Source organism: Trueperella sp. LYQ141, assembly GCF_046599555.1.
Taxonomy (GTDB): domain Bacteria; phylum Actinomycetota; class Actinomycetes; order Actinomycetales; family Actinomycetaceae; genus Trueperella.
In genome coordinates, this window is record NZ_JBKIWQ010000002.1 from 1 (window position 1) to 57671 (window position 57671).

At 53.3% G+C, this 57671-nt stretch carries 47 protein-coding genes and 1 riboswitch (1 of these 48 running past the window's edge); of the genes, 5 read left to right on the top strand and 42 right to left on the bottom strand.

Features of this window, described 5'->3' with window-relative positions; translation table 11 throughout:
• Nucleotides 1-820 precede the first annotated feature (820 nt).
• On the top strand, nucleotides 821-1174 hold the full coding sequence (locus tag ACLHIJ_RS02225; RefSeq protein ID WP_411296328.1) for an RNA polymerase-binding protein RbpA: 354 nt from the start codon (nucleotides 821-823) through the stop codon (nucleotides 1172-1174).
• Nucleotides 1175-1370: 196 nt separating this feature from the next.
• On the opposite strand, the gene ACLHIJ_RS02230 is transcribed toward ACLHIJ_RS02225, so the two are convergent.
• The 5 genes from ACLHIJ_RS02230 to ACLHIJ_RS02250 form a co-directional block, all read right to left on the bottom strand.
• Nucleotides 1371-2117, bottom strand: coding sequence for a polyprenol monophosphomannose synthase (locus ACLHIJ_RS02230; protein WP_411298386.1), 747 nt, complete (start codon nucleotides 2115-2117; stop codon nucleotides 1371-1373).
• Between the two features lies 1 nt (nucleotide 2118).
• Complete coding sequence (lnt, locus tag ACLHIJ_RS02235) at nucleotides 2119-3636, bottom strand: apolipoprotein N-acyltransferase (protein ID WP_411298387.1); 1518 nt, start codon at nucleotides 3634-3636, stop codon at nucleotides 2119-2121.
• Nucleotides 3637-4003: 367 nt separating this feature from the next.
• Nucleotides 4004-6646 (bottom strand): DEAD/DEAH box helicase, encoded by a 2643-nt coding sequence (locus ACLHIJ_RS02240; RefSeq protein ID WP_411298388.1) that lies wholly within the window; start codon nucleotides 6644-6646, stop codon nucleotides 4004-4006.
• Nucleotides 6646-7650 (bottom strand): WYL domain-containing protein, encoded by a 1005-nt coding sequence (locus tag ACLHIJ_RS02245; RefSeq protein WP_411296324.1) that lies wholly within the window; start codon nucleotides 7648-7650, stop codon nucleotides 6646-6648. Before ACLHIJ_RS02245 ends, ACLHIJ_RS02240 begins: the two co-directional genes overlap by 1 nt.
• Nucleotides 7643-8599, bottom strand: coding sequence for a helix-turn-helix transcriptional regulator (locus ACLHIJ_RS02250; RefSeq protein ID WP_411296323.1), 957 nt, complete (start codon nucleotides 8597-8599; stop codon nucleotides 7643-7645). The genes ACLHIJ_RS02245 and ACLHIJ_RS02250 overlap by 8 nt, the downstream gene beginning before the upstream one ends.
• 29 nt (nucleotides 8600-8628) lie before the next feature.
• Here ACLHIJ_RS02250 and ACLHIJ_RS02255 point away from each other — a divergent pair, with 29 nt between their 5' ends.
• Nucleotides 8629-9729: a DUF3866 family protein gene (locus ACLHIJ_RS02255; protein ID WP_411298448.1), complete on the top strand. Its 1101-nt coding sequence runs from the start codon at nucleotides 8629-8631 to the stop codon at nucleotides 9727-9729.
• A 3-nt stretch (nucleotides 9730-9732) separates the two neighbouring features.
• On the opposite strand, the gene hisG is transcribed toward ACLHIJ_RS02255, so the two are convergent.
• The 31 genes from hisG to ACLHIJ_RS02410 all read right to left on the bottom strand — a co-directional run bounded on the left by hisG (nucleotide 9733) and on the right by ACLHIJ_RS02410 (nucleotide 44245).
• Nucleotides 9733-10578, bottom strand: coding sequence for an ATP phosphoribosyltransferase (hisG, locus tag ACLHIJ_RS02260; RefSeq protein ID WP_411296322.1), 846 nt, complete (start codon nucleotides 10576-10578; stop codon nucleotides 9733-9735).
• Nucleotides 10579-10592: 14 nt separating this feature from the next.
• Nucleotides 10593-10856, bottom strand: a complete 264-nt coding sequence (locus ACLHIJ_RS02265; protein WP_411296321.1) for a phosphoribosyl-ATP diphosphatase — start codon at nucleotides 10854-10856, stop codon at nucleotides 10593-10595.
• A gap of 27 nt (nucleotides 10857-10883) precedes the next feature.
• On the bottom strand, nucleotides 10884-11906 hold the full coding sequence (locus ACLHIJ_RS02270; protein WP_411298389.1) for an ABC transporter substrate-binding protein: 1023 nt from the start codon (nucleotides 11904-11906) through the stop codon (nucleotides 10884-10886).
• Complete coding sequence (locus ACLHIJ_RS02275; RefSeq protein WP_411296319.1) at nucleotides 11903-12670, bottom strand: ABC transporter permease; 768 nt, start codon at nucleotides 12668-12670, stop codon at nucleotides 11903-11905. The genes ACLHIJ_RS02270 and ACLHIJ_RS02275 overlap by 4 nt, the downstream gene beginning before the upstream one ends.
• Before the next feature lie 58 nt (nucleotides 12671-12728).
• Nucleotides 12729-12848, bottom strand: a riboswitch (FMN riboswitch).
• Between the two features lie 193 nt (nucleotides 12849-13041).
• Complete coding sequence (gene rpe, locus ACLHIJ_RS02280; protein ID WP_411296318.1) at nucleotides 13042-13698, bottom strand: ribulose-phosphate 3-epimerase; 657 nt, start codon at nucleotides 13696-13698, stop codon at nucleotides 13042-13044.
• Between the two features lie 4 nt (nucleotides 13699-13702).
• On the bottom strand, nucleotides 13703-15124 hold the full coding sequence (locus ACLHIJ_RS02285) for a transcription antitermination factor NusB (RefSeq protein WP_411296317.1): 1422 nt from the start codon (nucleotides 15122-15124) through the stop codon (nucleotides 13703-13705).
• Nucleotides 15117-16055, bottom strand: a complete 939-nt coding sequence (fmt, locus tag ACLHIJ_RS02290) for a methionyl-tRNA formyltransferase (RefSeq protein ID WP_411296316.1) — start codon at nucleotides 16053-16055, stop codon at nucleotides 15117-15119. The genes ACLHIJ_RS02285 and fmt overlap by 8 nt, the downstream gene beginning before the upstream one ends.
• A gap of 61 nt (nucleotides 16056-16116) precedes the next feature.
• Nucleotides 16117-18195, bottom strand: a complete 2079-nt coding sequence (locus tag ACLHIJ_RS02295; RefSeq protein ID WP_411298390.1) for a hypothetical protein — start codon at nucleotides 18193-18195, stop codon at nucleotides 16117-16119.
• A 21-nt stretch (nucleotides 18196-18216) separates the two neighbouring features.
• The gene (gene metK / locus ACLHIJ_RS02300; RefSeq protein WP_411296314.1) at nucleotides 18217-19404 is read right to left on the bottom strand and encodes a methionine adenosyltransferase; all 1188 of its coding nucleotides are present in this window, start codon (nucleotides 19402-19404) and stop codon (nucleotides 18217-18219) included.
• On the bottom strand, nucleotides 19401-20744 hold the full coding sequence (locus ACLHIJ_RS02305; protein WP_411298391.1) for a bifunctional phosphopantothenoylcysteine decarboxylase/phosphopantothenate synthase: 1344 nt from the start codon (nucleotides 20742-20744) through the stop codon (nucleotides 19401-19403). The genes metK and ACLHIJ_RS02305 overlap by 4 nt, the downstream gene beginning before the upstream one ends.
• A 58-nt stretch (nucleotides 20745-20802) precedes the next feature.
• Complete coding sequence (gene rpoZ, locus ACLHIJ_RS02310; protein WP_411296312.1) at nucleotides 20803-21069, bottom strand: DNA-directed RNA polymerase subunit omega; 267 nt, start codon at nucleotides 21067-21069, stop codon at nucleotides 20803-20805.
• Nucleotides 21070-21106: 37 nt separating this feature from the next.
• Complete coding sequence (gmk, locus tag ACLHIJ_RS02315; RefSeq protein ID WP_411296311.1) at nucleotides 21107-21661, bottom strand: guanylate kinase; 555 nt, start codon at nucleotides 21659-21661, stop codon at nucleotides 21107-21109.
• 88 nt (nucleotides 21662-21749) lie between these two features.
• On the bottom strand, nucleotides 21750-22061 hold the full coding sequence (gene mihF, locus ACLHIJ_RS02320) for an integration host factor, actinobacterial type (RefSeq protein ID WP_411296310.1): 312 nt from the start codon (nucleotides 22059-22061) through the stop codon (nucleotides 21750-21752).
• Nucleotides 22062-22280: 219 nt separating this feature from the next.
• Nucleotides 22281-23102, bottom strand: coding sequence for an orotidine-5'-phosphate decarboxylase (gene pyrF, locus ACLHIJ_RS02325; protein ID WP_411296309.1), 822 nt, complete (start codon nucleotides 23100-23102; stop codon nucleotides 22281-22283).
• Nucleotides 23099-26410 carry a carbamoyl-phosphate synthase large subunit gene (carB, locus tag ACLHIJ_RS02330; RefSeq protein ID WP_411296308.1) on the bottom strand — a complete coding sequence of 1104 codons (3312 nt, stop codon included), beginning with the start codon at nucleotides 26408-26410 and terminating at the stop codon, nucleotides 23099-23101. The genes pyrF and carB overlap by 4 nt, the downstream gene beginning before the upstream one ends.
• Complete coding sequence (locus ACLHIJ_RS02335) at nucleotides 26411-26863, bottom strand: carbamoyl-phosphate synthase domain-containing protein (protein ID WP_411296307.1); 453 nt, start codon at nucleotides 26861-26863, stop codon at nucleotides 26411-26413.
• 1 nt (nucleotide 26864) lies between these two features.
• The gene (locus tag ACLHIJ_RS02340) at nucleotides 26865-28208 is read right to left on the bottom strand and encodes a dihydroorotase (protein WP_411298449.1); all 1344 of its coding nucleotides are present in this window, start codon (nucleotides 28206-28208) and stop codon (nucleotides 26865-26867) included.
• Nucleotides 28209-29174 (bottom strand): aspartate carbamoyltransferase catalytic subunit, encoded by a 966-nt coding sequence (locus ACLHIJ_RS02345; protein ID WP_411296306.1) that lies wholly within the window; start codon nucleotides 29172-29174, stop codon nucleotides 28209-28211. It abuts the gene before it with no gap.
• Nucleotides 29171-29719, bottom strand: a complete 549-nt coding sequence (gene pyrR / locus ACLHIJ_RS02350) for a bifunctional pyr operon transcriptional regulator/uracil phosphoribosyltransferase PyrR (RefSeq protein ID WP_411296305.1) — start codon at nucleotides 29717-29719, stop codon at nucleotides 29171-29173. Before pyrR ends, ACLHIJ_RS02345 begins: the two co-directional genes overlap by 4 nt.
• Nucleotides 29720-29828: 109 nt before the next feature.
• Nucleotides 29829-30413, bottom strand: a complete 585-nt coding sequence (gene nusB / locus ACLHIJ_RS02355) for a transcription antitermination factor NusB (RefSeq protein ID WP_411296304.1) — start codon at nucleotides 30411-30413, stop codon at nucleotides 29829-29831.
• Nucleotides 30413-30970: an elongation factor P gene (efp, locus tag ACLHIJ_RS02360; protein WP_411296303.1), complete on the bottom strand. Its 558-nt coding sequence runs from the start codon at nucleotides 30968-30970 to the stop codon at nucleotides 30413-30415. The genes nusB and efp overlap by 1 nt, the downstream gene beginning before the upstream one ends.
• A 456-nt stretch (nucleotides 30971-31426) precedes the next feature.
• The gene (locus tag ACLHIJ_RS02365; protein WP_411296302.1) at nucleotides 31427-33289 is read right to left on the bottom strand and encodes a heavy metal translocating P-type ATPase; all 1863 of its coding nucleotides are present in this window, start codon (nucleotides 33287-33289) and stop codon (nucleotides 31427-31429) included.
• A gap of 106 nt (nucleotides 33290-33395) precedes the next feature.
• Nucleotides 33396-33977, bottom strand: coding sequence for a hypothetical protein (locus ACLHIJ_RS02370; protein ID WP_411298392.1), 582 nt, complete (start codon nucleotides 33975-33977; stop codon nucleotides 33396-33398).
• The gene (gene aroB, locus ACLHIJ_RS02375) at nucleotides 33974-35533 is read right to left on the bottom strand and encodes a 3-dehydroquinate synthase (protein WP_411298393.1); all 1560 of its coding nucleotides are present in this window, start codon (nucleotides 35531-35533) and stop codon (nucleotides 33974-33976) included. The genes ACLHIJ_RS02370 and aroB overlap by 4 nt, the downstream gene beginning before the upstream one ends.
• Nucleotides 35534-36748, bottom strand: coding sequence for a chorismate synthase (gene aroC, locus ACLHIJ_RS02380; protein ID WP_411296299.1), 1215 nt, complete (start codon nucleotides 36746-36748; stop codon nucleotides 35534-35536).
• A gap of 82 nt (nucleotides 36749-36830) precedes the next feature.
• Nucleotides 36831-37376: a hypothetical protein gene (locus ACLHIJ_RS02385; RefSeq protein WP_411296298.1), complete on the bottom strand. Its 546-nt coding sequence runs from the start codon at nucleotides 37374-37376 to the stop codon at nucleotides 36831-36833.
• 396 nt (nucleotides 37377-37772) lie between these two features.
• Nucleotides 37773-38930, bottom strand: a complete 1158-nt coding sequence (gene mltG, locus ACLHIJ_RS02390; protein WP_411296297.1) for an endolytic transglycosylase MltG — start codon at nucleotides 38928-38930, stop codon at nucleotides 37773-37775.
• Between the two features lies 1 nt (nucleotide 38931).
• A complete protein-coding gene (gene ruvX / locus ACLHIJ_RS02395; protein WP_411296296.1) occupies nucleotides 38932-39396 on the bottom strand; it encodes a Holliday junction resolvase RuvX in 465 nt (154 codons plus the stop codon).
• Between the two features lie 3 nt (nucleotides 39397-39399).
• On the bottom strand, nucleotides 39400-42063 hold the full coding sequence (alaS, locus tag ACLHIJ_RS02400; protein WP_411298394.1) for an alanine--tRNA ligase: 2664 nt from the start codon (nucleotides 42061-42063) through the stop codon (nucleotides 39400-39402).
• 79 nt (nucleotides 42064-42142) lie between these two features.
• Nucleotides 42143-42763 carry a 30S ribosomal protein S4 gene (gene rpsD / locus ACLHIJ_RS02405; RefSeq protein WP_411296294.1) on the bottom strand — a complete coding sequence of 207 codons (621 nt, stop codon included), beginning with the start codon at nucleotides 42761-42763 and terminating at the stop codon, nucleotides 42143-42145.
• 141 nt (nucleotides 42764-42904) lie between these two features.
• Complete coding sequence (locus ACLHIJ_RS02410; RefSeq protein WP_411298395.1) at nucleotides 42905-44245, bottom strand: replication-associated recombination protein A; 1341 nt, start codon at nucleotides 44243-44245, stop codon at nucleotides 42905-42907.
• A gap of 95 nt (nucleotides 44246-44340) precedes the next feature.
• Here ACLHIJ_RS02410 and ACLHIJ_RS02415 point away from each other — a divergent pair, with 95 nt between their 5' ends.
• The gene (locus ACLHIJ_RS02415; RefSeq protein WP_411298396.1) at nucleotides 44341-46824 is read left to right on the top strand and encodes an MMPL family transporter; all 2484 of its coding nucleotides are present in this window, start codon (nucleotides 44341-44343) and stop codon (nucleotides 46822-46824) included.
• Nucleotides 46825-47069: 245 nt separating this feature from the next.
• On the opposite strand, the gene ACLHIJ_RS02420 is transcribed toward ACLHIJ_RS02415, so the two are convergent.
• Genes ACLHIJ_RS02420 through aspS form a run of 3 tightly spaced genes read right to left on the bottom strand, consistent with a single transcriptional unit; the run spans nucleotide 47070 to nucleotide 50899 of the window.
• The gene (locus ACLHIJ_RS02420) at nucleotides 47070-48287 is read right to left on the bottom strand and encodes a hypothetical protein (RefSeq protein WP_411296291.1); all 1218 of its coding nucleotides are present in this window, start codon (nucleotides 48285-48287) and stop codon (nucleotides 47070-47072) included.
• Complete coding sequence (locus ACLHIJ_RS02425) at nucleotides 48284-49072, bottom strand: GNAT family N-acetyltransferase (RefSeq protein ID WP_411296289.1); 789 nt, start codon at nucleotides 49070-49072, stop codon at nucleotides 48284-48286. The genes ACLHIJ_RS02420 and ACLHIJ_RS02425 overlap by 4 nt, the downstream gene beginning before the upstream one ends.
• On the bottom strand, nucleotides 49073-50899 hold the full coding sequence (gene aspS, locus ACLHIJ_RS02430) for an aspartate--tRNA ligase (protein ID WP_411296287.1): 1827 nt from the start codon (nucleotides 50897-50899) through the stop codon (nucleotides 49073-49075). It abuts the gene before it with no gap.
• 152 nt (nucleotides 50900-51051) lie between these two features.
• On the opposite strand from aspS, the gene ACLHIJ_RS02435 reads away from it, so the two are divergent.
• Both ACLHIJ_RS02435 and ACLHIJ_RS02440 read left to right on the top strand, forming a co-directional pair.
• Nucleotides 51052-52458 (top strand): MFS transporter, encoded by a 1407-nt coding sequence (locus ACLHIJ_RS02435; protein WP_411296286.1) that lies wholly within the window; start codon nucleotides 51052-51054, stop codon nucleotides 52456-52458.
• 161 nt (nucleotides 52459-52619) lie between these two features.
• Nucleotides 52620-54695 carry a DEAD/DEAH box helicase gene (locus tag ACLHIJ_RS02440; RefSeq protein ID WP_411296285.1) on the top strand — a complete coding sequence of 692 codons (2076 nt, stop codon included), beginning with the start codon at nucleotides 52620-52622 and terminating at the stop codon, nucleotides 54693-54695.
• A 237-nt stretch (nucleotides 54696-54932) separates the two neighbouring features.
• On the opposite strand, the gene ACLHIJ_RS02445 is transcribed toward ACLHIJ_RS02440, so the two are convergent.
• The 3 genes in view from ACLHIJ_RS02445 to ACLHIJ_RS02455 are tightly spaced (at most 21 nt apart) and all read right to left on the bottom strand, a layout consistent with a single transcriptional unit that may run on beyond the window.
• Entirely contained in the window at nucleotides 54933-55946 is a 1014-nt protein-coding gene (locus ACLHIJ_RS02445; protein WP_411298397.1) for a DUF4432 family protein, read from the bottom strand.
• Between the two features lie 21 nt (nucleotides 55947-55967).
• On the bottom strand, nucleotides 55968-56969 hold the full coding sequence (locus ACLHIJ_RS02450; RefSeq protein WP_411298398.1) for an ABC transporter permease: 1002 nt from the start codon (nucleotides 56967-56969) through the stop codon (nucleotides 55968-55970).
• Nucleotides 56969-57671: the 3' portion of an ABC transporter permease gene (locus tag ACLHIJ_RS02455; protein ID WP_411296283.1), read on the bottom strand. 335 nt of this gene lie beyond the right edge of the window; 703 of the gene's 1038 nt are visible here — the last part of the coding sequence; its start codon lies beyond the right edge, outside the window; its stop codon occupies nucleotides 56969-56971. The genes ACLHIJ_RS02450 and ACLHIJ_RS02455 overlap by 1 nt, the downstream gene beginning before the upstream one ends.

The following is a 57671-nucleotide window of genomic DNA, read 5'->3' on the forward strand; positions in this document are numbered from 1 at the left end:
CACCAACAAGCCAACACCACCATACCCACCTGGGGCGACGCAATCTGCTGGAACGAACTCCACCACACCACCCCATACCACAACACCTGGGACTAACCCACAAGCAACACATTTTGTCCTATAACCCAAATAGCCAATAAGAAAGCGCAAGTATGCGGTCAATCAGCAAGCGTCGTCGCTAGATGGATTCATCTGCGTCGCGATGGCTGGAGAGATTGCACCGGAGGATCGAATACCAGAGCACGTAGCTTACCTTTGGCAGTATTGCAGGTATATCTTGTCGGCTCGCTGTTGATGTTATCTGCGTTGATTGATGTAGATGTCTTACGTGATGGATGTCAATACTGTTGGCAATGCGACTAAAGCTGACGGTTGGATCTGAGAGTGAATTAGTCGTAAAAAATACGGCTCGCTCATATACGTCACGAGCATACGAGTTGGCGCATGGAAACAGGGCATGTTCAATGCGGCGCCGGCATGCATTTGTCGTCGGGTAACGTTTTCGGATTCGTTCATGTTCGTACAAGGCATGAAATGTGGCAAAGCAGTAAGTTTTAGGTCTGCTTCCGTCTGTATACGGTCTGCAGGGTAGCGGTAGCGGGTTAATAATCTCTGAGTTGATAACTACATAAAAGCACCCGTTCCGGGTTTCTCGTTTTCCCACTGCTAATTTGTCATAATGTGCATTATCGGATCTTTAGATATGTTGACAGAATCTATATAGGCCTATCTTTCCTTAGAATTTAGCCATTAACGCCCCTGTGAAACCGACGTTTGCGCCGAGCAATATAATTTATGTGTATTGATTTAGGAGGAACACATGGCAGAACGCTCACTGCGCGGAATGCGCATCGGCGCACACTCACTCGAATCAGATATTGGCGTCTCCTTCGTCGCACGACGCCAGGAAGCCTACACCTGCTCAAATAACCACACCTTTAACGTCACTTTCGCTTCAGAAGCGGAAGCACCACAGACCTGGGAATGTAAATGCGGAGCGCCTGCCGAGCTCGTCGGCTCAGCAACCGACGATGACGCAAAACCAGCAAAACCACAGCGCACACACTGGGATATGCTCCTGGAGCGTCGCTCTGAAGAAGAATTAAAGGTATTGCTCGAAGAACGCCTAGCGTTGCTACGTGCAGGCAAACTACATACGCGCCGGCACAGTTAACCGCGTAGATCCTGCCGCCAGCGCGCAATGAGATGTAATCGGTAGTCAATGTGGGGTGTGTGATTGGTACAATATTATACCAATCACACACCCCACAACTACACCTAGCTCTTGCCGAGAGCACCCTGCAAACAGCAATTACCCTCAACGGGCAAGCTACACGCAGATTTGCCACGCCACCTTCCTCACTGCAGAGCTATCGAGAAGTAATCCGGCGACGTAGCTGCGACCAGCGCCTGCGCACTCCCAGAGAGGTTGCGTGCACGAAGGCCTCGCCAATAATGCGCGACGACATCTTCGATACCCCTAAGGTTCGATTCGTGAAAGAAATCGGGACTTCAACAATGCGAGCTGCTAGTTGCTCCGCTCGATACGTCATATCAACCTGAAAGAAATATCCATGCACGGATACGTCATTAAAATCTATCCGACGCAGCAAATCCGTGCGATAGACACGAAATCCTGCCGTCACATCACTAACAGGCAAGCCGGTAAGTGCTCGCACATACCTATTTCCAGCACGAGAGAGTACCTGGCGATACTTTGGCCAGTTCACCACTTCCCCACCGGCAACCCACCGAGATCCAATCACCAATTCAGGGCTATCCGGCGCCACAGCGCGTTGCAATAATGCAGGCAACTGCTCCGGCTGGTGCGATCCGTCGGCATCCATCTGACAGGCAAAATCATATCCTCGGGCTATCGCCCAACGAAAACCAGCAAAATACGCATCTGCCAATCCAGTTTTCTGTTCGCGATGTAGCACAAAAACCGCAGCATCTGCGTCTGCACACTGCTGTGCATACTGCCCGGTACCATCCGGAGAGGCATCGTCGATGATCAAAATATCGCACTGTGGAACGGCCCGTCGCGTGCGTTGCAGAATATCAGGCAAACTCTCCCGCTCATTGTACGTCGGGATACAAATGAGAATACGAGTCATATCAGCGCTTTGCCTTTCGTTGCACCCGAAGCTCAAGTAAGGCAGCTACACTCACGCCAAGAGAAGCTGAGGCTCCGAGAATCCACACCACCCACCACCGCTGGAGGTACGTCTGGGTCGCTGGCGTCAACTGAGTATGGCGAGCCACCTGAATAACACGAGCATCAACACTGAGCGGCGCAGTGCGATACTGCGTTACTGATCGCGAATTACTCGCCCCGGAAACCCCGGATGTCGATACTTGAATCGCCGTCCGTCCATGCTCTCGGGCTCGAAAACGAGTGATGTCGAACTGCTGATTCCCAAGCTCACTCTTCCCAAATGACGCATTATTCGTCGGCACAACAATGAGCTCAGCACCGGCTTTAACTGCCCGAGCAACAATCTCCTCATCTGCGATTTCAAAACAGATCGGCACTGCCAGGCGAATCGTGCCATTTACCAAAGGAACATCCAGCACGGCTATCCCATCACCGGGCAACATATCCTTGCTAATACGGTCAACTGCCGGGGCAAATGAACGTATCTGCGTTCGCAGTGGAACATATTCCCCAAACGGGACGGGATGTTGTTTGCGATAATACGCTATCGGACCGCGATGCGGGACAATAACCAGCACATCGTTATACCGCCCATCAGGTTCATAACGTTGCGTCCCCATCACCAACGGGACGCCAATATCGTTGACCAGGTTCATCACCTGTGGACCCAGCTCCGGATCAACACGAATATCTCGATCAGACGAGGATTCCGGCCATAACACTAGATCCGGTTTCGTTGATAACTTCGAAAATAACTGACGGGTTTGGGCAATGTGATTTTCCGTGACGATACGCGCCTTATCTGGTGTCGAATCGTCAGGCACTCCGCCTTGAATAATGGCAACAGATATTGTGGCGCCGACCGGGCGCAGTCCACCTGGAATAATAGCTGGCACGACGATAAATACCCCGGCCAGGCCCACCGCACAACTGCTCGCTAAATACGAACGACTAATCCCCTCAACAGCGATAACCGCAGCCATAACACAGACGAAGGCAATAAGGGCAGTTGAGCCATACGGCGCTAGCGAAGCCATCGGAGAATCAACCAGAGCAAATCCCAGTCTGCCCCACGGCATCCCGCCAAGAGGCCAACAACAACGTAGCTGCTCTATTGCCGTCCAGATAGCCGCTGCACATCCTGCGCGCACGGCGATGCGGTATGGGCGCGGCACATTAGGCGCGACGCGCGAGGATAACGCCCACAACGCCGCACATAGCGAGATATAGCAGGATTCAACGCCAGCTAATGCCACAAGCGCTATCGGCGTTTGCGCAGCGACTGCTGCCCAAGAAAACAATGGCATAAAGTAGCACAGCCCGGTCAACATGCCCAGGCACGCTGCTCGCCCAACCCGTTGACCGCGCACCGCCCACCATAAAAACATGAGGGCCGGAACAATCAAGGCCCACCATCGCAACGGAGTATTGGCAGCATATAGCCCACAACCGGCAAGGATGGCGAGCACGATTCTCATATAGGCCATCTTAGTACCTGCTGTATGCTGTGCCGAAAATACGAAAACTCTATAGATGTGAAAAACGCAGGCACATATAGGATCCCTCGGACCGATATATCACTCGTTTTCTATCGGATCTCACTGTGCCTGCGTCCAACACCTCTCATAGGGTACGCACAGCACGAGTATGCGGGCAAGCGGACTTTAAGACCGTGCCCAGAATCACCAGACCACCTGCACAAACAGTAGAGAAAACTGAAAAGATGTTGGCGTGTCGTATTTCTGGGTGTGTTTCCATAAATATCACAGACCGCCAATTTCGCTTCCCATACGACAACTACACATCCCTCTTTGCGCACACGCAACACTGATATGCCAGAGACTCTTACAGCCACGTCCATTTAGTGATTGCCAGCCGCGCCTGATGAGCTGTAGACGTCAGATACTCGCTTGCTTCAACCATCTCAACCTGCCCCAACAGATCAATAAGCCGTCGATTAGCAGAAATAAAATCACCGACAACAAAATTTCCAGCACGCAGCACATGCTCCAACTGCGCCCCCTCTGCCCAGGCACAAAACGCATCCATTGCGCCGGTAAACAGCTCTGGAGTACGAGTAATCCCCTGTTGTGCTTCAATAGCAGTCAGATACTCCTGATCGCGTTCAATAGCGCGCCATGCCCGTCGTAACGTAGGACGCGTCGGCATCCCGGAACCCAAACGCCGATCCGCAAGAAAAACAGACATCACGCCCGCAAACTCTGCAGGGGTCATATCACGCAACTGCGCCTGCGCCAACGAAAGGCAGATCAATAAATCTGCTTCCGAATGAACTCCCCGCAATAGCTGCGCTCCCCCAGCTAATTTCACTCGCCCAATGCGAGGTGCAATATCTGTAAAATCCGCTGTATCTTTCGGAATACCCTGAATATAGCCCAGATACCCCAACACTCGAACTGTGGCATCGAACTCTTTCGCCACTGAATCGTCAAAGGATTCGGACTGTTCCTCAAGGTGAGCAAGCTGCCGATGTAACGTCACCCATTGTGCCGCATATTCAATATGATCTGCCCGATGTGGGCACTGATGTACCGGATGGTTATGAACAGCCGGATCACAAACATCCGCAAAACGATCCCACGACATCTCAAGATCAGCATCAGCGCCCCACTCAAAACGATCCCGAACAAGGCGATCAATCCGCGAGGCAATATCCCGACGAACCTCCCGATCTTTGACCGAAATACCGAAAGGTAAATCAATATCAGCAACTTCACGCAATGCCGAAGAAAGATCGTCAAAGTACAGCCAACGCAATGCCCCCGATACATCAATAATTCGCAGCCGTTTACTACCAACTGATAACACCACTGCGTAATCTAGCTCGCCGTGGCACGCAAAAGCATATACCCGACCAGTGCGAACACCGTTCCACGATTCAATAATCCGAAGCCGGTACGCTTCTTTTGCTCGACGACGCGCCGATTTGCTGGCTCGCCCGCCACGTTCTCGGGCGCGAATGTAATCGAGAACATCGCCGTACTCGCACATATCCTGCAAGGATTCCTCTAGCTGTGCAAGCCGTGCGCGCAGTCGGGCAATTCGCCCACGCATCTGCCCAAGATCAGCATTGCGCTGAAACTGTGCAAAGGAAGTCCCCATAATAGCTCGCGCCTGGGCGTAGTCATGGTAGGCCAAAAGATTAACAACCGAATTATATGAAGGGAAAAATGCGGAAAGGAGCGGATCTACTCGACCAGAACCCAAATCAGCCAGATAATCGACATCAAGATCAGAACTATGCATAACAACCGCATGCCCCACCTGATCTCGCCCACGACGACCAGCACGCCCGATGAGCTGGGTATATTCAGTTGCTGACAGATCAACAAAATCAGCGCCATTCCATCGCTTCGTCTCTTCTAAAACAACAGTGCGCACCGGCATATCAATACCTAATGCCAAAGTGCCCGTCGCATAGACCAGCTTCAGCAAGCCAGCTTCCATGAGATCCTCAGCCAGCTCCTTCAATGGCGGAAAAATACCCGCATGATGAGCGCAATATCCACGCCGCATGGCCTGTGCCCAATACTCAAAACGAACCGTCCGTCGATCCTCTGCGGTTAATGCAGCTCGCAATGTACTAAGCCGCTGCCCGATCTGTTTCTGCTGAGCCGAAGTAGTTAACGTTATATCTGCCTCCAGGAGGTCACTGACCGCCCGATCACAACCTTTACGCGAAAAAATGAACTCAATTGCCGGCAACAGATCATGCCGCCCCAATATATCGAGTATGCGTTTACGGCGAGAAAAGCCAATACGCCCCGATCTGCGCTCCGACATACGTTCATCGGCCCGCCGTAAAGCCGCAGATACCTCCCCCGACGAACCATACAGCGGCAATAATTTATGACCAACCGCCACATGCTGTTGCAAAGGAACCGGACGCACCTGAGAGACGATCACCTCAACCTCGCCGCGAACCGAGGTCAACCAGCGGCTAAACTCCTCCACATTCGCAATCGTCGCTGACAGCGAAACCAGGCGCACCTGAGCCGGCAATTGCAAAATGATTTCTTCCCATACCGGCCCCCGAAACGGATCTGCAAGATAATGAACCTCATCCAGGACGACGTATCCCACATCCGAAATCATGTCGTCATGAACAAACAACATATTGCGCAAGACTTCCGTGGTGACCACAAGAATCGGCGCGTGGCGTCGGATCGTCTGATCTCCGGTCAATAAGCCGACGTGTTCCGCTCCGATACGCGAACACAGATCCCGAAATTTCTGATTAGATAGCGCCTTGATAGGTGCAGTGTAAATACACCGCTGCTCCCGCGCTAAGGCCAATTCCACCGCATATTCCGCGACCACTGTCTTGCCTGATCCCGTCGGGGCACATACCAGAACATCATGGCCAGCCTCTAAAGCCCTCATAGCCTGACGCTGAAAATCGTCAAGAATTATCCCCCGCTGGGCATAACGATCAATAAAAAAGCGGGCAATATGAGAATCAGTCATCAGATCGTCTCATCCTGGTTATCCTCAAAATATTGACAATAATCACGCGCATACTCGCCCAAGGCATCGGCCACATACGTCGGTTCAATACGAAGCAAATCTGGACCCAACTGAAGCGCCAATGAAAACAGCCAAGATAGCCGCGCCACAGGAAACGTTATCTGGATATTCTCCCCAACAAAACGGCAACGCGCATCCGCGATCTCCTCCGCCAACCAGCGCCCTGCCGACCTACACGTCAGCGTCACATCCACCCCACAAAACCGAGCAGCACGAGCAGAGCGATTCACCTCATTTCGCGTCTTTTCTGACACAACAATATCAGTGCATAGCTGCGCATGCGCTATCCGGTCAATACGATAATGGCGCACCGACCGAGAAATAGTTGCCTCCGTCGTGATCCTACGCGCCACCAGGTAAGCTCGCCGATCAAGAAGAATCTGAGTGGGAAGAATACGGATACGCTCCTGAACTGGCCGGTCAACCCTCGGAGTATCGCGGCTTTTAAGATAGACAATATCGAGCGCAAGCCGACGATTGATTGCCTCTAACACCGTATGCATAACAGGTGAACGATTCGCCAGCAACGGCATCATCCACAACACCTGCGCGTACCCCGCCCGCTCTAAAGCGTCAAGAAGAACATGGCGCACATGGATCAACTCGTCATACGCCGATGAATGTTCTGAAACAACCGACAACAACTGACCAATAACAGTCAGCACACATACCACATCAAACAACGAAAAATATGGCGCCAGATGAGACTCATCAGTCAATAAAACGACAGGTTCATCTAACTCGGATAACTGATAATCCAAGTCCACCAACGTTGAGTAGAAACCAGATTCTTCCTGACGTTCTAACGTAGCTAGCTGAGTCAAGGCGAGCTGCACATCCGCTATGCGCATCTGTAGCTCACGGGCAATCTCCCGAATTGACATATCCTTACGCGCCAACTTCGTCAATATGGCAATTTTACGAGCCAACTCAATATCACTCATCAAATCGCCCCACCCGCTGAGTAATGGCACGAATATGGATCATCCTGGCACGGAAATCGGCAACTAATGACGGCGGAGCACACAACACAGTATCTGCGCCATAAAATACGAGATCCTCATACAGCTCCCGACGATCAATGGCACAAAACCTACACACAAATCCCCCGCCTGCGGCTGGTCGCACCTCATCAGCCCGTTCCAACAGCGGAATATAGCGAAATGCTAACAGTGTTGCCGCCACTGGATCGAGTGCAGATTTTGAGGCAGAACCATCGCGATCTTCCACCGTCTGTGCTAATTCTTCGATCCCACCAACAATACGAGACATCTTATATACCCGTTGACCATCTTCCACGCTCGGCTCACACTGATAGCCCCGAAGGTAGAACGATCCTCGAATATTCCCAATCTGATACGGCTCAACAACATAAGAACGAACCTGACAGTGGCGCGTTGAGCAATATTGAAACCGGATCCGTTTGCGATGCTGGATTGCCGCGAGCACTGACGCAACTCCGGCATACCTCACGCTGGCAACATCTATCGCGTCAGAAAAATCGCCAGGATCGTCACCGTATCCCAATAACTTCGTAATACTTGCTCGCGAAGGCGCGGTATGCCAGGCGGCACTACGGCAGATATAGCGAATCGCACTGAGCGTGCCAATATGTGCTGAAGAAAGATCTATAGGGTTGCACTCCAGGAAAAACTTCCCATCATGAGAGGAAATAAGATAGCCGCTCTGGCGCAACTGGCGAATATCGTTGTATATCGTTGTCGAGTTCGCTTCGCGATAAACCGGCAGCCGCAGCAGATCCGCTATCGTCACCGACCCTGATTGTAAAGCGAGCAATAACGCCGGAAGCCGATCCCCTTTACGATACCCGACGTACTCCGGCTCCTCATCACCAATCGCATAACCGGATGAGGGTTCTGGCGTTGTGCTCATACTTGCCACCTTACTAAAGTGAAAACGTGATGATGTGGAAAAGCGCACAGGTAATACGAGTAGCGCAAGAGTGGGGTCAATGCCGTGTTTACGATCTGGTATGCGATGACGGCACACAGGTACGCGCAATTGGCTATGTTCCCCTGGTCGGGCGCGCCGATATTGGTGAGGAAGTCCTGATAACGAGTGCCACCCTGGCAAAAAATCTCGGTACGGGCGGATTCGCTATGATCGCGGCCATTCCACACGCGCTTCCGACGGACAATCATCGTATTGGACATATTGTTAAAGCTCGTTACACCCCTTTGCAATACACTGTTCTCAGCGTTGACGAGCCAGATTCCCCGCACTACCCCATCTTGTGCGATGCGGATTCCATTGACGCAATGCCCGTTATCTGTGCGGATCTACATTCTGCTTTGCCGGCAATCATCGCTGGCATCCGCTGTGCGGCACCCCAGGCTCGCATTGCCTACATTATGACCGATGGCGGGGCCTTGCCGGCATGGTTTTCCCACACCGCATGGCAACTGCGCGAAAATGGTCATATTATCGGCACTATTAGCTGTGGGCAGGCCTTCGGCGGAGAGCTGGAAGCCGTCTCCATCCATACCGCGTTACTGGCAGCTCGGCTAGTATGGCATGCCGATATTGCTATCGTTGCACAAGGTCCAGGCAATTTAGGAACCGATACCCGATGGGGATTTTCTGGGGTGGCAATCGGCGAAGCATTGAATGCAGTTTATGCTTTACACGGTCATCCTATTGCCTGTGTACGCGCCTCCAGCGCCGATAGCCGTCAGCGCCATTGGGGAATATCCCACCACACTATGCGTGTACTAAAAGACGTTGTTCGTGTACCAACCACAGTAGTTAACGTCGATCTTCCACACATGGATCCTGCGCTACATGCACGAATTACCGAACAATTTGTAGATTTAGCCAGCATTGCGCATCTGAGATTCGTCAGTATGCCTGGTGAGGATCTGACTGCCGCGCTGATAAATCCGCCCGCTCCCCTGCGCACTATGGGACGCGGATTCGCTGAAGACCCACTATCCTTCTACATGGCCGGAGCATCTGGGTACTATGCTGGGCAGCTCCTGCACAATGCGGAACTACCCAGCTAGTCCCTAAATCCGACAAGTCACAATCGGAGTCACTAAAATACCGCGCGCGCCATGCGCATATAGCTCATCCATGACGTGATTGACTGCAGCGCGTTCCACCATCGTTCGCACTGCCACCCAGTTATCGTCATGCAATGGTGCAATAGTCGGAGAATGATAACCAGGAGTGACGCTGATAGCTGCGTCCAGATTATCCTTCCTGACGTCGTAATCAACCAACACATAGTTTCGCGCTGTTATCACACCGGCCAACCGACCATCCAATACCCGCAGCTCATCACTAATCTGCGCGTCTGCTCGACGGATTAAAATGGCCTCAGATTCCAAAAGTGCCTCTCCGAATACCTCCATACCAGCCGCATGTAAGGTCGTTCCCGTCTCCACGACATCTGCAATCGCATCTGCAACGCCTAGGCGTACCGAGGATTCGACTGCACCATCGAGATGGACAACCTGGGCGGAAATCCCATGCTTGGCAAGGTACTTCGTAACCAAAGTGTCATAGGAGGTGGCAATTCGTTTCCCCGCAAGATCCGTCAACGTCATATTCTCGCCATGTGGCGCGGCAAAACGGAAGGTCGCGCGGGCAAAACCCAGAGGGCGATGCTCGTATGCCGAGGCGCCAGAATCAATTAACAGATCGCGTCCAGTGATTCCGACATCAACCGTCCCAGCTCCAACATAGACCGCAATATCACGTGGGCGAATATAGAAAAACTCCACGTCGTTATCCCGATCAACTAATACCAGTTCTCGGCTTTCTCGGCGCTGACGGTAGCCTGCCTCCCGCAACATCTGCGAGGCAGGCTCAGCCAAAGAGCCCTTATTTGGTACCGCGATACGTAACATCGGACTATCTCACCTCACAAAAACCGATAAACGTCATCTATCGTCAGACCACGAGCAATCATCATGACCTGTAGGTGATATAACAACTGCGAAATCTCCTCAGCAAGTGCCTCATCAGATTCATACTCGCCAGCAAGCCACACTTCACCCGCTTCTTCGATGATCTTTTTCCCAATATGGTGCACCCCGCGATCAAGTTCCGCGACAGTCAAAGAACCATCTGGGCGTTTATGTGCTTTATCCTGCAGTTCGGCAAATAAATCGTCAAAGGTTTTCATGCCTTGAGGATACCTAAACCTGACGAATTACTTGCCACCTGCCCACTGGTCAAGAACTGCCGTCGTATATGCTGGCAAATCTGGAACGCGGTCAATGACCTTTGACTGCTTCAAGAACTGTGCCATCGCCTCCCAGGTTGCGGTATTTTGTGAACCAAATACCGACGATCCGGTGTACAGCGCTAACGTGGCATCCAGCACCTGACCTGCCCGTGCTCGCTGCGCAGGGTCACGTAACGAGGGCACATAATGCGCCACAATATCCAAGGCCTCATCGCGATGTTCTGAAGCGTATTCACACGCCTTTTGTAAAGCGTGGAGAATTTTGGCAAAAGCTACCGGATTGATCGCATCACGAGGCGAACCTAACCCCACCCCAACTAGTGGCAAATCGCCAGCGACCAACGGAATCTCACGAATATCCATCCCGGAATCTCGCATGACAACCGCGTCATTATTTGTAAAACCAATAATTGCGTCCACCTGACCGCTAGCTAAAGCTGCCGCCTGAGTGTAGCCAATATATTGCACATCGACATTCGCTAACGAATATGACTGCATCATGGCCAGCAAACCATAATAGTTTTCCCCATACGGACCAGGCAGCCCGACCGAATGACCGGCAAGATCTGCTGGCGAATGGATCGGAGAATCCTGGCGAGTAATGAGCACAACCGGATAGCGCTGATACATCGTCGCCCAGTTAACGACGTCAATTCCCGTGGAAGCTGCCTGCAGCATTTCATCGCCGCCAGCAAAAACAATATCTTCTTCACCGTTACTCATCGCACCAAATAGCGCTTCTTGAGCGCCGTGATGACGCAACGTAATATCAAGACCTTCATCGGCAAAAAACCCTTTGTCATGGGCGATATACATCGGCGCAAATTGTACGTCGGGAATATAGGTTAACCCAATGGTGAAGGCGCCCTCAGATGATCCCGATGCAGAATGTGCCTCGGAAGGATTCTGCTCGCCGGCTTGATGAGCTGTTGCGGAGCAGCCTACTAAAAGTGTGCATACGCTGAGGAGAGCCGCAATCTTTTTCATGATGACCTTTCTGTAACTATTGAGATTGTCCAGTTCTCCACTGCCAAAATCACGACGTAGATAGCTACAGCAATGAGAGCCAAAATAGCAATCACGGCAAACATGCCAGTCAGATCATTGAGATGATGTGCAGACGATAGCGCGATACCTAAACCATTGCGCCCACCAATCACCATTTCACCAACAACAGCGCCGGTAATTGAGAGCGTGAATCCATTACGCAGCCCAGCGATGATGAAAGGCGCAGCAAGCGGAAGCTCTATTGATGACAATAGACGCAGCCCTCCTGCCCCATCGAGGCGAGCAGCGCAGATAACATCTGGGTCGATCCCGCGGATACCCGTCGTCGTCGTAATGACAATGGGGAAAATGACCATGAGCGTACACAGTGCGACAATTGGAGCTTTTCCGTATCCCATCCACACCACCAGAAGAGGTGCGAGAGCCACTGCAGGTATTGCCTGCGAGGCTGCAAGGTACGGGTGAATCGCTGCGGAAAACAACCGAGCATGTGCCATAGCACATCCGAGCGGTACGCCAATGCACCCGGCCACTATGCATCCAAGGAAAGCTTCGCTGAGCGTTTGGTAACTTGCTTCTCGCAAATATCCGTCAGTAAAACCGAGGATAATTCGTTGGCAGACCTCACACGGATCAGGAAGCACGAATGGAGCAATCATACCCGTTGATGTGGTCAGCACCCACGCTGCCAATACGAAAACACCGACAAGGCCTGGGGCCAGCCAGCGGGTATGTGATCTCATCGTCCTCTCCCGGATACACGCACCGGGGCACAGGACATGCGGGCAGCAAGAACTGCCCACCTTGCTCCTCCCATCCGGACTTTTACCGTCGGTCGAGGAATTTCACCTCGTCAACCAGCTACGCTGGGTCGCGGACTATCACCGCCGGTTCAGACTTACACTGACCCCGGAGCACATTGCGTACCTCACCAGTGTAGCGCATACAGGTAACGAGGCCGAAGTCAGTCATTCCCATAGCACTGCACGTATTGTGTCTCTTTTTATCTGGGCGAATAACCTGTACCTACACCCACGCACGGCAATGAGGCGGATCGCACTTTAATTGCCATGCTTCATCTCAGCTAGGGATAAGAACTAATGCACGCTAAGGACTAATGCGCATGGCCGGTAGCTAAAGCACGCAGCGCCGCCACTTCAGCATAAGCATCCGCTGCTCGATACACTGCCGAACCAGCAACAAAGGTATCCGCCCCGGCTGCTGCAGCAATCTCAATAGTCTGGCGTGAAATCCCACCATCAACTTGAATCCACACATCCAGCCCCGAGGAATTTACTGCTTCTCGAGTGCGCGCCACCTTCGGCATCATTGACGATAAAAATGACTGACCGCCAAAACCAGGCTCAACCGTCATAATGAGGATCATGTCGAATTCATGGAGAATATCGACGTATGGTTCAATGGCCGTTGCCGGCTTCAATGCCAGCCCAGCGCGTACCCCCATCGCCCGCAACTCACGCGCCAGGCGAATGGGAGCAGCTGCCGCCTCTGCATGAAAGGTCACTGATTTAGCGCCCGCTTCGGCAAATGCCGGCGCCCAATGATCGGGATTATTAATCATCAGATGTGCGTCAATGGGAATCTCACTAACCCGAACAATGGATTCGACGATCGGTACTCCCATTGTCATATTGGGCACAAAGTGGTTATCCATAACGTCAACGTGCGCCCAATCGGCATTGCGGATCTTATGCAGCTCATCTGCCAAATGAGCGAAATCGCAGTTGAGGATCGAAGGATTAATTCTCATGACGTTAATGTACCTTCTTCGTGACTAATGCGAGGAACATTGCATCGCTACCGTGGAGATCTGGCCATAGCTGAAGGTACGGCGTACTGCCCACAATAGGACGCAAGGCCTGTTTTTGTGCATAGGATCGAGCATCGACAAGGGCAGCATCCGGACGGGCAGCTAAGAACGTCTCCATCACATCCAAGGTTTCTTTCCCGTATGGAGAGCACGTGCAATATCCCAAGAGGCCACCTGGCGCCAGAGCCTGCCATCCTGACTCTAGTAAAGCTAATTGGGTTCGCGTCAGATCTAAAGCGTCACCGGCTTCTTTACGCCAGCGCGATTCTGGGCGACGGCGCAAAGCACCAATGCCGGTACACGGGGCATCAATGAGAACTCGATCAAAGAATTCCGGCTGCTCTTGCCCAATATCTGCGCCATCGCCACACCGTAACACCACCGAATCTGACCACGGCGCAACCGCCTTTTCTACCAGCCGCAACCGATGCTCATGAATCTCGTTGGCATAGATTTTCACCTGCGGATTACTGGCCGCTAAGGTTGCCGCCTTTCCACCTGGCCCGGCACACATATCTAGCCATCGGTTATCGGGACGGGAAGGATGGATTGGCGCGCTACTGAAGGTTCGGGCAACAAGCTGTGAGCCTTCATCTTGCACACCAGCCAGGTGATCTTGCACTGCGAAGATCCGCCCTGGATCTCCTCCTTCTAAAATCACCGCGCTATCAACGAGTTCTCCTAAATGCCAGTGCATACGCCCGCGCTCAATATCGCGCCCGAGATCTTCTCGGGAGATGCCCCGTGCAACAAGGGCGACGTCTGTCGGGGTGTTATGTGCCCGCAATACAGAAATGAGATCGCGCGTTGAACGCCCATGTGCCGCTAGCGCACTAGCTAACGCACGAATAATCCATTGCGGATGAGAAAACCACTCCGATAGGAAAGCAACCGAGTTAACTTTCCCGCCCGCATCGGCGACGAGTTGCTCCTGCCATTGCTGTATGTTGCGTTCGCTGACCCGACGCAACACTGCGTTAATAAAACCAGAGGCCCCTGATCCAACCACTGCCCGAGCAAGGTTCACGCTCTCGTTAATGGCGGCATGCGGCGGCGTGCGCAGTTCTAAAAGTTGATGCGCTCCCATTCGCAGTAGCACTCGTACCGGAATATCAATATCAGAGCGATCCATACAATGTCGGAGAATTGCGTCCCACCGACCAGATAACCGCAATGTGCCATAACATAAATTCGTGGCGAAGCTGGCGTCTTGCCGATTCATTCGGGCTGCGGAAAGCGCCTTAGGCAGAGCAATATTGGCATAAGCTCCTGCCATCTCCACATCACATAGCACCTCAAAGGCGATACGCCGAGCACGATCTGCCGGTTTACGGCCCGGACGCCAGTTCAGGGGGCGCTCACTCACCAGTATTCTCCTCTGCTTCGTCAAAGATCAGGTGGTCACTGCGAAGCCCGCGCCACCACTGTGTCGCTGCCATAACTGACTTCCCCGCCGGAGCAACATCCCCTAAACGCAAAGCGGTCGTCGCAGTCCCTACCAGGATATTTCCATCGCGTTCGACGACATGCCCCGGTGCAATGCCTGCCTCGGTAGTTAAGCTCACCGGCCCAATCTTCACTCGCCGATTGTTCAGCATCGTCCACGCGCCAGGAGCTGACGTCCATCCCCTAATGCGTGCTTCGATATGTGCCGCGTCAGCTTGCCAAGAAATACGAGTATCAGCACTTGTTATTCGTGGCGCATAGCTGATCTCCCCAGTCTGTGCGCGCAGGTGCGCCCGCTGCCCCTCAATATCTCCTAGTACGTCGCTTAACTGTATAGCTCCACTGATTGCCAGTTCTGCCAACAAGGTATCTGCGCTATGGTGTGCCTCAATGGCAGTGCGCCGGCAATCGTATATCGGGCCGGTATCTAAACCTTCTTCTATCTGAAAAACACACGTTCCACTTTCGCTATCCCCCGCTGCAATGGAGTGCTGTACCGGCGCTGCCCCACGCCAACGCGGCAATAACGAAAAATGCAGATTGATCCACCCGTGCGTAGGAATGTGCAATAGCTCTGCCGGAATCATTAATCCGTAGGCCACCACAGCGACGGCTTGCGGAGCATAGTCAATAATCGCCTGGCGGATCTCAGGATCACGTAAGGATCGCGGAGTTAACACTGGCAATCCCAGCTCCTCGGCACAGATATGCACCGCCGAAGGCGTAATAATCCGTTTACGCCCTACCGGAGCAGGCGCACGAGTGAGAACGGCAAGAACCTCGTGCTCCGCGTGGAGACGCTGTAAAGAAGGAACGGCAGTTTGTGGCGTTCCAGCAAATAAAATACGCACGATTTCTATTCTACGGCTAATAGTTTGCCGGTGAGAACTAGGTGAATAATGGCAGAGCGTCTCACAGTTGCGGATCTACCCGCACGTGCACCCCCGGTGCCCGCCGCTTAACTGAGGCTTCCCGCAGCGCCTGATAAATAAGTGCTGTCTTTTCTTCTCGTTCGTTATCCTGATAGCGCAGATATACGCGGATCTCCTCGCCCTCGTGCTGTGGGCCTAATACGCTCATACCAGGAATAAGGTCTGTTGCACCTACTGGCAGTATCGCTGCAAGTGGCTCCTCGGTTTCCACCTCATATCCAGCGTATTGAGCTGCTCGTCTGAGTAATCCTAAGAGTTCACGGACGCTTTGCTCACTTCCAGTTACTTCTACCCAGCACGTCGTCGGCGGTAATGCTAAAAGCTGACGTTCAGCGAGCTGCGCTTTCGCCCATCCAGCCATATTCCACGTGCGCCCTACATCAATCAGGTTCGCGGGAACATGACCGACGATAAGTAACTTACCGCCAACAGCCATTGGGCGAATATGGGTTGCTGTTAATGCCATCGTGCGAACAAACTGCTCATCAGCCGTTAACCGCTGCGATAGCAGCAAATAGCCAGCGTCTAATACGATCCCTGCCGCATAGCCGCCGCGGATATTCGGAATCAGCCCTGGCGTTGCAATAACAATACGAGAGGTATCGTCTAGCGAATGTTCTGGCCCAACACCGGCGACGTGTAGTGGCACATTGCGAAATGCGCGACCAATCTCCTGAGCAGTGCGATGTGACCCGTATCGAGTTGCTCGCACCCGCCGCGATCCACAATTCTGACACCGAAAACGCGTTTCGCGATAGCCACATCGCTGGCATATCGGCGGCGAATCCGGCTGCGGAATAGACATTAGCTCTCTACAATGCGGGCATGTGACCGCTGCTCGGCAATTTTCACAGGCCAGACGCAGGATGTATCCGGCGCGCGGCACCAGGAATAGCACCGGCCCATCAGCCAACGCATTGCGCGTCAACGTAAAGACAGCCGAGGGCATCCGAGACATCTCAACACCTTCGCTGAGCACGTCCTGCGCCGAATAGATCTGCGCCACGGCGCTGCGTATCTCCTGCGGGGTAATCAACTGCATCCGCCCCTGCTCAACCTCGTAGCTCAAGGCTAAGGATGGTCCGTAGTTTAACGCCAGTATTCCAACATTTTCGATCCTGGCACGGGTCAGGGCAATATCCCGTGCATGCACATACGGGCTACGCGGTTCACGATATGCCGCATGTTGGTCATCCAGTATCGCAATCAATCCAAGGTTCTGCACCGGAGCCCACGCCGCCGAACGAGTTCCGACAACGATTTGATGACGCCCTGTGAGCACTGAAAGAAACATCTGATAGCGTCGGGCGTGATCCATCTCAGATACCACTACAGCCACGGGTTCTCCGCATTGCCGCTCTATATCACGAGCTAACTGCCAGGCAGCATTCGGCGTCGGTACCAGAATCAACACCGATTTTTCTTGCTGACGCAATGCGCTGATAACTGGCATGAGCATGCGGGCATAAGGATCGCGAGCTCGTAGCTGACACAGGGTGCGCAAGATCGTACCGCCACACAATTGGGCATAGTATTCTGCCCCGCCGTGGTAAGAATTCCAGCTATCTCCAGCAAGCGTGGAAACCGGATCCACCTGCCGCTGCGGCAGCGCAAAAAACTCGCGTTCTGCCCGAGCATGCCGTTGCGGTATCGCTAACCGCAGCGCATCAGCTACCGGCGCTGCGGCACGAGCGGCAATATGTTGACATAGCTCCAAGATTGGTTTGGTGAGCACGGGAACTGTGGAAACGATCCGCCGTATCGGACGCAAATGAGCAGCCGTCGTCGTTTCACAGCGCCGAACAATGAATCCATCGACGCGCTGTGCGCCAATCTCAACAACAACTCGTGCACCAACCGGCACTTCTGCCATTTTTGCGGGAATCTCATAGTCGAACAGCCGATCCATGTGCGGCTGGGGCATATCGAGCAAGACTTGGGCAACCGGACGCGCGAAATCAGCATCAATCTCTCGAGCGACTGGTTCCAGCGCCAGAAGCTCCTCCTGATATTCATACTGCGGGATGCTGAATAGATCGTCACCCGGTTGTCCGTTCATGACCTCTATTGTGCCATGTGACTATACCGCCGAGCGCAACGCTTCCACTCGATCCGTGCGTTCCCACGTGAATTCTGGGAGATCTCGACCGAAATGGCCATAAGAGGATGTGGCCGCATAGATCGGCCGGAGCAAGTCAAGATCACGAATAATTGCTGCCGGTCGCAAATCGAATACCGTCTTGACGGCATTCACCAGGGCATCCATCTCAACATGATGAGTACCGAAGGTTTCTAACCGGATGGAAACCGGATGCGCTCGACCAATCGCGTAAGCAACTTGTACTTCGCAGCGGTCAGCTAAGCCTGCAGCAACGACGTTTTTTGCCACCCAGCGCGCAGCATAGGCAGCGGAGCGATCCACCTTTGATGGATCTTTCCCGGAAAATGCGCCGCCGCCATGACGCGCCATCCCCCCGTAGGTATCGACAATAATTTTACGACCAGTGACCCCCGCATCTCCTTGCGGACCACCGACAACGAACCGCCCGGAAGGATTGACAAAAATCTCCATCTGCGAGCTGTCAACTGGGCAATGCTCGGCAATAACTGGCAAAATAACGTGCTCTCGAATCGCGTTTTCTAGCCACTCGTGGGAAACGTCAGCATCATGCTGAGTTGAGACTACGACCGTATCTAAGCGCACAGGACGATTTTCGTCATAGGACACCGTCACCTGTGTCTTGCCGTCAGGGCGTAGCCCCGGAACAATTCCCCGCTTGCGCACATCAGTAAGCCGCTGAGCAAGGCGATGCGACAAATGAATCGGTAGCGGCATATAGCTCGGCGTCTCATTGCTCGCGTATCCGAACATCATGCCCTGATCTCCGGCACCCTGTTCGTCAAGTACATCGGCACATAGGGCGCTGCGTTTTTCGAGTGAAGACGTGACGGATTGGGAAATATCCGGCGATTGCTGACCGATTGAGATTGTCACACCGCACGAATCCGCATCGAAGCCAATATCCGATGAGGTGTAGCCAATATCGCGTAATGTTGCCCGAATTAATTCTGGTATCTCCACGTATGCGCTGGTCGTCACCTCACCGACGACGAGAACGAGCCCAGTTGTCACCGTGGTTTCCAGGGCAACGCGCGCATGGGGATCACGTTCGAGCAGCGCGTCGAGAATAACATCTGAGATACGATCGCATACTTTGTCGGGATGACCTTCAGTAACAGATTCCGACGTGAAAGGTTGAAGCGTCATGAATTCTTCCTATAGCTGATGATGTCTGTAATGATTGCAGCAGCGATTTCAGATTTTGATCCGCTGAGTTCTGTGCGAGGTTCACCGTGACGATCAACGATCACGACGCGGGTATCTCCCTCCCCAAAACCGAGGTTCTCTCCCACCTGATTAATAACGAGTAAATCCGCGCCTTTCGCTTGCGCTTTTCGTCTGCCATACTCTCGGAAATCAGTATGTTCATCGCCGGTTTCTGCAGCGAAGCCCACCAGAGTTTGCTGTGGACGGCGATGGGCGACAAGATCTTTGAGAATATCGGGGTTTGGCACAAGATCCAGACTGATCGGCCCACCGCGTTTTATTTTCGTAGCTGATCGCGAAGCCACCCGATAGTCACTGACGGCTGCACACATAATAACCACATCTGCGCTCGAACTTTGCTGGCGCATAACCTGATGTAGATCGTCGGCTGATGAAACAGATTCGACCGCTATCCGTGGGTCAATATCCCGACGAACACGGGAATCTATGTGTGCTGCAACAAGTCGGACTTGTGCTCCGGCACGCACCGCCGCATTTGCTAGCTCCACCCCCATGCGCCCGCTTGATCGGTTCCCAATGAACCGCACTGGATCAATTGCTTCATGGGTTCCACCAGCAGAAATAATGAATGACAGGCCTGTAGCGGCAGTTTGCGAAGCAGTAAGTGGGCGTGAGCTCCCAGCCGCTGGTGTAGCACAATCCCCTGGCTGAGATATGTGAGGCGGTGTTGCTGCTATTACTTGATCTGCCTTAGCTAATTCCAGATCGAGAATGTGCAGGGTCTGTGCAACAATATCGCTTGGTTCACTCATCCGCCCAATACCACTATCGGCTCCAGTAAGGCGCCCCGTCTCCGGACCAATAATATGCACTCCGCGCGCGACTAGCGTAGCAATATTGGCCTGCGTCGCCGGATGTAACCACATTTCAGTATGCATAGCGGGGGCGATAGCAATACGCGGGGCAATCAGTGCAGTTGCGGTAAGAAGATTATCGGCCAGACCGCATGCCAGTTTAGCGATAGTGTGCGCAGTTGCCGGAGCTATGAGCAACATATCGGCATTCTGACCTGTGCGAACATGTGCTACCTCGTCAGCAGCCTCATGGGTATGCACATACACCGGATGACCACTGATCGCTTCAAAGGTCGTCTTTCCAACGAACTCTAGCGCGTTAGGGGTGGGAACGACCTGGACTTCACACCCAGCCGCGCGCAAAGCGCGCACCACAGCTACGGTTTTATAAGCAGCAATTCCACCGCACACCCCAACTACAATGCGCATAGGCGTGCGATCTTGCTTCGGCGAGTCTGGATTCATACTACTTGCCGATGTAGAAAATGAGCCTCCCACCTGGGAGGCTCCGGCGCGTATCGAATTAATCGTCAAGGCTCAGCGACAGCTTATCTTCCGCGACTTCCTTGAGCGCCACCGACAGAGGTTTATCTTCCGCCGCAGCCGGAACAAGCGGACCGATGTTCGTGATATTGCCATCGCCGGACTTCATCTCCTGACGATAGGCATTAATCTGGCGAGCACGTGCTGCACCGAACACAGCGAGGGTGTACTTCGAATCGACTTTCTCAAGGAGGTTATCGATTGCCGGTGAAGTGATTCCCTCTGGATTTGGCGTCGTACCGAACATAACTGCCTTCCATAAATGATTGATTCAGCGCTCTATTCTACCCGTTATCGGCCATAATGTTGAGTAGCTCCTCGGTGGCCTGTGCCACTGTTGTATTGATGACGATATGGTCAAATTCGCCCTCAGCAGCCAATTCCACGCGAGCAGTTTCCAAACGGCGGACCTGCTCCTGCGCATCTTCTGTTCCGCGGGTACGCAACCGGCGCTCCAGTTCTTCCCAAGATGGCGGAGCGATGAAAATCTGCGTCGCTTCCGGCATAGATTCACGTACTTGCCGAGCACCAGCAAGATCCAGCTCTAAGATCACCAGTTTGCCAGCATTGAGTGCATCCACAACTGGCTGGCGCGGAGTTCCGTAACGATGTACGCCGTGGACGACCGCCCACTCCAACATTTGCCCCGATTCCACCAGTTCTTCAAAACGCTGTGCAGTAACGAAATAGTAGTTCACGCCATCGACTTCCCCTGGGCGCGGGGCGCGCGTCGTCGCAGAAATCGAATACCACACATCGTCAATCTGATCGAGAAGCTGCGCAATGACAGTTCCTTTACCGACGGCCGTTGGGCCGGTAATCACAAAAGCTCGGGTCATATCTTTATATTGTCTTTCTCGGCCACTCTTTGCAAAAAAAAACAATAGCGGCACCCGTACCAGATGCCGCTATTGGGGAAATGATCTCTTAGCCAAAGAGTTCGACCAGACGCTGCGTCTGATGCTTACCTAGGCCCGCGACGCGACGCGAATCGGAAATCTTCGCCGTTTTCATGATCGTCTCGCACTTGGCAGGACCAATCCCCGGCATAGATTGCAATAAGGATGAAACCTTGAGCTTGCCGATAACTGGATCGTCTTGCGCCAGTTTAAGGACGTCAGAGAGCTTTGTCTTGCCTGACTTGAGATCTTCCTTAATCGCTGCGCGCTTCTTGCGTGCCACAGCAGCCTTTTCGAGTGCAGCTACGCGCTCCTCAGGCGTCAGTGTTGGTAGTGCCATGATGTCTCCTCACGGTGTTAGCGATAGTGCAAATATAGCGCCGCAACCGTGAGAATTCCGCTCATTTTCGCCGTTTGTAAGGGCGCAATTTAGCTTTTATCGTTTGCGCTGGTCAGCGCTTTACGATAAGCGGCAACTTCGCGACACACGGGCAAAATATGACCGTTGAATATGTCACGTTTTGCTATTAACCACACTCCCAACACTAACACTTGGGCGTTATGACCGATTGTTCCACTGCGCTAATGCGCGAGCCGCACTGCGCAAATCATCAGCGCGTGGACCGGCTGCCAGAATTGACCGCGACGCCGAAGCCAAGGTCGGAACGTCAGCGAACAACTCCTGCAGCTCCCGCTCTCCAGCACCTTGTGCCCCCACTCCTGGAGCCAAATAGATCCCATTAAAGGAGGCGAGCTCAATGCCGGCGCGTTGTGCCCCATCCCCGATTGTTGCCCCAACAACCAAACCAACCGAGCCTGGAGTACAGGCTGCCGCTTCATTGGCCTGGCACACATAATCGAAGACCCGCCGAGCAACCGCAGGCTGCCCAACATGCTGAATCTCATCGGCTTCTTTATTCGAGGTCAGCCCCAGAACAAAGACCCCCCGATCATGCTGATAAGCGTAACGAATGGTCGCTTCCAGCGAGCTATACCCTAAATATGGACTGACGGTTATCGCATCGGCACGCAACGGCGCAGACGGTGATAGATAGGCATCCGCATAGCCTGCCATCGTCGATCCAATATCCCCACGTTTGACATCTAGCACAGCGAGAGAATCATAGCTGCGAATAGCATCCAGGACCTCCTCCAGTACAGCTATCCCACGCGATCCAAAACGTTCAAAGAACGCCGACTGCGGCTTGAAAGCAGCCACATATCCCGCTAGCGCCTCAACCACTCGCAAGGAAAATTCCCGCACGGAGGCAACATCGTCATTCAACTCCCAATCACGCAACAGTGAGGCATGCGGATCAATTCCCGCACATACTCCCCCAAAGCGCTTGATAGCTTCATATTGCCGTTCGCCATAGGTCATGATTGCACCCCGCTAGCCGGCACATTCACCCGACGGTGATACTCCTGAAGCGTGGCAATATCGAAGCTGCGCGCCCGCAAATCTTTGACAGCCTGAACCGCCGCGCCAAACTCTGACACAGTCGTCATCACCGGCAGATCCGCCGCAGTTGCCGCCGCCCGAATCGCATACCCATCAGCCCGAGCATCTTGCGAATTTGGCGTATTAACCACCATATCGATCGCCCCAGAGCGAATCAGATCCACAACATTGCTATCTGCTGATGCGGGCGTTTCAGATAGCTTTGCCACCACAACCGCATCAATTCCATACCGTTCAAGTACCGCCGCCGTTCCCGACGTGGCATAGATCGTAAATCCCATATCTGCCATAACGACAACAGGGAAAATGATCGCCCCTTTATCCGCATCACAGACCGAGACAAACACCGAACCAGAAGTAGGCAAATGGCCATAGGCTCCCGCCTGCGCCTTGGCAAAAGCAGCAGGGAACGTCACGTCAATCCCCATGACTTCACCCGTCGAACGCATCTCTGGCCCGAGTACGGTATCCACCACCAAACCTTCGCGCGTGGTAAAACGCTTGAAAGGCAAGCATGCCTCCTTAACCGTCATTGGCTGACCAGGATCCATCACCTGCGCATCGCGCTCCGGCAAGAATCCGCGCGCTTTAAGCTGCGCAATCGTCTCACCCATCATGATGTAGGTGGCAGCCGGCGCTAAGGCCGTCCCCGTCGCTTTCGAAACAAAAGGAACCGTCCGAGAAGCCCGCGGATTCGCTTCGATCACATATAACACACCAGATTGAATCGCGAACTGGATATTGACTAATCCGCACACGCCAACCCCACGAGCAATCGCCAACGTTGCCCGCGCGATCTCATCAATCATCTTCTGCGACAAGGTGATCGGGGGCAATACACAGGAGGAATCTCCCGAGTGGATACCCGCTTCCTCGATATGCTGCATTACGCCACCGAGGAATAACTCCTGACCGTCATACAACGCATCGACATCAATCTCGATAGCGTCATCTAAGAAACGATCAATCAACAACGGGGCTGCCTGACGTGAAGCATCCGTCTTATCTGATTCTCGTCGTGCCAAATACTCCAAGAGTTGATCGCGCGAATAAATAATCTGCATTCCGCGCCCGCCCAGCACATACGAAGGTCGAACCAGCACCGGATAGCCAATCGAATCAGCAACCTCCAAGGCCTGATTATCGCTCACTGCAGTACCGTATTGTGGGGCAATCAGACCCGCATCATCTAGCACCTGACCGAATAACGCTCGATCCTCCGCCGCATCGATTGCCTGCGGAGAGGTACCAATAATCGGCAATCCGGCCCGTTGTAGATCCCGCGCCAAAGAAAGCGGCGTTTGCCCCCCAAGCTGGATAATCACCCCAGTAATAGGGCCAGCCTGCGATTCGGCATGATAGATCTCTAATACGTCCTCCAAGGTCAAGGGTTCAAAATAGAGCCGATCTGAAACGTCGTAATCTGTGGAAACCGTCTCTGGATTACAATTGACGATAATCGTCTCGACATCTCCCCGTTCTTTCAATGCTAAAGTGGCTTGAACACAGGAGTAATCAAATTCCAACCCTTGCCCGATCCTGTTCGGGCCCGATCCGAGGATCATCACTGCAGGCTTTTCGCGAGCAGCGACTTCCGTTTCCTCCTCATAGGTCGAATACATATACGGGGTACTCGCCGGATGAACGCCAGCGCAGGTATCAACCATCTTGTAGACCGGATGCAAATCATAGGCCCAACGGATCTCCCGCACCGCCTCTTCACTCATTGCCCGAATTTGCGCAATCTGCTGATCTGAGAAACCATGACGTTTCGCCAATTCGAGCAGGTCTCGGGTCAAGGCAGTAGCCGAACGTAACTGCTCTGCCACCTCATTCAGCAACGCAATTTGATCCAAGAACAACGTATCAATCTGAGTGAGATCAAAGATCTCTGTAACGCTCATTCCCGCACGCAAAGCCTGTTGAATATCAATCACGCGAGTATCCGTCGGGCGAATAATGCGCTCGCGTAAGATCTGGAGATCCTCCAACGGACCCCAGTGGAAGGTTGCCCCCTTCTTATCAATAGAGCGCATTGCTTTTTGCAAAGCCTCTGTGAAATTGCGTCCCAAAGCCATTGCTTCCCCGACGGATTTCATCGTTGTCGTAAGGGTGTCATCAGCATCGGGGAACTTTTCAAAGGCGAAGCGCGGAACCTTCACGACGACGTAATCCACAGCCGGATCACCCTCCGACAGCGGGCGCCCCGTCATATCATTCATCAATTCGTCAAGGGTGTACCCCACAGCTAACTTCGTCGTGATCTTAGCAATCGGGACGCCAGTGGCTTTTGAGGCTAAAGCCGACGAGCGCGACACGCGCGGGTTCATCTCAATAACCACCATACGGCCCGTGTGCTGCTCAATCGCGATCTGAATATTACATCCACCCGCGTCCAAGCCAACCTCACGGATAATGGCTATACCCAGATCTCGAACCTTCGTGAATTCCTCGTCCGTCAAAGTCAAAGCCGGGGCCATCGTGATGGAATCACCCGTATGGACTCCAACCGGATCAAAATTTTCAATCGAACATACTAAGACTGTGACGTCATTCTTATCGCGAATAACCTCAAGCTCGATCTCTTTCCATCCTAAAATTGACTCTTCGAGCAGCACCTCTGCCGTCAAGGAATAGTGCAAACCACCCGAGACAATCCGATCCAAATCCTCTTGGTTGTAGGCCAAACCAGAGCCCAAACCACCCATAGTAAAGGACGGACGTACCACCAACGGATACCCTAATTCCTCGGCAGCGGCATGACATTCTTCCAGGGTATGGGCGATAACAGAACGGGCAGATTCCCCACCACACCGTTCCACCACCTCTTTGAACTCTTCGCGGTTTTCTCCCTTACGAATTGTCGCTGGGCTAGCCCCCAAGACTTCCACCCCATAGCGCTCCAACACCCCGGAGTTAAACAAATCCGTTGCGGTGTTCAAAGCGGTCTGCCCACCTAACGTAGCCAGTAACGCATCCGGACGTTCCCGAGCAATAATCTGTTCAACAACCTCGGCAGTAATCGGCTCAATATAGGTCGCATCGGCCATATTCGGATCGGTCATGATGGTTGCCGGATTGGAATTCACTAAAATGACGCGGTATCCCTCGTCTTTAAGAACTCGGCATGCTTGCGTGCCAGAATAATCAAATTCGCACGCCTGCCCGATCACAATCGGGCCAGAACCAATGACAAGAATAGATGTAATATCACTACGACGTGGCATTTACTGCTCCTCAGTTAACGCGTGGGCAGGGCGAAGTTTGGCGCGTAGCTCATCGCCAGAAATAATGGTGGCGCTCATCTGGCGCCCATTGATATGACGAACCATGGCGCGAGTATCAACATCTCGCACCCCCAGAACACCAGCCTGTGCTAATGCCTGTGACAGCTCGCCGTAGGTGGTGCTATTCGTTGCTCTGGGCACGGGATCACGGGCAATCACCCCCGCAACACATATTGGTTCCCCCGCTCGGGCTGAAAAAGCAACCGAGGTATTGCCGATATGCGGTGTTGTGAACAGGAGGATCTTGCCCGTGTTTTCCGGATCGCACATCAGCTCATGAAATCCGGTCGCTGCGGTCGTGACAACTACCTGGCCACAGATCTCTCCAGTAGCTGCCCAACTATGGGCATTAAATACTCGTCCATCATCAAAGACAATGACTGCTTCTTCCACCTCAGTTTTCCTTTCCCTCGCCATGAAGATCAGAGCCCTGGGATTCAGGGGCAACAACTGCACCCTCACGCACGACCAGACGCCCCTCGTAGAATGTGTACACAACCTGCCCGGTCAATTCCCGACCACGCCACGGGCAGTTGGCAGACTTCGTTGCCTGTTTTGCCGGATCGACGACATATCGAATATTCGGATTGTAGATAACCAGATGAGCTGGCTCGCCCACAGCAATCGGGCGCCCTTGGTTATCGCAACCGGCAATACGGGCTGGATTCTCGCTCATTACCCGCGCAACACCACGCCAATCCAACAATCCGGTATCAACCATCGTCTCATGAATGACGCTTAACGCCGTTTCTAACCCCGTCATTCCAAAGGAACCGGCCGACCATTCACAGTCTTTCGACTCGGCGGGATGTGGCGCGTGATCCGTTCCAACCGTATCGATTGTGCCATCCGCGAGTCCGGCGCGCAGTGCTGCAATATCCTCCCTGGTACGCAACGGTGGATTGACTTTGAAAAGCGGATCATAGGATTCAGCCTCACTGTGATCGAGAGACAGATGATGCGGCGTTGCCTCCGCCGTGACGCGAATCCCCTGAGATTTTGCCCAACGAATCAGCTCTACCGAACCGCGAGTTGAGGCATGTAAGACGTGCAAGCGAGAATCAACGTGTTGAGCGAGTAAACAATCTCGGGCAATGATTGATTCTTCGGCAACCGCCGGCCAGCCAGCGAGCCCAATACGGGCTGAAACACAGCCCTCATGCATCTGCGCCCCCTGCGTCAACCGTGGATCTTGTGCATGTTGCGCAATAACCCCGTCAAAGGCTTTGACGTATTCCAAAGCGCGGCGCATGAGTACCGGATCGGCAACACACTGACCGTCATCCGAAAAGTAATTCACCTGTGCAGCCGAGGCGTGCATAGCTCCCAGTTCCGCCAGTTTTTCTCCCTGTAATCCAGCAGAGACGGCGCCCACTACCCGCACCTGCGTCAGTCCAGCTTCTCTTCCCAGGTTGTAGACCTGTTCAACTACACCAGCGGTATCCTGAACCGGATCGGTATTAGCCATGGCGTGAATACAGGTATAACCGCCACGAGCCGCTGCTCGCGAGCCTGTTAAGACCGTCTCGGCGCCTTCGCGCCCAGGTTGGCGTAAATGAGTGTGCAGATCGACCAGGCCCGGCAAAGCAATATATCCGCGTCCATCAATAACCTCGTCTCCTGCCTCGTTGTTATCTGAACCAGCAGGATAAATGCCAGCAATCCGCCCGTTGGCAATTCGCAGATCACATAGTTCTTCGCCGTACGGGGCAATATTCTTCACATAAAACATTGCTATCTATCGTCCTTCCGTTTCAGATCCCTGAGCTAGCAGGGCGTATAGCACCGCCATACGAATGGCAACTCCGTTGGCAACCTGCCGCACGGCCACAGACTGTGAGCAGTCAGCAGCTTCTGCCGAGATCTCTAAACCGCGGTTCATTGGGCCAGGGTGCATGATAATTGTGCGGCGATCCATGTGCGCCAGCCGCTGCGGAGTCAGACCATACAATCGGTGATATTCAAAAGCCGAGGGAAAATATCCTCCCCCGGCTGCTAACATTCGTTCTTTTTGTACCCGCAACATCATCACGGCATCGGGTGCTGAGGCGAGAGCTGCGTCCAGGTCATACGTGACGTTTACTGGCCATTGCGTCATTGCCGAGGGAAGTAGCGTCGGCGGGGCAACCAAAGTGATTTCTGCCCCGAGGGTGTGCAGGAGTTCCACATTTGAGCGAGCCACCCGAGAATGAAGAATATCCCCGACGATTACCACATGCACTCCGTTAAGATCGCGCCCTTTTGGTTCCTGCGGATACCGATGTTGACGCACCGTGAAGGCATCGAGCAAAGCCTGAGTGGGATGGGCGTGGGTTCCGTCTCCAGCATTGATGACGGGAATATCTACCCAACCAGCATGTGCTAAACGGGCCGCCGCACCTGAGGAGCTATGCCGAATAATGAACGCATCGGCGCCCATTGCTGCCAAGGTCAAGGCGGTATCTTTCAGGGATTCCCCTTTAGCCACCGACGATCCGGAAGCGGTAAACGTCAGCACATCAGCACTGAGGCGTTTCGCCGCTGTTTCAAAGGACAATCGGGTACGGGTGGAATTTTCAAAAAATAGGTTCGCAACGAGTTTGCCACGCAGGGTGGGTAATTTCTTGTGCGGGCGGTCTTGCGAAGCAGCCATTTCCTGTGCAATATCCAGAATTTCAAGTGCTTCTTCGCGGCATAACTGGGTGCAGTCTAATAGATGTTTCACGGCAGTCTCGATTCTGCCGAGCTCAATAGCACCGCGTCTTCGCCGTCAATATCAGCGAGCTTTACCAGAACGTTTTCGTCTCGCGCCGTCGGCAGATTTTTCCCGACGTAATCTGCCCTTATCGGCAGCTCACGATGCCCGCGATCCACCAGTACTGCTAGTTGGATCGCTGCTGGACGCCCCACATCAACTAGAGCGTCTAAGGCTGCCCGCACTGTGCGCCCTGAAAAAAGTACATCATCAACGAGAATAACCGTCTTTCCAGTTACTCCTGACGGTGGGATGATGGTCGAATGTGGCACCCGAGTAGGCTGTTGTGCCAGGTCATCACGGTACATCGTAATGTCGAGTTGGCCGGCTGCCACCGAAGTACCACTGGCTTGGGATAACATCTGCGCCAGACGCTGAGCCAAGGGCACTCCACGAGTTGGAATACCGAGAATCACGCAATCATCAATGCAATGATGCCGTTCAATGATCTCATAAGAGATGCGCCGCAAAGATCGGGTGATGTCACCCGCATCGAGGACGCGCTTGTCCGCCATATTATGTTCCTTTCCCGCCTCACTGGACGAATTTAAAGGAGATATGCAATTGTATTATTTCGCCCGATACGAACCAGATTGCTCGTAGGCGTCAGCTCATCTGTACTCGTTATTCCTCAGGAGTATCAGGGAGTTTATCGCCTGCTGTTGCATCTGATTCATCGAGAGAGGCTGAAACTGCTGAGGAATCAGCCTGAAAATCTGCCTCCGATATGTCATCTCCATCATTATCGGTGCATTTCTCAGTTAGCCCAGCCGTTTCGCCGGCTCGAATCTCACAGATTCGATTCAGCACTCCCATGGTAAATCCCACGGAAGAGTCAGAGGAGAAATCGCGTGCCAACGACGCGATTTCGGTAATCGCGATGGGGGCATCGACACCGAGAAACATCATCTCGGTTGCCCCCATCCGCAATAGGTTGCGATCGACCATGCTCATACGATCCAAGGACCACGCTGGAGAGGCCGCTTCAATCATTGAATCGACATCAGCACTGTTATCCAGATACGCCTGCACGATAGCCACACCGTATTCCCCGATAGGGACTTGATGGGTGCTGATCTGTGTACGTTGCGTCAGTAACTGCGCAAGATCTACCTGGCGGGCATCTGCTTCAAATAGGACGTCGAGCGCCTTATGCCGTTGCAGTGAGCGCCCTTTACGTCCGGGTCGATTCGCGTGTGGTCGAGACATTAGGCGCGAGAGATGTAATCGCCAGTACGAGTATCAACCTTGATCTTGGTTCCCTGCTCAAGGAACAGCGGGACCTGGATCTCATAGCCCGTCTCCAAGGTGGCGGGCTTCGTACCTGCATTCGAACGGTCGCCCTGCAGCCCTGGCTCGGTGAAAGTCACTTCCAATACCACAGAGGCCGGTAATTCGACGAAGAGGACCTGCCCTTCGTACATAGCAACAATCACTGTCTGGTTTTCCAGCATGAAGTTCTTCGCGTTACCGACAGTCTCGGCAGAAACCGGAAGCTGCTCGTAGCTTTCCATATCCATGAAGATGTAATCTTCACCGTCGTTATACAGGTATTGCATATCGCGACGATCAACCGTCGCCGTCTCTACCTTCACACCGGCGTTTAGCGTGCGGTCAACATTCTTACCGGAGAGCACGTTGCGCAACTTCGTCCGCACGAAAGCCGGCCCTTTACCAGGCTTAACGTGTTGGAATTCGACTACCTGCCAGAGCTGGTTATCCAGCTTGAGGACCATGCCGTTCTTCAGATCATTCGTAGTTGCCACGTTCGTCCTTAATCTTATTGTCGTTCTTCAGCCGAGGTGCTGCACGGCTTTCTACCGGAGCTCAGGCTATCCGGCTGAGCCATCGTGCACTGGCTTCGCCGCTATCAGGATATATCGAACACCTGATAAACACACAGTAGAACGACTATGAAACGCTACACGCTCTCCCGTTTCCCCCTACATCACACGGAAAGCCTGTCATTTTCACGTGTTCCGCCATTTCAGATCGCAGTTATACGATAGGGCCGTTCTTACTAAAAGGCAGAGTTATGCGAGCCTGTTATATGCCAGAAGTTCATATATTGCAGAGGAAATCTCCCGTTTTACTGCTCCCGCTATGGCCTCGTCAGGAAAAGAGCGTCAATATTCTCTTGAGATATTCTTGAGATATTCCGCAGCTATTTTCCGCTCGGCAGCCAGAAAACCAGCTTCGAGTACTCCGGCTCTGCGATAGGTTCATGCACATAGCTCATGGCTATAGGTGGAAAGTTCCTTTTCCTGACGAGAACTGCGCGAGGCTCGTAACGCCCACAGGATACAGGCCAAGTCCACTAATTCTTGGGACCATGCCCCGGCAAACGCCGGCAAAACCCCCACCGCCCCAAGGCACATCAAGATGATCGAGAAGCTCACCCCAATACCGATTGCCTGCCAGGCAATACGCATTGTTTGCCGCCCTAACAGGAGCAGACGAGGAATCCGCATTAAATCGTCATGCATAATTACGACGTCCGCCGATTCAACGGCAGCAGCAGAACCGCGCGCCCCCATAGCAACGCCGACATCAGCAACGGCAAGAACTGGCGCGTCATTGACGCCATCACCGACCATCATCACCCGACCTGGCTCGGTTTGCTGGACTGTGCGCACCTTATCTTCTGGCAATAGTTCAGCATGAATCTCGCAGATACCGATATTGCGCGCTACCCGTTGCGCTGCTGGGCGAGTATCACCAGTGAGCATCACCGTATATTCAATACCTGCCATGTGGCGCAAAATATCTAAGGTTGCTGGCGTCTCAGGGCGGATCGGATCGACTAGCTCAATCTCACCGCGTAACTGCCCGTCTATACTGACGAAAATCTCTGATCGCCCGCTATCATCTGACGTCACGGTTCGTATTGCCTGCTCTGACGTCAGACCATCCACAACGAAGCCGTATTTTCCTACCCGAACAGCGCGACCGGATACTGTAGCACACACCCCTTGACCAGGAATATCTTGGACATTTTCTGGTTCTATCCGTTCTCCGCAGTACGCACTGACGATAGTTTGCGCAAGAGGATGGGACGAATATGCCTCCGCGCTGGCTGCATACCGCAACAGTTCCGTACTATCCATGCCATTGGCTCGAATCTGGCGAATACGTGCCGCCCCTGCCGTCAGCGTCCCCGTCTTATCAAAAGCAATTGAATGTACTGCCGCAATTTTTTCAATCGTTCCCGCGTTTTTGACGATCATGCCCGTTCGGGCTGCTCGCGACATTCCCGCCATGAATGCCACCGGAGCGGCAATAATCAGTGGACACGGCGTGGCTACAACAAGTACTTGAGCAAAACGCACTGCCTGCCCGCTGAGCGCCCAGGCTGCTCCCGCTAAAACTAACGCAAAAATAGTGAAAGGTACCGCAACCCGATCAGCAAGCCGAACGAAAGGAGCTTGAGATTCGCGAGCTTCATTAACAAGCATGACGATACGCTGATATTGCGAATCGGCAGCCGTAGATTGGGCCGTCATGTCAATCGACTCTGCCCCGTTCAGCGATCCTGACAAAATCACATCCCCCGCGCGATGTTCCACCGGAAGGGCCTCACCAGTCAATTGGCTTTCATCTAATATCGCCAGATCTGAGGTTAAAATTCCATCTACCGGCACAGTATCATGTGGTCGAACAACGAGGCGATCCCCGATACGGACGTCCTCAATATCTATGGGGATAACAGCGTCGGCTTCGCGTCGGTATGCCGTTGTTGGCACGCCTTCCAACAGTGCGGTCAGTTCCGCACCTGCGCGGCTTTCAGCATAGTCTTCCAGTGCTTCTCCGCCGGTTAGCATTAAGCATACGACGAGCGCTGCCCAGTATTCTCCCACAATCAAGGTAGAGCAGATGGCTGTTACAGCAAGCAGATCAATGCCGAAATTCCCGTCCCGTAAGGTATCAATCATCCCTTTGGCCTGTGCCAGGGCAATGCCGCCAGCCACGATCGAAACGAGTGGGCGCGTCGCCGCTGGCGCCCCAAAGCTCAGCAGCACACCAATCACTGCAGTGAGCGCAACTAGCACAACTAAGGGGTAACGGGAAATAAAACTCTTTAGCACACCCTCATGCTATTTTGGAATGACTCCAATAACAACGAAGGTGAGGCTCCCCTAGCGAAGCCTAGGCTAAGCAAGGTTACTCGCGAATATCCTCGTTATAGCGTCATTAATCTGTAATTGAGCTGTGCTCACACTCAATATGAAGCTGTTCTAAAATCTCCTGGGTCGCCTGTGCCACACTGCTGTGCGTCGTATCGTATTGGGCTGTCGATAGCTCCTCAAAAATCGGGGCATAGGCCTCAGAGAGCAAACGAAATTCTTTACGCGGCATGATAAATAGCGCGGAACGCATACCAATAAGCGCATTGCGCGTCATCAGCGTCGATAGCTCAGCCTGAAGCCAGATGACCTCCGAGGCCTGCGCTACAAGCTGTGCTCGCAACGCCGCATAAGGGTCGTGCACTTCGTCTTTTTCCCCTACACACCCGCAGACCTTCGGCGGAAGTGCCAAACAGAAACGTTGATCCGGAGCCTGGCGAATATCAGCATAAAGTTCTTCGAGCACTGCAACAGTCGCAGTCGCGCGCTCAGCCGCAGAGCACTCAAGATACATCTGGGAAACCGGAACGTGTAGACGGGCCGCCGTTGCCGTCTCCACGTCGCAGCCCATGTATCCATACTGAGACAACTGGCCAACGATAGAGCGCTTTCCTGCCCCCGGCACCCCGATAAAAACAAGCAGACTCACAAACCAACCCCCGCAAAGGCAGCATCGAGGAGATCTCGATGCGGATCAGTCATAATGCGCGGCTTAGCAACATCATCGAGAACCACGAAGCGTAATTGCCCCTTGCGTACTTTCTTATCGGCATGCATGATCGCAAGAAGCTCATAACGGGGAACCCCGTGATATGAGATAGGCAGACCCACACGTTGGATAACCTCGCGATGCATATTCGCTAACTCCGGTGGAGCAATCCCCGCCGCGCTAGCTAACTCAGCGGCAAAGACGCACCCAATTGCAACCGCTTCCCCATGCCGAACCGTGTAATGCGATGACAATTCAATCGCATGAGCCAGGGTATGACCATAATTCAATATCTCGCGGCGCCCTTGCTCGTGCAGATCTTCGCTTACGACCTCTGCCTTTACCCGAACTGCTCGGACGATAAGTTCCATTAATTCCGGCCCACGCATAGTGAAATCTGGACGCATTACGATTTCAGTTATCACTGGATCGGCGATAAATCCGCACTTAACAACTTCTCCCATACCGGCACGCAATTCCGCTTCCGGCAGTGTTGATAGCGTATCGACGTCACAAATAACTGCCGCTGGCGGGTGGAAAGCTCCTACGAGATTCTTACCATGTTCGACATTAATCCCGGTTTTTCCGCCGATACCCGCATCAACCATCGCCAGCAAAGAGGTAGGCACATGGATAACCGCGATACCGCGCAACCAGGTTGCCGCAATAAAGCCGGCGAGATCTGTTGTCGCTCCACCCCCGATGGCAATAATAACGCCATCTCGACTAATTCCAGCCTGCCCTGCCGCATGCCAGCCAGCCGCCAGAATATCGACAGTTTTACACCGTTCCCCCGTCGGAATCCGGAATTGTGCATGGGGAATATCAGCAATAGTCAGCTCTGTAGATAGCTCGCGCGCATACTCCTGCAGATCTTCGCTATAGACCACCAGGGTATTGGCATATTGCGCTGCCTGACGGACGACATAAGAGAGCAGATTATGGCCGATAATGACGTCATAAGGGCGCGGGCCGCCTACCTCAATTCGGCATACATCTTTTTCCAACAGCTTGACCACCTCATCAACAACATGCGCTACTGGATGAGCATCAGAAAGAACAACATGGCTCGCCACCCGATGATAAATCGTTGACCGTTCCCTACGCAGTTTTCGAATAGCTTGGGCTGGATTATGTTTCAAAAGTGGGCGCACAGTGCGCGATTTCGATACCCGCCGAATCAATTCCTCATCCGTTGCTTCGATGAGAATAACCCGTTGCCCGGCCAACATCTGACGTGTATCAGGGTGCAGAACTGCTCCACCGCCCAAGGCAAGGATCCCAGAAAAATGCTCGCAGGCCCATGCGATGGTTTCTGCTTCTATCCGGCGAAATCCGCTCTCCCCTAATTCGGCAAATATCTGCGGCACGGAGCGCCTATATCGCTTGACGATTAGCTCGTCAGAATCTGCAAACTCCACGCCCAGATTCTGTGCCGCATGGCGACCCACCGTTGACTTACCGGCCCCCGGCATTCCAATGATGACCGCCAGCATTTATTTACGCTCCACTGGGATTGACTGCCACCACGAGGCAACATTGCGTTGAATTTCCGGTAGCGAATCTCCCCCAAATTTATCGACCAATGCTTCAGCAAGCACAAGAGCCACCATCGCCTCAGCGATAACCGCCCCCGGAACTACCGCAGTTGTATCAGAACGCTGATGTAATGCCCGTGCTGCCTCACCTGTGCTGGTATCAATCGTCGCTAAAGCCCGCGGAACAGTGGAAATCGGCTTAAAAGCAGCGCGCAGGACGATTGGCTCACCATTGGACATCCCGCCTTCAATACCTCCAGCGCGATTCGTTGTTCGCTGCACTTTGCCATCACGACGAACTATCTCATCGTGAGCAACGGATCCTCGGCGGCGTGCTGAACGGAAACCATCCCCGATCTCTACACCTTTAACTGCCTGGATGGACATCAAGGCCCCCGCAAGTTGCGCATCAAGGCGCTGTTGGGCGCGAGTGTGCGTCCCCAGACCTTGCGGTACTCCCCACGCGACAACCTCAACAACGCCGCCTAAGGTATCCCCAGCCGCTTTTGCCGCATCTATTTCTTGGCAAAATGCCGCCATTAGCTCTGGATCTGTCTGCCGTACCGGGCTGGCATCATATTGTTCACAAGTATTAGCCGTCGGCAATGCAATCCCTTCTGGAGCTGCTACCGACCCGACTTCTACAACATGGGAGGCAATATCAATACCGACGCTTTGGCGTAGTAACTGTTTAGCTAATTCTCCAAGCGCTACCCGAGCTGCCGTTTCTCGCGCCGAGGCGCGCTCTAAAATGGGGCGAGCCGAATCAAAACCGTACTTATTCATCCCCACTAAGTCGGCATGCCCCGGTCGTGGCCGCGTTAATGGCTTATTCCTAGCCATTTCCCGCTCATCGCCCGTTCCGGCATCGATAAGTAGATCCTGCGGATCAACTGGATCTGGACTCATGACGATGGTCCATTTTTCCCATTCTGAATTGCCTATTTCGATCGCAATGGGAGATCCCAAGGTATATCCATGCCGGATTCCGCTGAGAATCTTTACCTCGTCGGCTTCAAAGGCTTGACGTGCTCCCCGACCATGACCAAGGCGTCTACGCCACAGCGCATGGCGGATATCATCGCTGGTGATGGATACGCCTGCTGGCATGCCTTCCAGCAAAGCGATCAGTGATCGACCATGTGATTCCCCAGCAGTACTCCATCGAATCATGTATCTATTGTGGCAGATAGCGTGACAGATGCCCATTACGTCTTGCATGAGAAAGAGATCAGCGAACAGCCCGTATCTTCCGTTATGCTACGCACGTCAAAATCCACGATACCCCGACCAGCCAGGGACCGAAAGCGTGATCGCGCCGGAACGCGAAAGGACGGAAGATTGACCATCCTAAGACGTAAACAACGTGAGCTGTGAACGAACCAAGCAAAAGCCACAACGGACTCCACAGCCATAACAAAGCATGCCACCCTGCCAATACCGTCATAAGGCGCGCATCTCCGGCGCCCAATAGGCGCCCATGTGAGAGCCGAACGATTCCTCCGAAAAATATTCCTGTTATAAGCGCAATGGGTAACGCATATATATTCGGACGGACCAAGGCATAACTCAACGCAATGCCTCCTGCTAAATGCGTCCAATTCACAACAAGCTGATGCGTTCGCGCGTCAATCCACGCATTAAAAACGACTGGAATATAAAACGCCAAGGCCCAGATGGCTCGAACCTGATCTGCAGTGCGCCAGAACACTACCCCATAGGTGATACTGGCAACGCACAATGCCATGACAATGGCACGCCGATTAGTCAATGTCGATAAAAAGAGTGGATGAGATGTCATGAGGCTGAGACTATGACGCTTGCCATGCCCCACACTCATGAATCCACAGGCAATATATCTTCCACAACACGGATACGATCATTCACTATTTAAGATGCAGGGGCAGATAGGCTATGGCTCCTTTCCATGTGTTATGCCATAGCGATGGGCGGCATTTTTATCTGCATCCCCACGGTGACGGTGCTTTCTCTTTTCCGTCTGTCTGACGCCGAAAGCCACAAGCCAGCTCAGCAGAAATCATCCAATAATCTGATATTTTTGGCTAAATACTGGGGTTATAGCACGAATTCGGGCTAGAGGGCACATTCTGTTGCCGTGGGATTATCCCAACAAAAACACAGCGCTGTGCCGAAAAAAGAATCATCAGCACAGCGCTCAACAGTTTTAATTATGAGATTATTTTTCCGAGTTTGACTGCCCATAATTCGGATGGGCATCAATCCACGATCGCAGTTGAGCCACATTAGCATTGTGCTCATCAAGGGAGGCAGAAAACTTCGTTTCTCCGGTTTCCAAATTGACCGTCACAAAATAGAGCCAATTACCTGCTGGCGGATTCACACTGGCACGGATTGCGTCAATCCCTGGATTGGAGATGGGCGCTGGCGGCAATCCCGCATTGATATACGTGTTATAGGGATTATTGTTCTCCAGATCAGCCTGTGTTGGAACACCACCCGTCTTCCCAACGCCATACAAGACGGTGGAATCCATCTGCAAGCGACCATGAATCTGAGTGGTATCCACCAGACGATTCTCGATAACCCGAGCCACCTGCCCGTAGTATTGTGGCCAGCTCACCTCTCGCTCAACAATCGAGCTAATAGTGAGAATCCGCTGCCACTGCCCGCGATCAATACCAGACTTCGACAGTTCGTTAACTCGCTCGCTGACCATTTGACGCAGCGCCTCTTGAGCTGTGGTCGTTGCATCGAAGGTGTACGTTAAAGGAGCAATCCACCCTTCTAGGTGACCTCCCGCCTCTGCAGGAAGCCCTAATGCTACGGTATCTGCTAATGCCTTCTCAACATCTTGCGAGTTATAGCCCATGACGTTGACGAGCCGATCAGCCACCTGTTTGACGGTGAAGCCCTCCGGCACAGTCACCGTGTAATCTGCCCGATTCGCATTGCTCAGCAGCGCCGCCAGCGCAGCGGTCGCCGACATCTGTTGACGCAAAGAATACGATCCCGGCTGAATCGAGGCGGCCCGGGGTTCCCGATTGAATGCCTCAATAAAAGCCCCCGCCGAGCTGATAACGTCATTCTCCACAAGGAGATTGGCAATATCCGTACCTGTAGCACCCGAAGGGATCGTCACAATCACCTCGCCGCTGCCTTCTCCCTGATAATCATCTGCACCATGTGAATGCAACATTGAGCTAACGTGTGGCCAAGCAATCGACAGCGAGAAACAGATAAAGAATACGGCGACAACCAGGACGGTCAAAGTCTGCGCATACTTCTTACCAGTACGCTTGCGCGATGTCCGGTTGGACTTTGCTCGCTCTTTACGAGCCTTCGTATCGGGTAACTTCTCAAAAAATTCCGACACGCTACTCCTCCATCGCTTGTTCTACTAGCTCACCAGGAGCGCATCCGTTTGCTCGTTCATAGGCCAGTGCATCATCCAAAATGATGACGGCAGCCTGCTGATCGACAACTGAACGGAACGACTTTTCGCGCCGCCCAGCCTCATGCAAATGCCGATGTGCTTGTACCGTTGATAGGCGTTCGTCAACCATTCTAACGGGAAGTGTACCTAAGGTGCGTGATAGCAGACCAGCCCAATACCGAACCTTGCGCGCAGACTCTCCCTCAGATCCATCCATATTACGCGGCAGACCCACAATCACTTCGATTGCGTCGGATTCCTTAATAATCTGGACGACTTTTCGAATATCTCCGCGGCCTCGGTCAATCGTCGCCACCGGCATCGCGATAATGCCCTCAGCATCGCAGCGAGCGATTCCGATCCGACGATCTCCCAAGTCAACCCCGATACGCGCCCCTGATCGCATGTATCATCCAATCGCCGCGCAGACGGTCTCTAAGGCTGCGTTAACCTGATCCGGACGGCTTCCTCCACCTTGGGCCATATCTGGCCGACCGCCACCGCCGCCGCCACATACCTTTGCCGCAATACCGACTAACGCCCCTGCCTGAATACCGCGTTCACGGGCGGCCTCATTCGTTGCGATAACAATCGTCGGGCGATCATTTGCCACTGCCGTCAGCGCAACTACCGCAGGTTCTGCCCCCAGCATTTCCCGCAACCGAGTTACCACCTGGCGGGATTCATCCGCAGTTGCTTCACCAAGATGATGGGCGATTACGGTGACACCATTGATAGTCTTGCGCTGCGCGAGAATACTATCGAGTGATCCCAGCAAACGCTCCTGGCGAAGCTTAGCAATCTCCTTTTCAGCGGTCTTCAATTTTCCAAGTAAGGCGCTGATATGCTCTGGTAATTCTTCACTGCGCACCCGCGTCAACGATGTTAGCTGCGAAAGAAGCGCGCGTTCCTTCGCCCCGGAAGCGTATGCCCCCTGCCCAACCAGAGCTTCAATACGGCGAACACCTGAGCCAATAGAGGATTCACCTAGGACGGTCACCAGCCCAATAGCACCCGTCTGCGCTACATGCGTACCGGCACATAGTTCCTTGGACCAATCGCCACCGATAGAAACGACACGCACCTCGTTGCCGTATTTCTCCCCGAACAGAGCCATAGCGCCTTGCTTACGGGCCGCCTCCAGGCTCATGATCTCATCTGTTACTGCCAGGTTCTCTTGCAGGCGTTCATTTACTCGCGTTTCAATATTCGATAAAACATCAGCCGGAATACTTGAACCATGACGGAAATCGAAACGCAGGTGCGAAGGAGCGTTCTCTGAACCTGCCTGGGTTGCCTGATCTCCGAGGAACTCATGAAGCGCCTGGTGGATCATGTGCGTTGAGGTATGCGCCCGAGCGATTTGCTGACGACGATCCACATCAATCTGAGCAAAAGCGGTATCACCCACCGCAACGCTCCCCTCAGTGAGCCGCGCTCGATGAACAAACAAGCCTTTAATCGGCATTTGCACATCATCAACCTGAAGCAGGCCGCCTGCCGCCGTCGAAATAGTGCCATGATCTGCTAACTGGCCACCTTGCTCAGCCCAGAACGGGGTCTGATTCAAGATGATATCCACATCGGCTGGCGCTTCCACAACGGGAACGGACTGCCCGTCACGCAACATCGCAACGACGCGCCCCTCAGCGCTGGACTCGGTGTATCCCAGGAATTGGGTAGCGCCACCAGCAGTATCAAAAATCTGGTGATACACCGTGGCGTCAACATGACCAGTTTTCTTTGCTAGGGCATCGGCACGTGCCCGAGCTTTCTGCTCCGTCATCAGCTCACGGAAACCGGCTTCATCAACCTCAACGCCTGCCTCTCGAGCCATCTCCAAGGTCAGATCAATCGGGAAACCATAGGTATCATGCAAAGCGAAAGCAGCACTTCCAGCTACTGGCTTGTGCTCCTGTTTGGCCTGAGCAACAGCAACATCAAAAATTTGTGTGCCCGATTCCAAGGTACGCCGGAACGTCTCTTCTTCTTGGTATCCCACCTGGGCGATCGCATCGAATTGCGCTTCTAGCTCTGGATAGGAATCCTTCATTGCCGTCATTGACACCGGCAATAGGTGCGGCAACGCTACTTCGTCAACCCCTAATAATCGAACAGCTCGAACCGCACGACGAATAATTCGGCGCAACACATATCCCCGACCGTCATTACCAGGGCGCACGCCATCGCCAATCAACATCAATGCAGAACGGATATGGTCTGCGATGACACGCATCCGCACGTCATCTTCCCGATCTGCACCGTACACCTTGCCCGTGAGCTCCTGGGTTGCAGCAATGACGGGGAATACTTCGTCGATCTCGTACATATTCGTCTTATCTTGTAAGAGATAGGCGATACGTTCTAGACCAGCTCCCGTATCAATGGCGGTTTGGTCGAGCTTGCCTAGGAGTGGGTAGTCATTACCCGTCCCTTCACCGCGCAAAAACTCATCAAAAACGAGGTTCCAGATCTCCAAGTAACGATCCCCACCCGGATCGACTGTACCTCCGACAGCTTCTGGGCCAAACTCTGGACCGCGATCATAGTGGATCTCTGCACAGCTTCCTGCAGGACCTGGCTGACCAGTAGACCAGAAAATCTCTTCTCGTTGTAACTGCACAATATGGCGCGGATCTAAGCCCACCACTGAGGTCAGATGCTCATAGGAGACGTCATCCTGATCCCAGATCGTCACCCAAAGCCGGTCTTTATCCAGCCCGTAGCCGCCTTCAGTTTCCGGCGAGGTCAACAGACCAAAGGCAAGATCAATAGCTCCCTGCTTGAAGTAATCACCAAAGGAGAAGTTGCCACACATCTGGAAGAACGTTCCATGCCGAGTTGTGCGACCCACGTTGTCAATGTCATTAGTCCGAATACATTTTTGCACCGACGCCACCCGTGGATATGGGGCTGGTTCTGTTCCGACGATGTACGGGATGAACGGTACCATGCCAGCAATCGTGAAAAGGATCGACGGATCCGGGGAAACCAAGGGCACAGATTCCGCAATATGGTGGTTGTGCGCACGGAAGTAATCAAGCCAACGACGACGAATTTCAGAGGTACGCATAAGTCTTCCTTTGTAAGAACGCTCTTATTATGACGACAACGCGCCACGGTGAAAACCGCGGCGCGTTGTACTGCGACATTTAGCGCGAGTAGTGTTCGACGACCATCTGGACGTCACAGGTAACCGGCACTTCGGCGCGCTTAGGACGACGCACCAATTCAGCACGCAGCTTGGTCAAATCGACCTTGAGGTAATCCGGCACTGCCGGCAAAACATCGGCGTGCTGCCCCTGAGCCGCTACCATGAACTGCGGGGAAGTCTGCGAACGCGGCTTAATCTGGAGCACCTGACCGGGCTTAACGCGGTAGGACGGGCGATCCACAATCTTTCCATCAACAAGCACGTGACGGTGTACTACAACCTGACGAGCCTGCGCAATAGTGCGAGCAAAGCCGGAACGCAAAACCAGAGCGTCAATACGCATTTCCAGCAACTCGATAAGGTTCTCACCTGACAGACCTTCAGCACGGCGAGCCTCATCCCAGACCTTACGGAGCTGAGCTTCGCGAATACCGTACTGGGCACGCAGACGCTGCTTTTCCTTCAAACGGATCGAGTAATCGGATTCCTTAACCCGACCACGACCATGCTCACCAGGACGGTAGGGACGACGCTGCATGAGGCGCTCAGCCTTAGGGGTCAATGCAATACCCAAAGCACGCGACTGACGTACGGACTTACGTGAACGATTCGTTGCCATTCAGATCTCCTGTCGACATCATGGCACGCACGAATTGTGCGCGGGATCAACACAAACGGCTAGGATCCCAGGACCTGTATCCCGTAGCGATTTTCCACTACGGCATAGCTACTCCGGCGGAGCAACCGTTCCACAATACCACTACTCACCAGCTAAAATCGCTCGCACCTTCGCCAAGCGCGACGTGATATTCGACTCGAAACCTCGTTCTGTCGGGTGATAGTACTGGCGGCCAGCTAATTCATCGGGGAGATACTGCTGAGATAACACCCCGCGCGGGTCATCGTGCGGATATTGATACGACATATCCCGACCCGTTTGTTTAGCAGCAATCCGTGAGGCTTTGACCGATTGATCGCGCAAATGCACTGGTACCGCCCCAATATCACCACTGCGCACATCCGCAATCGCCTGATTAATCGCCAGATAAGCCCGATTAGATTTTGGTGCCGTAGCCAAATGAACCACTGCCTGCCCTAAGATAATTCGCGCCTCCGGCATTCCAACTAAAGCCACCGATTGTGCTGCCGCAGTTGCCGTCTGCAATGCACTCGGATCAGCCATCCCAATATCTTCCGCCGCCGAAATCATCAACCGGCGCGCAACAAATCGGGGATCCTCCCCTGCTTCTAGCATTCGCGCCAAATAATGCAAAGCGGCATCCACATCCGAACCCCGAATAGATTTGATAAAGGCAGAAATAACGTCATAGTGCTGATCGCCGTCGCGGTCATATCGCCCCACATAGCTATCGACAGCAGCATCGACGTGCGCAACCGTCAAGCGATCTGACTGTACCGCGGCTTCCAAAATGGTCAATGCCCGCCTGCCATCATGCCCGGCAAGCCGGACGATACGGTCAAGCGCCTCCGGCTCAGCCGTCACTGTGCCCGCATATCCGCGCTCATCAGCTATGGCTCTATCCAGCAGTTTTTTCACATCACTATCGGCAAGCGGCTGCAAGGTCAGCAGCAGCGAACGAGAAAGCAACGGCGAGATCACCGAAAAAGAGGGGTTTTCCGTCGTGGCAGCAATGAGAATTACCCAACCGTTTTCTACGGCGGGCAGTAAGACGTCTTGCTGAGCTTTAGAAAAACGATGCACCTCATCAATAAAGAGAACAGTCTCCCGACCATCAGTTACCAATATGGCCTTTGCCTCGTCAATAACCGAACGCAACTCCTTCACACCCGCAGAAACTGCCGAAATCTCAACAAAGCGCCGCCCCGATTGACGCGCAACCAGATACGCCAAAGTCGTTTTTCCTACCCCTGGCGGCCCCCACAAAAACACGGAACTGGGCACCCCTGAGCTAGCAGAAGAAGGATCAATGAGCCGACGTAACGGCTGCCCCGCTCCCAACAGATGTTCTTGCCCGACGACATCCTCTAGTGATTGTGGGCGCATTCGTACAGCTAACGGCGCACCGCTATCTCGGGGCACCCCATGAGAATCGAGGCTCGCCTGTTCAAACAGATCCATGTTTTAAGTCTAACTACCCTACCCAAGCTTTCCAGTGTGGGATAGTCTCATATATAGAGGTAATAGCAACATCGTGCGTAGCGGAAGGAGCGCACATGTTTGATCTATTGGGGCGAAATATCGCACGATATCCCCGACGCTTTGTCGTGTCATGGATTGTGCTCATTCTTGTAGGCGCAGGAGCTGCACTGTGGGGGTTTGGGCACGGATCCCTGTTTGACCGAATGAAATCCTCACACTCTATGGTCCCTGATTCACAATCCGACGTTGTCCTTCAGCGCACCACTGAATCGGCTGGCACGGAAACTGCTGTCGTCACTGTTCGTGGGATTGACGTCGAACACGCTACCGAACAAATCGCTGCATTTCGCTCACGCCTATTAGCCCTACCCGACGTCACCGAGGTGCGCGATCCAATCAATATCGATGAGCAATATCGCAACGCTATTGAACAAAACCTGCAAAAGGCTATTGACCAAGCAATTACTGCCAATGCTGGGGCTATCGAGGCTGGAGTCCAACAAGCATTAGCACAAGCCGAACCACAGATTTCCGCTGCAGTAGAACGCGCCGTCGCAGAATTCTCCGCACAGCATCCCTCCGCTCCTACCGACGAGGTTGCCCGTCAGGCCAGATCGCAGGCTCAAGCCGAAATCAGTGCGCAGGCCCGCACAAATATCGAAAACACAATTGCCCAGAAAGCTCGGCAAAGCGCCGAACAGCAGATCGCTGCACAGCCTAACCCCAGCGCGCAATTCCAATCCCCACAGGGTTTCGTCATTGCGATAACCCGCACCGTCCCCCATTCCATAATCCAGATCGAACAGGCCGTCACAGATTTCACCATCAATCTACAAAAAATCTCGCCATCATCCGACGTACACATGTTCTCCACTGAGCTGATGCACAATGATATGGTTCGTCAGGTCAAAACAGATTTAGTGCGCGGCGAAACCATCAGCTTGCCTGTCGCTTTGCTTTTAATGGTCATCGTTTTTGGCGGTCTGCTTGCTGCTGGTCTGCCACTCGTGGGCGCTATGGCTTCCATTGCCATCGGGCTAGGAGCCTTATGGGCAATCACCTATATAACTAATGTCGAGACGTTCATCCTCAACGTCATTACCATCATCGCGCTCGCCCTCTCCATTGATTATGGTCTGCTCATCGTCTCGCGCTACCGAGAAGAGATAACACTGCAGTGCGAGCAACGTCAGATGGATCTGCCCACCGCCGCACGAAGCCCCCAATGTGCCGAGATTATCCGTCAGGCCATTATTCAAACCGTAACGCACGCCGGTCGGACCGTATCCTTTTCCGCTCTTACCATCACCTTTTCGATTGCAGGCCTGTTAGCAATGCGTGCCCCCATGCTGAAAATGATTGCGGCGGGTGGCATTATTGTCACTATTCTCGCGGTAACTACAGCGGTTACGCTCGTGCCTGCCGTTATCGTTCTCCTGGGTCCACATCTCGTTCGCCCCTCGTGGCTGGCGCGGCGCCCTCGATTTGGTCGGCTCGTAACAAAAATAGGTGACGCCGCCAATGATGACGGGATCTTCTCTCGGTTAGCTAAATGGGTACATGCCCGACCGATCCGCATACTATTGGCCGTCACCGGCATACTTGTGTTGATGGTCGTCCCCGCTCGCGGCTTACACATGCACTCTAATGTTATTGAGTACATCTCTACTCAATCCGACGTCGGTCAGGCATACACTGATATGCAGTCCTACCGACCTTTTGCCACCCCAAGTGCCAGTATTCTTACCGAGGACGCGGCGCAGCTACCCGCTATCCAGGACTACGTATCGAACTACCCTGGAGTAGATTGGGTTTCTTCCCCACAACAGCTCGGCGACGGGGCCTGCCTCATTGCCGTCAGTCTGCCAGCGAATGACCAGGTGGGCCCGGAAGTCACTCAGCTCGTCAACGATGTGCGTTCCCGCTTCCCCACCGTATATGTTGGCGGCGCAGCCGCATTACAGCTTGACTTCGCCGACTCGGTTACACAGGGCGCGCCTATCGCACTGGCCATTATCATCGTCTCAGTGCTCACGCTCTTATTCTTCATGACCGGCTCTATCGTCGTTCCACTGAAAGCCCTCATTATCAATGCCCTATCTCTTTTCTCCGGAGTAGGAGCCACCCTCTTCCTCTTCCAACATGGGTTATTCGGCTTGCCGCAGATGGAAAATTTGGAAACCTTCGTTTTAGCAACGGCTATCGCTTTCGGTTTTGGGTTAGCAATGGACTACGAGGTGTTCCTTATCGCCCGAATTAAAGAGTTCTGGGATAACGGATGCGATAACGACACCGCCGTAGAAAAAGGGCTGCAGCGCTCTGGGCGCATCATCACCTCGGCAGCAGCTATTATCGTTGCCGTCTATATCGGATTCGTCTTTGGGGATATGATCCCTATTAAACAGATCGGCGTTATTCTAGCCGCGATCGTCGTGATCGACGCAACTCTAGTGCGAATGTTGTTAGTACCAGCCACTATGACGCTACTTGGCCGGTGGAATTGGTGGGCACCCAAGCCATTACGGGCTCTCTATGCCAAATTCAAAATTACTCACTAGCTGAACGTCTTAGACCTTGACACAATGGCCCGCTCAGAATGTCGATTCCAGACGCCGAGCGCTATATATACGCAGTTAGGAGCATTGTTATACATAACCAGGTATTATCCTCCCTCTCCGGTATATACGCAGACGGCTACGCGAGAAATTACTTTTTAGCGACCATCTACCAACAGATCCCGCATAGCACAGTGGCAATAATCGCCTCGCGGAGTAACTGCCATTGATTGCCAGCCAAAACCCACTTAGTTCTTTTGCTGTACAGCGAGCTGCGGCTTGGCAAGATGCGTGGCATCAAAACAGTAAACGCTCTGATCCGTCCATTGGCATTTTTCCTTATCGACAAGCACTTCGCCGGTCTGCACGTTGTAGGTGCGAGCCACCACCCCGTCATCATTCTTACCCGTGATCGAAACATAGGGATACTTTTTAACCCACATAGATAGGGTTTCCGGATGGATATTATCCATAGCTAAGCTCTCTGCGTTACTCAACGCAAACTCTTTATAGTTCGCATACGCCGGAGCAACTGCCGAGTGAAAACGCACATCGAAACCGATGACATGCCCGTCGTCAAAAACAAAAGCATGCGGTTTTCCTAGCTGTGTCACCTGCTGAGCAATATCGTTAAGCTCCGCCAACGTCCAGCGTGGATTGACGCTCATATGTAAAGCGGCATCGACAACATGCTTGCCAGCTTCATTGCCAGCGACGTCATACAAACTGATCGTCGTTGGCTCAACCTCCGTGCCGGTAACTCCCCCACCGCTGATAACCACAAAACCATCGGCAATGGGCTGGGCAACATGGGTAACCGGCGGCGGATTCAACCAAGCAGAATTTCGGGTAAGGATTCCGCGCGCTAGCAGATCCTCCACTGCCGCCGGATAATGCCCACTCACATCGCGGGTAATCTCGGTACCATCGGGCAGTTTACTGGACGTGCCATCATAAACCGCCAAAACCTCACCCGTCATTCCCATCTGATCGAGCGAAATATCAATAGGTTGCGCCACTAATTCCACTCGGTCGGTAGATGAGCGAGCAAAATATACTGTCGTATCGTCGGAGCCCTCCACAACTAATCCGGTTTTAATACTGGTATTACCCTGACGGTCAATCGCCACTGCTCGCTGCGAGTGTTGGGGGCACAGCGCATAATTGCCAGCCCGCTGGCAGGAGGAAACCCCATCCAGGGTTAAGGACCATTGCATATTCCCCGATGGCAGTTCATATCCGGCAACACTATCCGCCACACTCACCATGACGCTATCGCCAAAATCTACTAGCGGCACAAAATGGGTTGTTTCGTAGGCCTGACCCAAATGAAGCGGAATCTGCCATTGCGGATCAAAGAGCGCAGCAGAATCATCAGCAGAACACCCTGCCAGACCTACCGCACCGGCGATCAACAGCCCAGAGCCAACTAGCCCGACTCTGATTTTCCCACCGGAATATTTCATTCTTCCTCGACTTGTGCGCAGGTGGCTTCTATAAGCAGGGCTTGCATATCCTGAAATGGTTCACGTTGAGCCATGATGAGCGAATCCGCATGCGGGATACCTAAACGCCGGTATAACCGCAATGCGGAGGTATTCCACGACCACACGCCAAACGCAATATGATCGTGGTGCTCTAACAAAGTATTGATAGCCCCGACGATCAAACCGCCCCCATACCCACGCCCACCATAGCGCGGATCAGTAGCCAAGCCAGCAAGATGAATACCACCATTGGCCATCGGTTCGGCACCGAGAACTGCCGCTATTTCCCCGTCGGTAGCTCGCATGAGGAACCAATCAAGGGTATCAATCTGAGCTAAGGCAGACGTGATTGGGTTAGCTACACGCAATATCCGTTCAATATCGGCACGAGAATTCTCAAAAGCCGGGCTACCAGCCGGAACGATCTCTACCTGATCGCTGTGCGCCACTGGGTTAAGCGGCTCGTCGGCATAGAAAAAATCCCAGTTCCAGCCCCAATATGGGCCGAGGTATTCCCGATTCTTAGCCGACAGTGCTTCATAGGTATCAGTGTTTACCATCATCCACACTGGGCGTTGCGCGTCGGTTGCGATTCGCTCTAGCTCAGCACAGGCTGACTCTGGCTCCCCGTAAACGAGGTAACAATCGCCTGAGTCTGTGCGGTAGCCGTGCACGGCGAGGTCCTCGCGCGCAATATGCGCAATTTGCTCGCCGTGCGTCGGCTCATTGTTATAACGCCAAAATGGAGAGAAAGCTCCACGCATTTACGCTGTTACCTCAGGTGCCGCACTCGTCTCGGTGGTAGGAGCTGGCGCTGGGGACTGCTTCTTCACTTTGGCGTCCACCCCCGCTTCCTTGCGCTGTTCGGCAGTAATCGGCGCCGGAGCGTCCGTTAGTGGATCCCAGCCGTTGCCGATCTTCGGGAATGCGATAACATCGCGAATCGACTTCGCTTTAACCAGTAGCGAGACGATACGATCCCAGCCGAAAGCAATACCACCATGCGGCGGAGCACCATACTTGAATGCCTCCAGCAAGAATCCAAACTGCTTATTGGCCGTCTCCTCATCAATACCCATGACGTCGAATACACGCTCTTGAACGTCTGCCCGATGAATACGGATTGATCCACCGCCGATTTCATTGCCATTGCAGACAATATCGTAGGCGTATGCCAAGGCGTTACCCGGATCTTGATCGAAAGTATCGAGGAACTCGGGGCGTGGCGAAGTAAATGCGTGGTGTACTGCCGTCCATGCGCCGCCGCCAACAGCCACATCGCCTTCTGCTTCTGCCTCCGCAGCTGGCTTGAACAGTGGTGCATCCACAACCCATACGAAGGACCACGCATCTTCATCAATAAGACCGCAACGTTTGCCGATCTCTAACCGCACCGCCCCAAGTAAGGCCCGAGCAGCATCCGCCGAGCCAGCCGCAAAGAAAATACAATCTCCCGGGTTCGCGCCCGTCGCCTCAGGCAAGCCGGCACGTTCCGCTTCCGTAATATTCTTTGCCACTGGCCCACCCAGCGTGCCATCCTCTGCGATGGTCACATAGGCCAAGCCTTTCGCTCCACGCGCCTTTGCCCACTCTTGCCACTTATCAAAAGTACGACGCGGCTGGGAAGCGCCACCGGGCATCACTACGGCACCGACATATTCGCTTTGGAACACGCGGAATGTGGTATTGGCAAAGAATTGCGTCAGATCATGTAATTCCTGACCAAAGCGCAGATCCGGCTTATCTGAACCAAAACGTTCCATGGCTTCGCGATAGGCCATACGCGGCAGTGGGAGCTGCAGATCGTAACCAATCAATGCCCACACTTCCTTGAGCATCTTCTCGGCAACAGCAATAACGTCATCCTGATCGACGAAAGACATCTCCACGTCAAGCTGTGTAAACTCCGGCTGACGATCAGCACGGAAATCCTCATCGCGATAGCAGCGAGCAATCTGATAGTAGCGTTCCATTCCGGCCACCATCAGGAGCTGCTTAAAAAGTTGCGGCGACTGCGGCAAGGCATACCAGGAACCGGGAGCTAACCGCGCCGGCACAATGAAATCACGCGCGCCTTCGGGAGTGGAGCGGGTCAACGTCGGGGTTTCCACCTCAACGAAGCCTTCCTCATCCAGGACTCGACGCGCCGCTTGATTAACCTTTGCCCGCAAACGCAAAGCCTTCTGTTCAAAGCTACGCCGCAAATCCAAGTAGCGATACTTCAGACGTGTTTCTTCATTGACGTTGCTAATATCGCTGGAGTAGCTCGACACCTGGAAAGGCAGCACGGCGGAAGGATTAATGATCTCCAACTCGCTGGCTTCCACTTCAATATCACCAGTTGGTAAGGCAGCGTTTGCATTACCCTCGGGGCGCTCATTAACCGTTCCCGTCACCTTGACGACGTATTCCGAACGCAACTCGTGGGCGACCTCAGCACGAACAGTCACCTGTGCAATGCCGGAAGCATCCCGCAAATCAATAAACGCAATTCCACCGTGATCTCGACGGCGATCAACCCATCCAGCCAGGGTGACCGTGGAACCAACATCGGCCTTACGCAAGGAGCCGGCCATACGTGTACGGAGCATAATTATCCTTCTTTCATCAACTCACCCGCGAGACGAGCGGGCTTCACTGGCTGCTAGACGGGCAACCAATTCCCTGTCATTTTATGCCTGAACAATAAAGATCACATCCTCCGTATATGCTGGATATGCCACACTGTGATAGATGGTAGAGGGTGAAAAAATCCCAGCAGCAACATTCCTCGTCCGTTAACGCCAATATGGAAAAATGGCTGACGATTGTCTCTGTTTCTTTTATTTCCTTAGTCGCATTTGAAACGCTCGCCGTTGCTACTGCCATGCCATTTGTAGTCGAAATATTGCACGGGGAACACCTCTACGCGTTAGCTGCCGGGATTACGCTTGCCACTCAGTTAACAACGACGGCACTTGCCGGAAAATGGTGCGACGCCAAAGGGCCACGGCAATGCCTCATGGCAGGTTTGAGCCTCTTTGCTGCTGGATTAATTATCGCTACTGCAGCACCGACGATTGAGGTCTTAGTTCTTGGGCGGGCTGTACAGGGATTCGGTGGCGGTCTGATTATTGTTCCGCTGTACGTTTTTGTCGGTAATTACATTCATCCTTCTCGCCAACCGCGAGTTTTTGCCTCCTTTGCCGCCGCATGGGTGCTTCCCTCACTCATTGGCCCATTCATCGCTGGTCTTTTCGTCGATCATCTGCATTGGCGGTTAGTCTTTGGCTTCGTTCCGGCGTGCCTCATTCTCGTCATCCCAATTTTGGCCCGCTTGCTGCGCCGTTTTCCCCCACTTCACGATCCGCTGCCGTTTACTGGTTTAACGCGCATATTGACTTTGGCATGTGGGACGGGCGTGTGCATTGCCGCGCTGCAGATCATATCGGGGATTAAGACCACCACCTTTTCCTATCTCCTAATCGGAGCGATTATCGCGCTATCAGTCCTGGCTTTTATCTGCGTGCGCCCATTACTCCCGCGCGGAACGCTCCTGGCTCAACCTGGGCTGGGAGCAAGCGTAGCTATGCGTGGAATCCTCAATGGAACGTATATCGCGGTTGAAGTGTATCTGCCGTTAATGCTGAAAAATTTACATGGCTGGAATCCCACCCAAGCTGGACTGATTATGACCACTGGCGCGGTTACCTGGGCCCTTGGATCATGGGTTCAGGGGCGTATCACCTCTCCTGAGTTACGACGTCAACTGCCGATCCTTGGCCCTATCTTGCAATTATTTGGAACGTTGCTGACGCTATGTGCGGCTTCCCCCTCGCTACCCGGAATCCTCGCTGTTTTTGGCTGGCTCATCGCGGGTTTTGGAACTGGACTTATTTATCCCGCATTGACGGTTCACGCTCTTGCATTAACAGAGCTGAGCGAACACGGAATCGTCTCCTCAGCCATCTCCATTATGGATAGCATGGGAGCCGCATTATTCGTTGCCTACGCCGGAATCATTTTTGCGATCCTCGCCTCGTGGGGGCTCTGGGCCTATGCGTCAGTCATTATCAGTATGTCGATTATCCTCGTAGCGGCATTGTGGGTCGGACTGCGGGTGGATATGGGGCGCACGTCGTCGCCATCCCAAATACAATCGGAGAAATAGCAATAGCAACAACTACATTGCGGATTTATTGGTTGACGGTAAGACAGTTCACCATTAACCAATCGCTAGCTTTCCACCGAGAGCAGTAAACTTAAAGACGCTCGTGCCCAGCGCATGTACGCGCACGGACGCAGAGTTTCGACATACCAGAAAGCAAACACGTGAATTTCTCTGATCTGCAATTGCCCTCGTCCATTCTTCAAGCCATCACCGCTCTCGGATTTGAACATCCGACCCCCATCCAAGAACAAGCTATTCCCGCACTGCTGTCTGGTCAGGACGTCGTCGGTGTCGCGCAAACTGGTACCGGAAAAACCGCCGCTTTTGGGCTTCCTATGCTCACCCACGTTGTTGCTGAACGGCCTGTTGTTCAGGCGCTGGTGCTAGCTCCGACGCGCGAATTAGCCATGCAATGCGCCGAAGCGATTGATTCTTTTGCGGCTGCTACCACCGACCTTTCCGTTGTTGCGGTGTACGGCGGCTCCTCGTATGTACCGCAAATTTCCGCGTTGCGGCATGGCGCTCAGATCGTTGTCGGCACGCCAGGGCGAGTCATTGACCTTATTGACCGTGGCGCATTGAGCCTGGAGCACGTCTGCTATTTTGTGCTGGATGAAGCAGACGAGATGTTACGAATGGGATTTGCTGAAGATGTCGATACCATCGTTCGCGCACTACCTGAAACGCGAATCACCGCGCTGTTCTCTGCCACTATGCCGGAGTTCATCCGCCGAGTCGCTGCCGAACATATGACGGACCCGCTGGAAATCACCGTCACTCCACCAGCCTCCACCATCGACACAATCCACCAAACCTATGCCGTTGTGCCCTCACGCCATAAGATCGGCGCATTAGCTCGGGTACTAGCTACAACAGAAGCTGACGCGGCACTGGTTTTTGTGCGCACGCGAGTCAGTGCCGAAATGCTGGCCATTGATTTATCTACCCGTGGCGTGCAAGCCGCAACCCTTTCCGGGGACGTCCAACAAAAGGATCGCGAAAAACTCGTTGAACGACTGCGTACCGGCACCTTAGACGTTCTAGTGGCAACCGACGTTGCAGCCCGTGGCTTAGATGTTGAGCGTATCGGGCTGGTAGTGAATTTTGATGTACCGCGCGAACCCGAAACCTATGTGCATCGCATCGGTCGCACAGGGCGAGCTGGGCGTAGTGGCACCTCGTTAACCTTCGTCACTCCGAAGGAAAGACAGCGCTTACGCCGAATTGAGCATGTTACTGGCGCACAGTTAGAACGTGTCGATCTACCCACCCCCGCTGAGGTATCAGCGTTGCGGGCGCGCAAAGTTATGGAACAAGCCCGTCAGCGGCTCACCGCTGGGCGGCTGACGGTCTATCACGAGATCCTGGCCGAGTTTGAGGCAGCTCATGATGATGAGGTATCTCGTGAGGATCTCATCGCAACCTTATTAGCGTTGGCGGTACGCGATCCTGGACCACGGGATGACGATGAACCAGAAACGCTCACAACATCTTTTGATGGCGAGCGTTCGCAGCGTTCTGCCCGAGGAGGCAGGCGAGGGCGCGGTGAGTATGGCGAGGGGCACGATAGGCGTGGGCAATCTAGCGGTCCGCGTCGAGTGACCTTTACTGGTCATGGCACTATGTATCGCGTTGACGTCGGGCATAAGGACGGCGTATCACCACGGGCGATTGTCGGGGCAATTACCGGCGAAGGCGGGTTACGCGGCTCGCAGTTAGGGCGAATTGATATTTATCCGACGTTCTCGCTTGTCGAACTGGAAAATGAGATTGATCGCGATACTCAGCGCAAGATCGCGAAAGCCCGAGTGAGTGGTCGAATGCTTAATATCCGCAAGGATACTGGGCCGCAACATCGCGATGACGGTGCTCGCCACAGCCATATTTCGCCCGAGACCAGACGCGAACCACGAGAATATACGGGAACACCTCGGCATAAGAATAAGAATGGGCACAGTAGCGGCGGATATGTTGGCGCGAATACTCGGAGCACATTCGGGCGTAGCGCGAGCGGGCATGGCTCTAAAGAACGCAATAACACCAGCTATGGCGCGAAGAAACATAGTGCGAAGAGTTACGGCACCAAGGGGTATGGCGTAAAGAAATATGCCGGGAAGTCCACTGGCGCTGCTTCCCGCAAAGCTAAAAGCCACACTGCGGGAAGCAGCGGGAGCCGGTCCCAGCATGGAAGCACCGCAAAATTCTCACACCGATACGCGCGCCGTCATTCGCGCTAATGCCTAGGGGCGGGGTGTGCCCCACCAGATATGGCACACCCCGCCTCACCTAAGTGTTGTTACCCGCTGGCATTTTGAGCATTGGAGCGCACCTAAACAGCCAGATGCGGATGGTGCCCTATGCACATTAGCCAATATCTTTGAGTTTTCCGCGAAAGCACAAGGCTAAACGGAACTGTCCTAAGCTGTTTACCGATACGGCATTGCGAGCGCGCACATAACACAATGCGATACGGGTTACCTCTCAGCCGACTGATGGTATCTAATTTTCGTCTTGAAATCCTTTACGTCTCCAGGTTCAATAACCATTAATTCCTGGTCATGCATTGCCTGTCGGCGCCCTCCATCGCGCGCGGTAGAGGGCTCTACTCCGAGCACATTTACCGAGACATTCGGATCACGCCACAGCAATAGGTATCGCCAGTTAGCTGAGAGCGGCTCCACGATCAGCTCTCCCACTCCCCTGCGGCTAACACTGATTGGCATTAATGTGCCATCTGCGCCATATCTCCCGTAGTATCCCACCGTCTCTTCTTCCGGATATTGGCTCATAGTTAACGCCCTGGGCAGATCGCCGCTATCGTCATTTTCGTCTCGCCACCCTAGGAATGGCAGCGAGCCCGATAGCTGAGTCCCATTGCTGATAAGCGGTTGGCCAATATTTATATGGTGACGGAACATGATATGGGTAGGTGACGTTCCCAGATTAACAATATGATCGTGGATTGTTAGCACCGGTTGCATGACGTCAAATTCCAGCACTCGCGTCATGCCCAAAGGGACCTCACCTAATGGAGCATCCACGATCTGTGCATGAATAACGATTTTATCTGCCTCACTGGCAAATCCCTGCGGAGAAATGACCTGGTAGGAACGGACCGGAATCATTGATATGTTCCCATGCAACCCATATTCCACACCATCTACCTCTGATGGCATTCCGATGGATCGTAGTCCACAGGTGGCTAGTAGCCCGCCACCGAATGTATCTTTCCAGCGGCTTTTAATGCAGCTGCGCCGCGCTGAGGCGTAATGACCTCCCATGCTTTGCCACGATAAAGGAATGCCCCCTGCTTGAGCCCATCCAATATCGCCTCCACCGTCTAAGTTAATATCCGCGCTGATTCCACGAGGATTACGAATTTCTAGCCATCGATTCCCACCTGCTGGGCCATGCGCTTCTACTACTTCGCGGATACTGATTTGCCGAACGTCAATAAAACCAGCAGAATTCATTGCCTGCCGCCCCACCGCTGATGATCCTCAGCCATATTATTCGTCTCCCCGCACTGCCACATCACTAATACGGAGGTTTCCAGCAGCAATCGCACAGATGAGAACCACTCCGAGTAGGACGTACTGCCAGTATGAGCCCACACCGAAGAGATTGAGCGCATTGGACAGTACCGCAAAGAGTAACGTACCAAATACAGTGCCCAGCAAAGTTCCTTCCCCGCCACGCATGGAGGTCCCACCAACCACCACGGCAGCAATAACACTCATCTCAAACCCAATTGACATATTGCCTTCCGCTGACGCTAACCGACCGGCAATAAAGATTGCCGCTATCGAAAAACCAATACCGGAGAGCATAAAAGCCAGAATTTTTGTGCGAGTGATAGGGATTCCAGCCAACCGGCTTGCCTCTTCATTAGAGCCGATTGCTCGGATATGCCGCCCAAAATATGTGCAGTGCAGTAACCAGCCGCAGAATAATGCGAATATCAGAAAAACGATAAAGCTCATCGGTATTGGCCCTACAGCGCCTGTCGTTAACCTACGGAAATTCTTTGAGGGAATGGCGACAACCCGCCCGTGGGTGAGAATGAATGCTGCGCCAAGAAAGAGATATAACGTCCCTAGCGTCCCAATAAATGGTGGAATTTTCATAATGGCAACGACAAAACCGTTCACCAGACCGAGGCTAAGACCAATGAGTAAAGCCACCGTCATTGCTAGCCCTACTGTGGATTTCGGAAGGATGTATGCCATCGTTATCGCACTGATTGCAATAACTCCGGCAACGGATAAATCAATTAACCCAGCAGTGATGAGAATCGTCATGCCACATGCGCAAATCCCGGAAAAGGCTGCGCTAACGAGAACGTTATTAATATTACCGGCTGTCCAAAAGGCTGGACGAAAAATCCCAATGCATATACCCGCTGCGACAAGCCCCAACGGTAGGTACAGACGCTTGCCGTATCGCGAAAATAAAAGATCTCTCGCTCGGGTCCAATACGATGACGGCATGCTTGCGCTGCGATTATCCATTACTTTCCCCTTCCGTATAAAAGTTTTTTCACCGCTGCGCGCTGCGCACTATCAACACCCAAAGCAAAAATGAGCAGTGCTCCCAGCGCAACATACTGGTAAAAAGAGGGAACATTAAGAAGATTTAATCCAGAATTTATGGTGGATAGGAGCACGGCAGCGACAAAGGTGCCGAGCATCCGAGGTCGCCCTCCAACCATTGAGGTACCACCAAGCACAACAATAGCAATTGTCTGCAATTCCAGCCCGGTAGATATTGAACCGTTAACGACGCCGAGCTGGCTCGCTATCAGAATTCCTGCGATCCCAGAAAAGATCCCTGCCAGAGCGTATCCGCAGACGATGACCTTCTTTACTGATATTCCATTATCTTTAGCTGCTGAGGGATTCGTCCCTACCGCGACGATATGTTTCCCAAAGGAAGTGTCGTTCATGATAAGCCATGCCGCTGCTCCGGCAAGCACAGCAACGACGAAGGGCTGTGGGAGGAAGAGCAGGTGTGAGGGAGCAAAGTTTCGGAAGGACTGAGATTCGATCATGATGGGAGCTCCAGCAGTAAGGAGCAGCACTGCTCCCCGGAAAATGCTCATCGTGCTTAAGGTTGCAATAAAGTCAGGAACTTTCAACGCCGTAATAATTAGCCCATTAAAAATTCCTAATACCAGGCCAATACCTAGACCGATGAGGCCGCCCAGGACGAAT

What these genes read in the sequence shown, in the direction of transcription:
- ACLHIJ_RS02225 (WP_411296328.1), top strand. Translation starts at nt 821, where the DNA reads ATGGCAGAACGCTCACTGCGCGGAATGCGCATCGGCGCACACTCACTC.
- ACLHIJ_RS02230 (WP_411298386.1), bottom strand. Translation starts at nt 2,117, where the DNA reads ATGACTCGTATTCTCATTTGTATCCCGACGTACAATGAGCGGGAGAGT.
- lnt (WP_411298387.1), bottom strand. Translation starts at nt 3,636, where the DNA reads ATGAGAATCGTGCTCGCCATCCTTGCCGGTTGTGGGCTATATGCTGCC.
- ACLHIJ_RS02240 (WP_411298388.1), bottom strand. Translation starts at nt 6,646, where the DNA reads ATGACTGATTCTCATATTGCCCGCTTTTTTATTGATCGTTATGCCCAG.
- ACLHIJ_RS02245 (WP_411296324.1), bottom strand. Translation starts at nt 7,650, where the DNA reads ATGAGTGATATTGAGTTGGCTCGTAAAATTGCCATATTGACGAAGTTG.
- ACLHIJ_RS02250 (WP_411296323.1), bottom strand. Translation starts at nt 8,599, where the DNA reads ATGAGCACAACGCCAGAACCCTCATCCGGTTATGCGATTGGTGATGAG.
- ACLHIJ_RS02255 (WP_411298448.1), top strand. Translation starts at nt 8,629, where the DNA reads ATGATGTGGAAAAGCGCACAGGTAATACGAGTAGCGCAAGAGTGGGGT.
- hisG (WP_411296322.1), bottom strand. Translation starts at nt 10,578, where the DNA reads ATGTTACGTATCGCGGTACCAAATAAGGGCTCTTTGGCTGAGCCTGCC.
- ACLHIJ_RS02265 (WP_411296321.1), bottom strand. Translation starts at nt 10,856, where the DNA reads ATGAAAACCTTTGACGATTTATTTGCCGAACTGCAGGATAAAGCACAT.
- ACLHIJ_RS02270 (WP_411298389.1), bottom strand. Translation starts at nt 11,906, where the DNA reads ATGAAAAAGATTGCGGCTCTCCTCAGCGTATGCACACTTTTAGTAGGC.
- ACLHIJ_RS02275 (WP_411296319.1), bottom strand. Translation starts at nt 12,670, where the DNA reads ATGAGATCACATACCCGCTGGCTGGCCCCAGGCCTTGTCGGTGTTTTC.
- rpe (WP_411296318.1), bottom strand. Translation starts at nt 13,698, where the DNA reads ATGAGAATTAATCCTTCGATCCTCAACTGCGATTTCGCTCATTTGGCA.
- ACLHIJ_RS02295 (WP_411298390.1), bottom strand. Translation starts at nt 18,195, where the DNA reads ATGAACGGACAACCGGGTGACGATCTATTCAGCATCCCGCAGTATGAA.
- metK (WP_411296314.1), bottom strand. Translation starts at nt 19,404, where the DNA reads ATGACGCTTCAACCTTTCACGTCGGAATCTGTTACTGAAGGTCATCCC.
- ACLHIJ_RS02305 (WP_411298391.1), bottom strand. Translation starts at nt 20,744, where the DNA reads ATGAATCCAGACTCGCCGAAGCAAGATCGCACGCCTATGCGCATTGTA.
- rpoZ (WP_411296312.1), bottom strand. Translation starts at nt 21,069, where the DNA reads ATGTTCGGTACGACGCCAAATCCAGAGGGAATCACTTCACCGGCAATC.
- gmk (WP_411296311.1), bottom strand. Translation starts at nt 21,661, where the DNA reads ATGACCCGAGCTTTTGTGATTACCGGCCCAACGGCCGTCGGTAAAGGA.
- mihF (WP_411296310.1), bottom strand. Translation starts at nt 22,061, where the DNA reads ATGGCACTACCAACACTGACGCCTGAGGAGCGCGTAGCTGCACTCGAA.
- pyrF (WP_411296309.1), bottom strand. Translation starts at nt 23,102, where the DNA reads ATGACCTATGGCGAACGGCAATATGAAGCTATCAAGCGCTTTGGGGGA.
- carB (WP_411296308.1), bottom strand. Translation starts at nt 26,410, where the DNA reads ATGCCACGTCGTAGTGATATTACATCTATTCTTGTCATTGGTTCTGGC.
- pyrR (WP_411296305.1), bottom strand. Translation starts at nt 29,719, where the DNA reads ATGGCGGACAAGCGCGTCCTCGATGCGGGTGACATCACCCGATCTTTG.
- nusB (WP_411296304.1), bottom strand. Translation starts at nt 30,413, where the DNA reads ATGTCTCGACCACACGCGAATCGACCCGGACGTAAAGGGCGCTCACTG.
- aroB (WP_411298393.1), bottom strand. Translation starts at nt 35,533, where the DNA reads ATGCTGGCGGTCATCATTGGAATGCCGGGGGCCGGTAAGTCAACGGTG.
- aroC (WP_411296299.1), bottom strand. Translation starts at nt 36,748, where the DNA reads ATGATTCGATGGAGTACTGCTGGGGAATCACATGGTCGATCACTGATC.
- ACLHIJ_RS02385 (WP_411296298.1), bottom strand. Translation starts at nt 37,376, where the DNA reads ATGACATCTCATCCACTCTTTTTATCGACATTGACTAATCGGCGTGCC.
- ruvX (WP_411296296.1), bottom strand. Translation starts at nt 39,396, where the DNA reads ATGCGATCAGGGGCGCGTATCGGGGTTGACTTGGGAGATCGTCGGATC.
- alaS (WP_411298394.1), bottom strand. Translation starts at nt 42,063, where the DNA reads ATGCGTACCTCTGAAATTCGTCGTCGTTGGCTTGATTACTTCCGTGCG.
- rpsD (WP_411296294.1), bottom strand. Translation starts at nt 42,763, where the DNA reads ATGGCAACGAATCGTTCACGTAAGTCCGTACGTCAGTCGCGTGCTTTG.
- ACLHIJ_RS02410 (WP_411298395.1), bottom strand. Translation starts at nt 44,245, where the DNA reads ATGGATCTGTTTGAACAGGCGAGCCTCGATTCTCATGGGGTGCCCCGA.
- ACLHIJ_RS02415 (WP_411298396.1), top strand. Translation starts at nt 44,341, where the DNA reads ATGTTTGATCTATTGGGGCGAAATATCGCACGATATCCCCGACGCTTT.
- ACLHIJ_RS02420 (WP_411296291.1), bottom strand. Translation starts at nt 48,287, where the DNA reads ATGAAATATTCCGGTGGGAAAATCAGAGTCGGGCTAGTTGGCTCTGGG.
- ACLHIJ_RS02425 (WP_411296289.1), bottom strand. Translation starts at nt 49,072, where the DNA reads ATGCGTGGAGCTTTCTCTCCATTTTGGCGTTATAACAATGAGCCGACG.
- aspS (WP_411296287.1), bottom strand. Translation starts at nt 50,899, where the DNA reads ATGCTCCGTACACGTATGGCCGGCTCCTTGCGTAAGGCCGATGTTGGT.
- ACLHIJ_RS02450 (WP_411298398.1), bottom strand. Translation starts at nt 56,969, where the DNA reads ATGGATAATCGCAGCGCAAGCATGCCGTCATCGTATTGGACCCGAGCG.